The following is a 57,671-nucleotide window of genomic DNA, read 5'->3' as shown; positions in this document are numbered from 1 at the left end:
GGAGGCGGCGGCGATGACCCGCTAGGCGCCTCGCGGATTGTCGCCCGCGGCGGCTCCGATCGACGTGGATTCCGTTCTTCACCACCCCGGGCGCGCGGAGCAGTTCGCTCCTCGGATGCGTCGGCGACCGCGGAAATCGGATGATGCGGCGAGGGCCCTCGCCGGCGCAAAAAAGAAAGGGCGGCCCGACGGCCGCCCTTTCACTCCCTGCTTACCGCGCCGGACCGCACCGGAGTGCGGTCCGGCGGCTGGCGATCACGCCTGGCGGCGCACCGCCACGAAGCCCATCAGGCCCACCAGCAGGCCCAACAACATCAGGCCGAACTGGCCCAGCGTCGGGATCTCGTTGAACGGATAGCCAACGACCACGGAGACGCCCGCCGTATTGTTGTTGGGGACCGGGTCGGTGGTGGCTGACCCGGTGCTGGCGTTCACCGCGGTGTTGCCTTCGACGTTGCTGAAGGCCACGACCGTCAGGGTGCGCGTAGCGGCCGGAGCAGTGGCGCCGGCCCAGGTACAGACGATGGCGCCGGTGTTGCCGACCTGCGGCGTGGTGCAGGTGGCGCCGCTGGCGGTGTGGCTGCTGTAGCGGAAGTCCGGCGTCAGCGTGATCGTCACCGAGACGTTCTGGGCATCGGACGGGCCGCCATTGGTGCTGATCGCGGTGAACGTCACCGGCACGTTGATCAACACCTGGGGGACCGAGGACGTCAGCGCGACCGACAGATTGGCCTCGGCAACCACGGCGGTGCTGGCGGTAGCGCTGTTGTTGGCAGGGTTCGAGTCGGTGGTGGGGGAACTGGCCGAGGCGGTCGCGGAGATCGGGCTGCTGCTGGCGGCGGACGCGGCAACCAGGACCACGTAGGTCACGCTGCGGCTGGCACCCGGCGCGGTGGCGCCGGCGAAGGTGCAGTTGGTGCCGGCGCAGGTGCCGCCCGCAGCGGTCGCCGACACCAGCGTGGTGTTGGCCGGCAGCGGCAGGTTGATCGCGACGTCCTGCGCATCCGACGGACCGGCGTTGGTCGCGGTGGCCACGTAGGTCAGGTTGGTACCGGCAGTCACCGGATCCGGCGAGTCGGTCAGAGTGATCGACAGATCGGCCGAGGTGGCGACGGTGGTCGTCGTGGTCGCGGCGTTGTCCGGCGGATCCAGTTCGTTGGTGGCCGAGGTTGCGGTGGCGGTCACGCTCAGGACCGCGGCGTTGGCTGTGCTGGCCGGGACCGACGCGACCACGGTGACATCGCGCGAGGCGCCGTTGGCGGTGTTGCCAGCCCAGGTGCAGGTCACGGTGCCATTGGCGCCGACTGCCGGGGACACGCAGGTGCCGCCCGCGCTCGGCGTGGCCGAGACGAAGTTGCTGCCCGCCGCCAGCGGCAGCGCGACAGCGACGTCCGTCGCGTCGCCCGGGCCGGCGTTGTTGACGGTCGCGACGTAGGTCACATTGCTGCCGGCGGTCACCGGATCCGGCGTGTCGGTCAGGGTGGTGACCAGATCAGTGCCCGGCAGCGTGCCTTCCAGCGTGATCGGGAAGCCCTGGGCCGGCGTGCCAGTGCCGCCATCAAGCGCAGGAACCCACGTGCCCGCCTGACTCTGCAGGCCGTTGCCGGTGACCGCCTGACCAAGGATCGAGATCGCCGGTGCCCATGGACCCGAAGCAAGCGTGCCGCTGAGCGCGAAGTCCAGCCAGTAGGTGCCGGCCGGCAGGGTGATGTTGAGTCCGCTCGCGGTGACCGACATGATCGGTCGATTGGTGGCACCCACCGTCGTCTCGGTGGTGCGATAGATGTTCGCGAAGGCAGCGCTGCTGAACCGGTTGGTGGTGGTGTCGCCGAAGACCACCGCAGAGCCGGCGACGTTCGGCGGCCCGTTCCAGATCTGGAAGGTGATGCCGTTGTGGGTCGGGGTGGTCGTCGAACCGGTCTGGTAGGAATAAACCGTCACGGCGTTGATGGTGTAGCCGCCCGCGGGCACCACGAAATCATCGGCGATGCGATTCGGAACCGTCTGTTGGACGCCGAAGCCGATCGTGCCCATGCCCAGGGACGTGGATTGCAGGCGGCTGTCATCGGTACCGCCAGCGCCGGCGCCGGGATGGGTCACGAGCAGTGCGCGCTGATCCTGCAGGATCGTGCCGCGCGGGCCGCCGGTCGGACCGGGAGTGTAGGCCGGGCCCGGGGCTTCGTTGGCGCCGAGCACGTCGTAGGCCTGCGAGAACGCAGACGAACTGCCGAGCGCGAGTGCGCCCAACAACAATGGGGTGAGGAATCGCATGGGCGTCTCCGAGGTTTTTATGGGTATGAACCGCTTCGCTAGGCTAGAGGACAACGGGTTCCCGGTAAAGGATTGTGCGCGCGCCGTTGGTCGGCTCGGCGCCGGCGCTGGTTCCGCGCCCGGCTTTCGCCGTAGCCTTGGCGCAACTCCCGCGGGTTCTTGCACACACCAATGACCAACACTGCCCAGATGACGATCGCCCGCGGCACGCGCGACCTCTCCCTGCTGACGCGCTACGCCAATCGCCACGGCTTGATCGCCGGCGCGACCGGTACCGGCAAGAGCGTGTCGCTGATGCTGCTGGCCGAGGAATTCAGCAAGCGCGGCGTGCCGGTGTTCCTGGCGGACGTCAAGGGTGACCTCGCCGGGCTCTCACAAACCGCTGTGATGAGCGACAAGCTGCGCAACCGCCTGAAGCTGCTCGGGATCGAGCAGCAGTGGCAGCCCGGCGCCAATCCGGTGGTGTTCTGGGACATCTACGGCCAGAACGGGCATCCGCTGCGCACCACCATCAGCGAGATGGGTCCGATCCTGCTGGCGCGCCTGATGGAACTCAACGAGGTCCAGTCGGGTGTCCTCAACATCGTGTTCCGGGTGGCCGACGAGGAAGGCCTGCTGCTGCTGGACCTGCCGGACCTGCGCGCCATGCTGAATTACGTGGCGGAGAACGCGAAGGAGATTTCGGCCGAGTACGGCCTGGTGTCGGCCACTTCGATTGCTGCGGTGCAACGCGCGCTGCTCGGCCTGGAGGATGCCGGCGCGCGCGCCTTTTTCGGCGAGCCGGCCTTCGAACTACGCGATTTCTTCGCGATCGACCCGGCCGGCCGCGGCGTGATCAACGTGATGAGTGCCGAACAGCTGATCATGAAGCCCAAGCTGTATTCGAGCTTTCTGCTCTGGCTGCTGTCGGAACTCTTCGAGCAGTTGCCCGAGGTGGGCGACCTCGACAAGCCGCGCCTGGTGTTCTTCTTCGACGAGGCACACCTGCTGTTCGACGATGCGCCGCCCTCGCTGGTGCAACGAGTGGAGCAGGTGGTCCGCCTGATCCGCTCCAAGGGCGTCGGGGTCTATTTCTGCAGCCAGAACCCGGACGATGTGCCGGGCGACATCCTCGGCCAGCTCGGCCATCGCGTGCAGCACGCATTGCGGGCGTTCACGCCGCGCGACCAGAAGGCGGTCAAGACCGCGGCGGAGACTTTCGTCGCCAACCCGGGCCTGGATGTGGTCAAGGCGATCACTGAACTGGGCGTCGGCGAGGCGCTGGTGTCCTTCCTCGAAGAAGGCGGGCGCCCGGCGATGGTCGAGCGCGCCTGGATCCTGACGCCGGGTTGCCGCATCGGCGCGATCACACCCGAGGAGCGCGCCGCAGTGCGCGCGCGCAGCCCGGTCGGTGGCAAGTACGACCAACCGGTGGATCGCGAATCCGCCTATGAGGTGCTCAAGCGGCGCGCCGAGCCCCAGGCCGAGGCCGCGCCGGAGCCGCAGGCAACCGGCGGCGGCTGGAGCCTGAACTGGCCCTGGGGCAAGCAGACGCCCGCGCCGCCACCGCCGCCCGCGCCGCGCCAGCGCGCCCCCGCACCGCGCCCGGCGCCGGCGCCCAGGCCCGCCCCCGCGCCACGCGGCAGCAATCGCCAGGGCGTGGGCGAGGCCTTCGCCAAGTCCGTCGCGCGGACCGTCGGCAACCAGCTCGGGCGCTCCTTGCTGCGCGGCATTCTGGGCGCGATCAAGGGGCGCTGAGGGGCATCAAGGGCGGACTAAGACGTCGCTTCGGGCCGCCTTTCCCGTTGCGGCAGCCCGGCTGAGCCCCAGGCCCTGACTGCCAGCGCATCGGGCAGTGCCAGGCAAAGCGATGCTTGCTGCGCGTCGCTGCAATGCGCGCGCGCCAGCGCGCCGAGGCGCTGGAACCAGTCCACCGGGCCATCGTCCAGCAAGTCGGTGTTGCCGGACTGCAAGGCGTGGAGCAGCCAGTGTTCGCCCAGGTCTTGCGGCCAGCGCTGCAGCAGACGGCGCGCGTGACTGGCCGACCACGCTTGCGGCGCGGCCAGCAGCGTGAGGTCGCGCCATTGCGGGTGCTGCCACAGCCGCAGGCAGCGTTGGGCGTCGAAGCTGCCGCGCAGTTGCCGTTGCAGCCAGCCGCGGGCCCATGCGGGTGGCTCAGGATGATCGATCAGCGCATCGGTCAGCGAGCGCGCCTCCGGGTGTGCTTCCAGCAGCGTCAGCGACGCTTGTTCCGCGCGCTCGTCCAGGGACTGCCATGCGAATCGCATCGCCCCGAGGGCGCTGGCGCCGACGGCCGCGCGCAGCAGGGCATGCGCCTCGTGTGCGCGCTTGCGCTGGCTGCCCGCGCGATGGGACTGCCGGCGCAACAGGCCGCGCGTCTCGTCGATCAGCCCGGCGTCGCCGATGTCGCCGAGGATGCGCGCGGCGATGAGGCTGTTGTCGTCCAGCGCGGCCACGATGGCCGGCAGCGCCGCGCGCCAGGCGGTCGCCACCTGGCGTGCCCAATACGCCTCGATCGGGCTGCAGGGCGAGAGATCGCCCGGGCGCCGGGCGTAGCGGCGCAGCGCTGGCCACAGCGCCGGCCAGTCGCAGATCGCATCGCCGAGCGCATTCCATGGCGGTGCATCCGGCCATTCGATGGTGTCGATGCCCAGTTCGTCCGGATCCGAATGGCGCAAGCGCGCGGCGAGCTGCAAGGGATGCGTACGCAATGCGGGGTGGCGCGCGACCAGTGCTTCCAGTGCCCGTCGCACCGCGCGATCGGGCCTTGGTGGCGCGAACAGCGGCAGGGCAACGGGTGCCGCCAGATGCTCGCGTGCGGCCAGCGCAAGCAGCCAGCGCGGCAGGCGCTCGCCAGTGTGCCGCGCCTGCAGCAGACGCAGCATGCGCGGCGGATCCGGATCGCGCCGCCAGGCGCCGCGCAGGGCGCGCAGCAGCCAGTCTTCAGAGGCACGCACGCAGTCGGCGCAATCGGCAGGGAGGCCATCGGCGAGCCGTTCCCAGGCGGCGCGAGCAAGGGCAGCTGCGCAGCGAGCGCCGTGAAGGAAAGGGTCTCGACCCAGCGTGGCAGCAGCGTCAGCAGCGCGTGCTCGAAACTGTCGTCGTCAAAGCGTGCGTCCGCCGGTTCGGTGAGCAACTCGCGCAGGGCGTGGCGGATCGACTCGTCGTCGATCGGGTTGTCGCCGAGGTCGCGGCCGAAGCCGACCCGCGCCGGATCTTGCAGCTGGCGACGCAGCTTCAGCAACTCGCCGAGTGGCGCCTCGCGCAGCGCTTCGAAGCGGTAGCGGTCGCGCCGCTGCGGATCACCGAGCAGGCGCAGCAGCCCGCTGCGGCCGTAGCGCGCCTGCAGCAGCGCGAGGTTGCGCAGGCCCGAGGGTCGCGCGTCGTACCAGTCGGGCAGCGCCGCGACATGTCCGGCGCGCGCGAGCGCGTGGCGACGCGCTTCGTTGGCCAGGTCCAGCCCCGGGATATCAAGCGCGCCGATGCCGAGTTCGCCGAGGTAGGCCTCGACCTGCTGCGCGGCCTCGCCGGCCTCCGCGCGACGCCAGGGGTGAGTGCCGTCGTCGTACCATTCGCGGCCGTTGAGCGTGTCGGGCTGGCCGTGATCCGCCGGCTCGATGCCGCACTGCGCAGCCAGTGCGCGGGCGTAGTCGTTGAAGGCGTCGATCAAGCCCTCGCCGGTGCCGATGCTGGTGTACACGCGGTAGCCGATCAGCTGCCAGTCGCCCGAGATCGCGATCAGCTGGCGCGCGAGGATGCGTCCGCGCGGATCGCGCAGGTAGACCACCCATTTGTTGGCGTCGAGCGCATTGATGATGGCGCTGTGGCGATTGCAGCCGGCGTCGATCGCGAGGCAGGAGTCGAAGGGCAGGCCCATGCGCAGCGCCTGCAGCGGATCGCGCTCGGCGGCCATGGTGCACGTGCTGCCGCGCCAGGGAAAGCTGTGGGCCGGCGGATCGAGCCAGGCCGCGGCGTCCAGGTGCGTGGCCGCGCGCGCCAGCCAGCCGGCGTTGCCTGGCAGGCGCAGGCGCCAGGCTGCCGCATCGCCGGACGCGGCGGCGCGCAGCAGGCCCTTGAGTTCGGCGTGGTTCAAGTCGACCGCCAGGTACAGCCGCGCCGCATCGCGCCAGGCCTCGTCCCAGCGCGGCGCCGGGCTGCCCACGGCGCGCGCCAGCGCGTCGCGCAGTGCGCCGTCGACCTGTTGCATCCGCCAACGGAGTTCGAGTTGTGTGCATTCTGCGGCGATGCGCCGGCGCGTGCGCGCGGGATCGCTGGCAGCCGGCCGCGCCAGTCGCGCGCGCCGCGGATCGTCCGCGGGCAGCGCGTCGAGAAAGGCGCGCTCGACTTCCCCGCGCTGCGCGGCCGCATGGTCCTGCCGCAGCCGCCGCGAGATCTCCACCGGCTCGCCGAGAGCCTCGCGAAGCGACAGGTAGCGGTCCACCAGCGCCGCGTCACCCAGCCAGTCGACGAAGCCGAGGTCGACGCGGGCGCCGAGTCCGGGGCGCAGCGGCGCCGCTTTGCGGCAGCTGACCAGCGCGCATCCAGCCGCAGCGCGCTGTCGGCCAGCGCGAGCGTCTGTTCGATCGCCCCCGGATCGCTGCGCAGCACCTGGTCCAGCGCGCTCGCCAGCGCCAGCAGCGTGGTGCTGCGCCCGCCGGCCAGGCGCGCAAACTGGTCCGGTGCCAGGTTCAGGCGGCCACCACCCGGCGTGCGCAGCAGGGCGGCGGTCAGGCGCAGGTAGACGCCGACCGCGTCCAGCGGCCAGTCGGCCGGCGGGGCCGCACGCGCACGACTTGCCGGCGGCCAGCATGCGACCGCACGCGGATCGACGCCGCGCGCGAGCCACGACCACCACGCATCCAGCGCATCGGCCGGCCAGATGCTGGTGGCGGCGGTCAGCGCTGCGGCAACGTCGGCTTCGCGCGGGCCATGGGTGGTGATGCGCGACAGCGCCTGTGCAAACACGCCATCGTCGCAGCCGTCGAGCATTGCTGCGTGGGTCGGCGGCGTATCGCACAACCAGGCCAGCGCCTCGCCGCGCGCATCCAGCGGCGGCAGCGGGGCGCCATCGAACCAGGCTGCCAGTGCGTCGCCGTTCGTTGGCGCGCCCATCCATGCCGACAGCCGCTGCACCCGCTGCCGCTGCGCCGCCAACCAGGCGCGGTCGCGACGTTGACCCGCGAGCCAGCGCGCGGGCGTGTCTTCCAGTTCATCCACATGCATCTGCAGCACCGCGAGCGCATGCGTGGCCGCCGCCAGGTGCTGGCGCGACAGCGGTTCGCAATGCGTGCCCTCGGTGAAGCAGGCCTTCAGTTCATTGCGCGCGACGCCGGGCCGCTGCAGCAGGGCGCGCAACGTGTGCACATCGCGCAGGCGGCCATCGCGCACCAGCCACAGTCCATCGGCCAACCGCAGCGCACGGCCATCCAGAGCCAGCAGCAGGCGCACCTGCCGCTTGAGTTCGGCCGGGTTGCGATCGGTCTTGGGCATGGGGGTGGCGGTGCAAAGGCCGGATTCTGCCCGAAGCGGACCGGGATGAACGCCCGTTCTTCAGTCCGCGCGCTCCAGGCGATTGCGGCCGTTCACCTTGGCCCGGTAGAGCGCGTGGTCTGCACGTGCGATCAGCGAATCGCTGTCTTCGCCGGGCAGGGCGCAGGCACAACCTGCGCTGCTGGTGATCCGCAGCTCGCCTTGCGCCGAGCGTCAGGGGCAGGTTGGCCAGCGTCTGCAGGCAGTGCTCGGCCAGCACGGCGGCGTCGTCGCAAGGCGGCTGCGGCAGGACCAGCAGGAATTCCCTCGCCGCCATAGCGCCCCAGGCTGCCCCGGCTGCCGATCTCCTGCATCAGGACGGCGCTTGCATGGCGCAGGGCCGCATCGCCCGCCGGGTGCCCGTGCTCGTCGTTGATGCGTTTGAAGTGGTCGAGGTCGAACAGCACGATGCTGCAGGGTGCTTGCGCATGATCCAGTGCCGTCCGTAGCCCGCGCAGGATGGCGCGCCGACTGCGGGTGCCGGTCAGCGCGTCAGTGCTGGCTTCAATCGCCAGCGCCTCGCTTTCGCGTTCCAGTTGCTGGTGGGCAGTCGCCAGCGTGCGGTGGCTCGCGGCCAGCGCTTGCTGGCGCCGGCGCAACTCGCGCATGCGCAGCCACAATGCGGCCGCCAGGGCGATCGCAAGCGCGGCGATCAGGGCCGCACGCAAAGCGCGTTCGCGCTCGCCCTGGGCCGCGAGTTCGGCGATCTGGCGCGCCTGCGCTTCATCCCGCGCGCGCCGCTTCGCGCTCGCGCGCCTGGCCTTCCAGGAACACCGCAATCTGTTCGGTACTCGCGGCGCCGCGGGCGCTGGATTCAGCCGCCTCATAGTCCAGCCTGGCGGCGTAAGCGTCGCGCATCTCGCCCGAGCTGATGCAAGGCGTCCGCTCGCAGGCGCAGCAGGGGGATGCGTTCCTGCGTGCGGACCACGCGCTGCGCGGTGGCCAGCGCTTCGTCGAGCAGTTGCAGCGCTTCGGTTTGCGCGTTCCAGGCTGCAGGAGCGCCTCGGCTTCGATGGTGGCCGCCGGCAACCAGTCGCTGATGCCCCTGGCTGGTCGCCAGCGCCTCGCGCTCCGCGCGGGCCAGTGCCAATGCCCGCGCCGGCCGGCCTTCACGCAATGCGGCGGCGGCCTCGCTTCGGGCGCATGCGGATTCGGATTCGGGAATGCCGCGCGCCAGCTCGCGCGCCTGCGCCAGGGCCTCGCTGGCCGCCGCGATCTCACCCGCGGCGTGGAGTGCGTCGGCAGATTCGCAATGCGCGTTGGCGCGAACCCGCGGATCCGTCGTCGGGCCCAGTCCGGCAAGCCCGGCGCGCCAGTGATGCAGCGCCCGCGCCGGGTTGCCGCCACGCAGGTGCAGTCGCGCCAGGGCCAGTTCCGCCTGTGCCGCGGCCTCGCCGCCGATCTTCAGCCGCAGCTGGGTCGCCTCCTGCATCAGTTCCAGCGCACGCAGGTATTCGCCGCGGTCGCTGTGGACGCTCGCGAGCTGCTGGATCGATGCGGGCAGCAGTTCCGGCAGGTCGTCCGTCAGCGTGCGGCGCAGCGCCAGCGCGCGCTCGAATGCCTGCATGGCCGCCGCGCCGTTGCCCATGCGTCGCTCGACGATGCCGATATTGGTGAGCGCATTCGCCTCGCGTCGTGGATTGCCGCGGGCGAGGGCCAGCATCTCGCGGTTCAGCGCAAGCGTTTCGTCGAAGCGGTACTGGGAATACAGCACGACGCCAAGTGCCAGCATCGGATCGAAGGCCGCATCGGACTGGCCCAGCGTGCGGTAGAGCGCAATCGATTCGCGGAACGCGGCTTCAGCGCCCGGCGCATCCTTGAGGCGCCAGCGGGCGCGACCCAGCGCGATCAGCGCCTCGGCGACCATCGCCTGCTGCCCTGCACGCCGGGCTTCGTCGATGCCGGCGCGCAGGATCGGTTCCCAGTACGCGGCGTCCGCGTTGACCTTGTCCTCCCGCGCCCTGCCGCGCAGGGCCATCAGGGCATTGAACTCGGCCGGTGCGCCCGCCAGGGTGGCCCAGGTGAGTGGGTTCTGGCGCGCAGTCGGTGCTTGCGCCGACAAGGGTCCGGCCGAGATTGCGCCCAACAGCAGGGCAGTCAGTCCCAACAGCAGGCCGGTCTTGCTGGTCACTGGGCGCTCCGCCAAACGACCTGCCGATTGTAAAGGCTCGCCGACCGGGGCGGGCTTACCATCAAGCGCGGTCCCCGCGCAGCGCGCGCACGTCGGCCTCCAGCAGCGCCGCCGTGGCGCCTTCCGGCGGGCGCGGCGTGCCCACCACCAGCCCGACGCGCGACCAGAAGCGGCGCGGCAACTTGAGCGGCCCGATGCCCTTGTCGCGGCGCGAGAACACGCTGCCCCACAGCCCCTGCAGCGCCATCGGCACCACCGTGACCGGATCGCGCGCCAGGATCCGCTCCATGCCGGGGCGGAAGGGCGCGATCTCGCCGTCGCGGGTCAACCCGCCCTCGGGGAAGATGCACACCAGGTTGCCATCGCGCAATTCGCGCGAAACTTCCTCGAAGGCCTTTTCCATCAGCGCCGGGTCTTCCTTGCGCCCGGCGATCGGGATCGCCTTGGCCCAGCGGAACACCTGCTTGGCGATCGGCATGTCGAAGATCTTGTAGTACATGACGAAGCGGATCGGGCGCGGCACCGAGCCCATCACCACCAGCGCATCGACGTAGCTGATGTGGTTGCACACCAGCAGCGCCGGGCCCTCGTCCGGCACCGCGTCGAGGCCGCGGATGCGCAGCCGGTAGAACACGTTGACCAGGATCCAGGCGATGAAGCGCAGCAGGAATTCCGGCACCAGGGTGTAGATGTAGACCGCCACCACCGCATTGCACAGCGCGGTGACCAGCAGCACCTGCGGCAGGGTCAGGCCGATGCCATTCATCAGCCCCCAGCCAAGCAACGATGCGGCCACCATGAACAGCGCGTTCAGGATGTTGTTGGCGCCGATCACCCGCGAGCGGTGGCTGGCCTCGCTGCGCTGCTGGATCAGCGCGAACAGCGGCACGATGAAGAAGCCGGAGAAGATCGCCATCAGCACCAGGTCGATCACGATGCGCCAGCCGTAGGCGGTGGCGAGGAAAGCGGCGATCGACAGGCCGCTGTTGCCGCTGGCCGCGGGCAGCGCGAAGTAGAGGTCGAGTCCGAACAGGGTCATGCCGATCGAGCCGAAGGGCACCAGGCCGATCTCCACCTTGCGCCGGCTGAGCAGTTCGCACAGCAGCGCGCCGACGCCCGTGCCGACCGAGAACAGCGCCAGCATCAGGGTGTAGACCGGCGTGTCGCCGCCGATCACGTCGCGCACGTACACCGGCAGGATCAGGAAGTACATCGAGCCGAAGAACCAGAACCAGCTGATCCCCAGGCAGCTCAGGAACACCGTGCGGTTGCCGGTCAGGAACTTGAGGCTGCGCCAGGTCTCGCTGAAGGGGTTCCAGTTGATCTGCAGGTCTGGCGCCACCGCGGCTGTTGATGGCATCGCCAGCGCGGCGATCCAGCCGATCAATGCGGTGCCGACCGCGACCACCGAGATGAGCACCAGGCCATCGCCCGGGATGCCGACCAGCGCGGTGCCGACCAGCGTGCCGAGCAGGATGGCCACCATCGTCGCGCTCTCGACCAGGCCGTTGCCGCCGGTGAGTTCGGCCTCGCTCAGCACCTGCGGCAGGATGCCGTACTTCAGCGGGCCGAACAGGGTGGCCTGCAGCCCCAGCAGGAACAGCACCGCCAGCAGCAGCGGCGCGCTCTTGAGCAGGAAGCCGACTGCCGCGAGTGCCATCAGGAGCACTTCCAGGCCCTTGATCCAGCGCGCCAGCCGCGCCTTGTCGTACTTGTCCGCGAGCTGGCCGCCGAGCGCCGAGAACAGGAAGAAGGGCGCGATGAACAGCGCGCCGGCCAGCAGCGAGAAACTCGCGGCTGGCATGCCCACATCGATGGCCCCGACGAACACCACCAGCGCGACCAGGCCCTGCTTGAATACATTGTCGTTGAACGCGCCGAGCGACTGGCCCAGGAAGAACGGCAGGAAGCGGCGCTCGGTCAGCAGGCCGAACTGGGATTGGCTGGACATGCGGGAGGCCGGTGAGTGGATGCGCTGGCGAGGCTAGCACCGCGGCCGCGCCGCGCGGGCCGCTGCGGCTGCGGGATCACCGGGTGCGCCCGCGGGTATCGCGAGGGGCGCGTCGTCCGGCAGTTCGCCCATCGACCCGTGCCCCGGCCCCCAGGCCCCCCGGGCCACGCCCGCGGGCCCCCCGCCGCCCTCCCTTCCTTTCCCCCCGGGGCCCCGCCGGCGGGAACCGGAAAAACAAAGTGGGGGGCGCCCCCCCCCCCCCCCACTACGATGAGCGCGCCCCCCCGGGGCCCGGCCCGCCCGCCAACAACTACGCAACCCAGAAGGCACGCTCGACGCGTTGCCGCCTGGCGCCCCGCCTGGGCCCCGCCCCGCGCCCCCCCCCCCCCCCCCCCCCCCCCGCCGCCCAGCACCGCCAGCCCCGCCCAGCGGCCCCGGCGCCGCCCCGAAGCCGGCCCCCGAACGACCGACTGCGAGGCCTTGCGCGAAGTCGGGTAGCCGCTACAGCGCCTTCCCGCACTGCGCGCAGAAGCGTGCACCGGCACGCACCGTGGCGCCGCAGTGGCTGCAGTGCGGTACGGCAGCTGCGGCTGGCGGCCCAAGCAGGGCGAGCAGGTCGGCGGGGGAGGGTGCGGCGGCGCCCGGGATGGCCGTGCCCTCGGGCAATCCGCCGGTGCCGAGGAGTTCGCCCAGCAACTGCACACAGTAGGACGGCCCGGTGACCAGCAACTCGGCGCGGCCCTGCGCGAGCGCGCTGAGTTCGGCGACCACGATGCCACCGGGCGTGCGCCAGCCGGCGATGCAGGTGGTCTCGACGCGCTCCGCGGACACGCGCTCGCTGCGCGCCAGGCCGAAGGCGATGCCGCCGTTCGCCAGTCCGCGGCACAGGAGGTCGAGTCCCGCGGCCGGGAGCACCAAATCGCCCAGCGGATCGCCGGGCGTAGCTTCGAGCACAACCACGAGGCCAGCTTCCTGCAGGCTTTTCAGCGTGCCGCGCAGCAGCGCCGGGAAGTCGCCGGGCAGTGCCTCGGGCGCCAGCAGCGCCGCCAGCGATACCGCCCAGCCGGGGTTCGGCCGCGCAATGCCCGCATTCCAGGCGGCCTCGATGTCGCCCACGGTCACGCCGGTCGGCGGCCCGCTGGCGCGCGCGGCCTGACGCAGTGCAGCCGCGGTGCCGAGCGCGTCGACCAGCGCCAGCAGGGTCCACAGTTGTACCGCATCGAGCGCGAAACGCTCCGGCGGCACTTCGGCGCAACTGCCCAGCGCCAACTGGTTGAGCAGCGAGAGTTCGACGTCCTCCAGCGTCAGCGGGCCTTGCGCGTCCAGCGTATCACGCGCAACGCCGATGCGGAATCCGGGGCCGAGGCCCTGCGGCTGCGGCCACAGGTACTGGCCGAGCAACTGGTCCTCGCGGTCGGCGACGATCAGGCCGAGGCTGAGGCCGGGGTCGAGCAGCGCGGCCGGCAACGCCGACCAGTCGCCTGCCAGTCCCTTGAGGGCGCTGGCCAGGGCGTCGCGATCGGGCGCGCCCTCCGGCGCGGCGATCCGCGCCAGCGGCGACAACGCGCCGCAACACAGGCCCGGAAGCTGTGCCAGCGCCAGCAGCGCGGCCAGCGGCAGGCTGCGGTTTTCGAGGGCTTGCGGATCGTCTGGCATCTGGGTTCCCCTCTCAGTGCTGCAGGCCGAGGCGCTGCATCAGTTCCGCCGGATTGCGGATGCCCGCATCGCGCAGCATCTGCGCGGCGATGCGGGGATCCTTCTGCCCGGCCACCGCGCGCACCACGCGCGTGGTCGGTTCGTCCAGCGCCAGGCCGACGCTGCGGCCGCGGTTGGCGTACTTGACCATCTGGTTCATGTCGCCGCGCTCGAAGGCGTGGTGGATGCCTTCCAGCTGTGCCTGGCGAACCACTGGCCATTGGTCGCGCGGGATGCGCACCGGCGCACCCTGATGACCCTCCCAGACACCCTCGCGCAGCCATTGCTCGCGGCTGATGCCGGGCGGCGGGTCCAGCGTGCGCCGACCGGCTAGCACGCCCTCGCGGCCCTGCGGCGTGGACACATGGTCGCCAACGTGGATGTTGCCCTTGCGGTCCACATACACGGGGTGGTGCCCGGCCGTGCCGGTGGTCTGGCCGATGTTCTCGAGCATGACCTGCGCGTTCGGCGCCGCGCCGCCCGCGTCCATCAGTCCGCTGCCGGGGCGGTAGATGTTGATGTCGAGTTGCTGCTGGGTCATCCCGCCCGGGCCGCCGACCCGGGCGCATTCCTCGCGGATGATCGCTTCGGCTTCCTCGCGGCTGACGTGCTTCAGGCCGAGCAGGGTCTGGTAGAGATCTGCCTGGACATTGGAACCCGAGATCCGCGAGCGGCTGCCCTGGGTGGCGTTGAAGGTGTCGAAGCGGCGCGGGATCGGCTGTCCGGCAGCTTGCAGCGCACGCACCTCCTGCTCGATCAGGCGCTTGCTCGCGGCGTTCACCGCCTGGTCCTGCAATTGCAGCTTGCGCGCGGTGATCAGCGTATGCGCATCCTGGGAGATCAGGCCCTGCACCTGCAGGTCGCGAAGCGCGTTGCCGCCCTGGTTGGCGCGAATCGCGTCGTCGATCGCCTGCACCAGCGCCGGGTTGTCCTTGAGCGCATGCTGCGCCTGCTGGAGATTGCCGAAGGCTTCCCGCGCGCGCATCGCCTGGCGTGTCAGCAGTTCCACCTCGTGCGCCTTCTGCGCCGATTGCGCGGCGATGCGCGCCTGCTCCAGCGCCTTCTCAGTGCGACCGATCATCTGCTGCACGGTCGCGTTCGGTGCCTTGCCGCCGGCCTTCTGCAGCGCGCCGAGCTGTTGTTCCAGGCGACCAACCTGCTGCGCCGATTGCGCCGACACCTGCGCGAGGCCGGCGGCCGCGCGGCGGTCCAGCGCATTGTGCAGTGCGGTACCCCAGCGCGTGGACGGCAGCGTGGTCGGCTTGACCCGCATGGTCGCGATGGAAGCGATCTTCAGCACCGCCGCCGGAAAGGCCCACAGGCATTCCTCGGCGGAGGCATGCGGGTCGAAGAAGGACTTGAACTCGTCCCACGGCAGATCTCGCGGCGCACCCACTCCCAGGCGCCGCCAAGGGTATGGCCGGCGGTCTTGAGCATGCCCTGCGCCAGCGCCTTCAGTGCATCGCCATAACGGCCCTCGCGCAGGCCCTCGCCGAAGGCCTTGTTCTCGGCGGCAAGGTGTTCGCGGCCAAAATTCTTCAGGATCTCGCGCACCCCGCGCTCGAAATGACGCGGGTTCATCAGGCCGTGGGCGATGCCCTTGAGACCGCTCCAGGCATTCGCGCCGAGGTTGAGGATCCCGGCGCCAATGCCGTACACGGCCTTGCCGACGCCGAAGGTGAGTTCCATGAGCGCGGTGCCCGAGGCACGCGCGCTGTCGCCGAGCACGCTGGTCGGCTGCGGGATGCCCTGGTCGAGCTTGCCGAGCGCCTCGCGCAGCGCCTGCTGGGCGTCCTTCCAGGCGGCCGGGTCGAGCTTGCCGTCCTTGCCGATCGCCTGCGCGCGCGCATTCGCCACTGCCTGCGCGAGTTCCTTGTCCCCGGTGGCCTGCGCCACCCGCGCCAGATGGTCGAGCGTGCGCTCGGCGCGCGTCAATGCCGGGTCGCTGGGTTCCTTGGGGGCTCCCGGTCCCACTTTCGCCTTCGCCTTCGGCTTTGGTTTCGGCTTGGCCTTGGGCGGCGGCGGGCGCCGCGGCGCGCGCGCGCCGCGCAGGCCGCTCGCGAGGGCACCCAGCAGTCCGATCAGCGGCGGCGCCAGCACGCCCACCAGCGCTTCCTTCAGGCTGCGTGGCGGCGGCAGCGGGCCGACCGGGCCGATGCCGGATGCCGGCGGCGGCGCGGTGCCCCAGGCGGGCAGCACCGTCTGCTCGACCAAGCCCTGGCCGGCGACGCTGACCTGGGTCTCGATCAGGGTGCGCTTGCCGTCCCAGACGACCGAGTTGGCGAACCGCCCGTTGATCAGGACAACGATGCCGCGCACGTCCGCGGCCGGGCGGCCCTGGGCATCGAGCACCTCGACGCTGGGCGACAGCACCTCGCCTGGCCTCAACGGCGGGATCCGGATCAGGACCTGGTAGGTGCCAGCGGTGGCGGTGACGATGTTGCCGTCGAGACCCTGCGCGAGCACGCCGCGGTGGATCGCTTCGGCGACCGGGCGCAGCGCGGCGCGCGCCTGCTCCCGCGAGACATCGCCCTCGGCCATCGGAAAGCTCACGCGCGCCGCGACGACATGCTTCGGATAGCTCCAGTACCACCACATGTGGCCGGGGATCGGCTGGCCCTCGTGCTGCGCGTCGGGCCGCCACATCGGCGTCCAGGTTTCCTTGAGGGTGCCGCCCCAGGGCGCCGCGGCGGCCTCGCCGTGAATCTCGGCGAGGCGCGCGGCCGCGTTCTCCATCGGTCCCTGGAGCTCGATCTGGAACGAGCGTTCGCTTGGATGGAAGACCTCGCCCGATTCGACGGTCGCCCTCGGTGCTACGCCGGCGTAGCGCGACTCGCGGTAGTGCACCCCGCTGCCGACCATGCGCGCCGCCTCTGCCAGCGCGGCCGTCTCCGAGTTCTCCACCGCCGGCTGCGCCAGCGCGGACGAGCCTGCGGCGAGCACCAACCCGCAAAGTGCGCCGATGAGCCAGCGCGCGCTCACGGTGCCGCTCCCTGCGCGGCGAGCGCGACCACCCAGCTCCAGCCGGCGACCAGCGGCAGCAGCACCAGCATCGGGGCGAGCGCGCACCACAGCGGGTGGCCGCCATCGCGGCCGATTTGCGCGCCGGCGACGCTGCCGGCGGTCAGCAGGCCGGCGCCGACGAACGCCGGCGCGAGCGACCAGCCGGGGCCGGCGGCGACCAGCGCCGCGAGCACGGTGTAGGGCAGCAGCAACAGGAATCCGGCGTCGATTGCGGCGCCAACCTGCGCGGTGGCTTCGCCCGGGCTGGCCTCCGGCAACCCTGCGCGCAGCAGCCGGTCGAGCACCAGCACTCCGATGCCGCCTGCCGCCAGTGCACAGACGGCTGCGCCGCCGACCATCGCCGCGTCGACCGGCGGCACGCTCAGCGCACCCAGCGTGGCGAGGCAGGTCCAGCGCAGCAGCCGCGCGCCGAGGCTCACGGCCCGACTCCCCACCACACCCAGCCGGACAGCATGCCGGCGCCGCACAGGGTCGACAGCAGTGCAGCCACGCCAGCGCGCCCGCCGGCCAGTTCGCGCAGCGCCAGGAACAGCGGGCCGAGTGCCCACAGCAGCCCGGTGACGCCGCAGGAGATCGCGGTGTTCCAGCCGAGCACGAGGTTGAGGCCCAGCCCCACCAGTCCGTAGACCAGCGCGCTGGCATAGGCGCCGCCGACCGCGCGCAGCGCCGCACCCGGTCCGGGGCCGCCGAAGGGGCGCGTCAGCACCCACGCGGCAAGTCCCATCGCAGCCACGCCGGCACTGCCGAGCAGCGCGCCGCGCAGCACCAGGCCGGCCAGGTCCGCGGCCGCGTCGCCACGCGAGCGCGCGAGATCGAGCGCCGCCTGCAGCGAGATCGTGGTGAAAGCGAGGGTCGACAGCAGCAGCGCGGCGGGCGCACCCACCCCGTCCAGCGAGCGCGTCACCAGGCTGGCCGGGTCGACGATCAGCGACCACCAGCGGGCGCTGCTGGGCTGTTCGCCGGCGGTGTCGGCGATGGCTGCCTCAGGGCGCGACACTGGCGACGCCCTCGTCGATCACGGGCTCGGACAGGCCGAGACCGTCCTGCTCCAGGCCCTGCAGGAAGCTGCGCATCTCGGCGCGCGCAGCGGCGAGATCGCCGCTGCCGTTCGCGACATGGTGCCGGTAAAGACCGCGGCCGAGCGCGACGATGTTGTCGTTGAGGCGAATGCGCAGCTCTGGATGGTCCCCAGGGCCGGCAAGGATCGCTGCGACATGCGCGCGGTTCGCGCTGGCCACGGCTGCCTTGAGCCTCTCGATGTCCGCGCGGCTGACCGCCGGCGTTGCCGGTGCACGCTTGACCGGCGGCGCCTCGGCAACCACGGCTGGCGATGCGGGAACAGCCGGTTCGGGCCGTGGTTGCGCGGCGCCAGCGCCATGGCGCCGGCGCGGACCGCCAGCCAGCACCGCCAGCGCCAGCAGCAGCGCAGGGCCGCGCCCACGCGCCGGTGCGCCTGGCTGCGCTGCGGGCAAGCGCGCCGCGGGCGCGGGAGTTTGCGGCCGGGGATCGGCTGCTGCCGCGGCAGGTTCCTGCAGCGGTGCGCCGCAGGCCTCGCAGAAGCGCGCACCGCGCACCAGTTCGGCGCCGCAGGATTCGCAGAAGCGCGGGGTGGGCATCGGCGACTACTCCCCGGAGTCGCCGAAGTCGGCCACCAGCAGCGCCGGCAGTTTTCCGCGCGCGCCGCGCCAGCCGATCCACGCCAGGGCCGCCAGCGCCAGCACCAGCACTGCCAGCATGCTCCAGTCGTCGCCACCGTAGACGGTCCATGCGGCATAGGTCTCGCCGCGGTGGATCCACGACTCGCGCACACTGAAGGCTCCCAGCAGCAGCGCACCCACGATCATCAGGTCGACCCCGATCAGGACCCAGCCGAACAGCCCGATCAGCCAGATCGTGGCGAGCCCGAAACACAGTTGCAGCAGCGGCAGCAGCAACGACAGGTCGAAAGCATCGACCGCGGCGAACAGCGGCACGCAGGCCAGCACCAGCAGCGCGCTCCACCCCAGGTAGCGCGGCAGCGGCGAACGCAGCGGCAGGCGCCCGGCGGTGCCGTGGCGCTGGATCTCGTCGGCGATCCGCTGCGCCACCGCGGCGTAGTTCTCCGGCGTCGCGTACACCACCAGCAGCCGGCGCCAGCGGTTGCACAGGATGACCTGGTGGCGCTGCGGCCGGTATTCGGCGCGGAAGGCGCCACGCCAGCGCAGCGAGCGCTGCTCCTGGGTGGTGGCGATCAGCCCGGCGCCGGTGGCCTGCGCGCTGCCGCGCAACAGGCCGAGCGCCAGCAGCAGCCGGTTGCCGGCGCGCGCGCGGCGGTCGATGGTCGCGAACTCGATGCCGTCGCCATCGACACTGAAGCGGCAGTGCATGCGGTTGCCGAACACCAGCAGCATGACCAGCACTGCGAGCACTGCCAGGCCCGCGCCGACGCTGAGGAAGGCCAACCAGATCGGCCCGATCGCGTCGTATTCGCCCTGCACCGCGAAGATCAGGCTCATCATCGCGGCGCAGATGACGGATGCGAGCAGGAACACCCGCAGCAGGCCGCCGGTGATCAGCGGATCGCCGAGCAGCGGCACGGCGATCTCCCAGTGCAGGATCCCCCGTTTCCGGCATCGCCGGCGTCGTGACCCACTGCGTCGCTACTCGTCTGGGTACACCCGCATCAGAACGCTGCGGCGCATGCGCCGCCTTGATACGGGTCAACGGCAGGCGGGACCGGTTTTACGGATCAGCCCTGCGCGGAGATCCAGCGCTCGATCTTGGCTTCCAGCACATCCAGCGGCAGCGAGCCGTCTTCCAGCACCTGGCGGTGGAAGGCGCGCAGGTCGAAGCGGGTGCCGAGGCGCGCTTCGGCGCGGGTGCGCAACTCGCGGATCTTGAGCTCGCCGATCTTGTACGCCAGCGCCTGCCCCGGGATCGCGGCGAAACGCTCGGCCTCGGAGACGGCCTGGGTGTCGCCGGCGGCTGAGTTGGCGCGCATGTAGTCGAGCACCTGCTCGCGAGTCCAGCCCTTCGCGTGGATCCCGGTGTCGGTGACCAGGCGGATCGCGCGCCACAGCTCGGCGCCGAGCGCGCCGAAGCGCATCACAGGGTCGCTGTAGACGCCGAGTTCGGGACCCAGCGATTCGGCGTACAGGCCCCAGCCTTCGGCGAATGCGGTCTCGCCGTTGAAGCGGCGGAAGCGCGGCAGTCCGGTCAGCTCGCGCTGCAGCGCGATCTGGAAATGGTGGCCAGGGGTCGCCTCATGCAGGTACAGCGATTCCAGCGCCCAGCGCGGGCGTGCTTTCAGGTCGAAGGTGTTGGCGTAGAAGATGCCTGGCCGGCTGCCGTCTTCGCTGGGCGCATTGTAGGAGCCAGCGGCGGCGCTGGCGGCGCGGAAAGCCTCCACCGCGCGGATCTCGAAATCGGCTTTCGGCTGGATGTCGAACAGCGCCGGCAGGCGCGGGTCGACCGTGGCGCGGAAGTCGCGGTAGGCCTTCAGCAACTCTTCCTCGCTGGTGAAGTAGTTGCGCGGGTCGGCCTGCATCGCGGCGAAGAAATCCTGAAGCGAACCGGCGATGCCGAGCTGCTGCTGCACCTTGCGCATCTCGCCATGGATCCGCGCGACCTCATCCAGCCCTATCTGGTGGATCTCATCGGGCGACAGTGTGGTGGTAGTGCTCTGGCGTACCTGGAAGGCATACCAGGCCGCACCGTCCGGCAGTGCGCCCAGGCCAAAGCTGGTGCGCGCGGCCGGGATGTACTCGTTGGCCACGAACTCGCGCAGCCGGCGATAGGCCGGAACCAGTTGCCCGGCGATCAGCGCGCGATATTCGCGGGTCAGACGTTCGCGCTCCGCGGCGCTGAAGTCCGCCGGCAGGTTGCGGATCGGGCCCCAGTAGGTGCTTTTCTCGACCTCGTCGACGATCTGCGCTTCCAGCTGCGGCAACACTTTCTCCATCAGCACGCGCGGCTGGGTGATGCCGGCGGCGATGCCCTCGCGCATGTTCGCGATGCCCTGGTCGAACAGCGCCGGCACCGCCCGCGCGCGCTTGAGCCAGCGGTCGTAGTCGGCCACGGTCTTGAACGGCTGCGCGGTGGTGCCCGAGCCGAGCACCGCGAACTGGCTGGCGAAGCTGTAGAACTGGTTCAGCGGGGCGAGGTGGCGCGGGTATTCCATCGCCTCCAGGTCCTGGCGCAGCCGGCGCACGAACAACTGGTAGGAGAGCAGGTCCTGGCCGCTCAGGCCGGCCTCGCCGATGGCCGTCGCGCGCGCCAGGAAATCGCTGTTGTAGCGCCGCATCGACTCGCGCCATTGCGGCGACAGCGTGTTCGGAAGCAGATCGTTGTAGCGCGCGTCGCCGATCTGGGTGGCCTGCAGCGGGTTGAGCTTGAGACCGGCCTCGAACCACCCCTCGTACAGCGCGTGCAGTTGCGCCGCGCGGCTGGGGGCGGCCGCCACGCTGCCTTCGGCGGGCGGGGCGGCGCGTTCGGTGCTGGCGCAGGCGCCGAGGACAGCGCACAAAGCGATGGCGAGCAAATGGCGGGTCATCGTTCGGCTCCTCGGCAGGGGCCGCGAGCGTGCTCGGGCGTGCGCCGGCGCACCCGTGCCGGAAGTCCCGGTCCGGTGTGGCCGTCTCGATCTGCTACCGTCGTGCAGCTCAGTCGGGCCGCGAGGCCTTGCGCCTGCGGCAGGCATCCGAACAGTACTTCACCAGCTCCCAGCAGCGCTCCCACCGCTTGCGCCAGGTCATCGGACGGCCGCAGGCCTCGCAGGTCTTGGTCGGGCGCGGCGGGCGCTTGCTGTCGCGGGCGGGCATGGAACTGCAAGTAGTCGGGGTCGCCAAGGATCACCGGCGGCGTGTGAACGATGCGCCAGGGCGGAGTCGCACAGCCCGGTGTGCGCGCGCCGCGCGTTCACCGGGTACTTGCCGCGAGCACCGGTGAACGGCTGGCGCCGCACACCGGGCCACGCAAGTCGGCGTTCTCTCAGAATGAGGCTTTGAACTCCACGCCCCAGATGCGCGGCTCGTTGATGAAGCCGGTCAGGTTGTTGAAGTCGATGCCGCCGACGATGACTTCCTCGTCGGTGATGTTGCGGCCGAACGCAGCCAGTTCGTACTTCCCGTACTCCCACAAGTAGCCAATCCGCAGGCCGCCTTCGAGCAGCGATTCGCCGCGGAACTCCTCGGCCTCGTAGAGGAAGAAGTTGACTTCGCCGCGGTAGGCCCAGTCGGTATAGACGAAGAACTCGCCGTCGCCCATCGGCATCGACCAGCGCGCGGTGACGTTGGTGATCCATTTGGGCGCGTTCGGCAGCGGGTTGCCGTCGATCAGCACGGTGCCTTCCACCGGGCCGTCCGGATCGGTGACGGTGCAGCCGCCGCCACAGGGTGCGATGGCCAGGTTGTCGTCTTCGATCTCGGTGTCGTTGTAGTGCTGGCCGCCCACGGCGGTGAGCTGCTGGTCGTCGACGCGGTAATGGAACACCGAGAACCCGGCGCGCGCACGTTTGTCCCAGAAATCGGTCTTGATGCCGGCCTCAACCGACAGCACGGTCTCCGAGTCGGCCACGGAGACGATGTCGCCGAACAATACGCGGCCCTGAATCGACGGCGCGCGGAAGCCCTCGGCCACGCGCGCATAAAGATTGGTGCTGTCGCTCAGAGCAAACACGCCGGAGAGATCCCAGCTGAGATCGTCCGCATCGGTCTGGACGCGCACCGGCGCCAGCGGGCCGACGCCGAGGAAGGACAGCGGCGACTCGAAGCGCTCGGCGACGAAGTCCTTGTCGTCCTGGGTGTAGCGCAGGCCGCCGCGCAGGGTGAAGCGCTCGCTGACGGCGTACTCGCCGGAGACGAACAGCGCCCAGGCCTCGTTCTGCTGCCGCTGCCGGGCCGAGCCGTTCTCCACATTGCCGGCCAGCGGGTCGTAGCTGAAGCTGTCGATGGTGATGTCTTCGTCGAGCCAGTACAGGCCCGCCTGCCAGTCGAAGGCACCCCATTCGTTCGACGCCAGGCGGAATTCCTGGGTGAACTGCGAGTGGTCCGGCAGGCCGTCGGCGGATTCGGCGGTGAACGGGATCAGGCCGGGGCCGCTCGGCGGCGCGAACACCGCACCGAAGCCGCCATCGATGTCTCCGCGGCTGTAGCTGTCTGCGCTCTCCCAACCGGTGATCGAGTACAGCGTCACCGAGCCGAGGTCGAAGCTGAGCCGCGCGCTGGCGCCGAGGTTGTCCACCTGCTGCTCGTTGATGCCGTCCTGGGAGACCTCATAGCGGTCGAAGCCCGCGACCAGGTCGTTGCTGCCGGGGCGGATGATGTTGGCGCGGAACACCCGCGCCGAGCCGTCGAGGTTGCGGCCGTGCACATTGAACAGCGCGCTGGACGATTCGCCCTCCCACAGCAACTGGGCGCGCGCGGCGAAGTCGTCGTAGCCCTCGAGTTCGTCTTCCGGGCCGTCGAAGGTGTTCTCGACGTAGTCGTCGCGCGACTGGTACAGCGCCGACACGCGCATCGACACGCTCTCGCTCAGGCCGCCGCCGACGGCGCCTTCGAAGTTCAGGCTGCCGAAGCGGCCATAGCTGACCTGGGCGTAGCCCTCGGCCACCTGGCTCGGCCGGCGCGAATCGAACTTGACCACGCCCGCCGGCGTGTTGCGCCCGAACAGCGTGCCCTGCGGGCCGCGCAGCAGTTCCACCCGGTCCAGGTCGAACACCGGGAAGCCCTTGATGATCGGGTTCTCCTGCACGATCTCGTCGTACACCACCGACACCGGCTGCGAGGCGTTGAGGTCGAAATCGGTGTTGCCGAAGCCGCGGATGTAGAAGCGCGGGAAGGTGCGGCCGAAGGAGGACTCGATCACCAGGCTGGGCAGGCGCCCGGACAGGAAGCGCACGTCCTCGCCGCCGGAGCCGATGATGTCGAGTTTTTCGTCGGCGACCGTGGTGATCGCGATCGGCACTTCCTTGACGTCTTCTTCGCGGCGCTGGGCGGTCACCGTGACCGTTTCCAGGGTGGCGGGTTCGTCGGACGCTGGCGATTGCGCCCAGGCGCTGGGTGCGCACAGGGCAAGGACGATGGCGGCTTGCAGCGGAGCGAGGCGATGCAGCTTCATGGCGCGGGTCCTCCGGGTAGGGCGGGCAAGGCCGCCGACTGGGCAGGTCGTTAGAATTTCGTTGGCCGATCACAGCAGAATGTCGCGGACCGCGCTACCTCCGATCGGCGAACCGGAGGAACCTGTTGGACGCAACCGGCGCACAGGCATGCACATCCTGCTGACAGGTTCCAGCGGAAGGATCGGCCGCGCCATCCAGGCCGAGCTTGGGACCGCACACCAGGTGACCGGCATCGACCGCCTGCCGGCGCCAGGCACCCATGAGGTGGTCGACCTGCGCCACACGCGGTCCATCGTACCCCTGCTGCGCGGTGTCGATGCGGTGATCCACTGCGCCGCGCTGCATGCACCGCAGGTGGGCGTGGTCGCCGATGCCGAGTTCACGGCCACCAATGTGGATGCGACGCGCCGTCTCGCTGAAGCCGCGCGTGACGCCGGCGTCCGTCGCTTCGTCTACACCAGCACGACGGCGCTCTACGGCGATGCATCCACGCCGGCTGGCGCCGCAGGCTGGGTGGATGAGGATCTGCCGCCGCAACCGCGGACCATCTACCACCGCAGCAAGCTGGCGGCCGAGCTGGCGCTGGCCGAGGTGTGCGCGCCGGCCGGCATTGCGCTGACCTGCCTGCGGATGTCGCGCTGTTTCCCCGAGCCGGCGCCCCTGATGGCGGCGTTTCGCCTGCACCGCGGGATCGACGCGCGCGACGTGGCCAGCGCGCATGTCGCCGCGCTCGCGCTGAGCCACGCTGGCACCGGACCTTCGTGATCTCCGCGCCCACGCCCTTCGAGCGCGGCGACCTGGGGGCGCTGAAATCCGACGCCCCCGCCGTGCTGGCGCAGCGTGCCCCCGCGCTGGTCGCGGCCTTCCGAGCACGCGGCTGGGAGCCGCCGGCATCGATCGACCGCGTCTATTCCCCGGCGCGCGCGCTGGCCGTGCTCGACTGGCAGCCACGGCATGGATGGGAGTCAGTGCTGCTGGCGCTGGATGTTGGATCACCCGAGGTGCTGGCGCCGGCTGGCTGAGTCCCTATCCTTGCCGCTCCCTTCGACTGTCCCAGGTGGATCCGGTGAACTTGCGCAACCTGCTGGTGATCTTGGCTGTCGGCGTTGTGGTGGTGCTCGGTGCGCGCCACAGCCGCGATCCGCGCAATACCGAGCTGCCCTTCGGTAGCACCGACCTTTCCAGCGTGCAGGCGCAGCTGGCCAAGCTCCCCGACGAGGAGCGCGCGCTGGTGGAGGACTACGTCAAGCGCACCAATGGCGACTACCTGCCGGCCGGCATGGGCGATCCGGACGACCCGATGACCGCGCGCACCTTCGCCGAAGCCATCGCGCTGGAGCGGGCCTGGAAGGAAAAGATGCAGGGCGAACAGGCGCAGGCCGACGCGCGCCAGGCCGAGCGCGACGCGCGCCTGGCGCCGCTGCGCGCGCTGGTCGACGCCCGCGTGGTCAAGGCCGAGGTGCTGAGCAGCAGCGAGTTCGCCGCGCGTCGCGGACAACCGCAACCAGGCCAGGCGACCATGCGCGGCGAGGGCGAGACCTTCGTCGTGCGCATCCGCGTTCAAAACACCGGCAATGAGACGATCAACGCGATGACCGGCTCGCTGAAGGCACGCGACCGCGACGAGTACCTGCCGCTGGACCTGTGCTGGATCGACTTCAGCCACCACGCGCCGATGGCGCCCGGCGCCAGCGAGGAGATCGAATGCGGCGGCCGCGCCGGTGTCAGCGACCAGCAGCGTGCTTTCGCCGCTGGCACGCCGGGGCGGTTCACCGTGGTCTGGGAGCCGCGCCAGGTGGTCCTGGCGAGCGGGCGCAGGCTGGAAGCGGATTAACGGGGCACGGGGGACGGGGCACGGGGCACGGGAAGACCTCGGGCCAGGTTCTGATTTGAGCGCTGACTGCGGATTTCGTTGAAGAATCGGGTTGACAGGCCGTTTCGGCATGCGAGCCTCGCCCTTGCCGGCCTGCGAGCCCTCCCGTGCCCCGTGCCCCGTGCCCCGTGCCCCGTGCCCCGTGCCCCGTGCCCCGTGCCCCGTGCCCCGTGCTCAGAACACAAACCCGATCCCAATGATCCAGCCGTCGCTGTCGCCGTTGACCAGCGTGCGGTCGCTGGCGTCCGACCATTCGCGGTTGAGCTTGAGGATCCAGCTGTGGTCGGGCTCGTAGCGCAGGCCGAGGACATGCTTGCGCTCGCGCGCCACCAGGCTCGCCAGGCTGGTCAGGTCCTCGACGCTGACGTGGTCGTATTCGTAGATCAGGCTGAGGCGCGCATCGGGGAAGGCCTCGTTGCGCCAGGCCAGCGGCAGCCATTGCTGCACATCGTAGGCGGCGCGCGCATAGCCGCCGCGCAGGTCGGCGGATTCGCCTTCGGCGCGTTCGGCGCGCATCCACAGGTATTCACCACTGAGGCGCCAGCGCTCATGACGCCAGTTGAAGTCCAGGCCTAGTCCGCGCAGGCCCAGCTGCCCGGCTTCATCGTAGTCGCCGTCGTAGAGGCCGAGGCCGAGCGCCAGCTGGTCATTGCGCCGCAGCGTCAGGTGCGCGGCGAGCGCCTTGTCGTTGTTGTTGTCCTCGCCGAAGCCCTGGCGCGCATTGCGCAGGCCGCCGGCGTCGATGCCGTCGTCCAGGCCGGCAACCAGGTAGGCCTCCCAGTCCAGCTGCCAGTCGGCCGAGAGCTCGTGGTGGCCGACCAGGCCGAAGGCGTTGTCGGTCCAGTCCGAGGGCGCGATCAGGCGGGAGGACAGGGGACGGACAATGACTTCTCGCAGCGGCGCGTAGTGATCCGCCTCGTTGTTGCCGAAGGGAACCAGGATCACGCCGCCGCGCAGCGCCAGGTGGTCGCTGATGGCGTAATCGACGTAGGCCTGTTCCAGCAGCACCTCGCCGCCGCGCGCGCTGCCCACGGCGGCGGCGCGTTCGAACTCGATCTCGCTGAAGAAGCTGACTTTGGGGTGCGGTTGGCCGCTCAGCACCAGTTCGAAGGACTCGGCGTCGATCACCGAATCCTGGCCCGAGCGCTTGCCGATGTTGACCGCGCCATAGCTGCTGATCGCGATCTCACGCTGGCGCGAGGCGCTGGCGGCGGCCAGCGCATGTCCCTGGTTCTCCACTTCCCCGCGGACGGCGGCGAGATCGGCGCCGAGCGCCTGCACCGTCTGGCCGATGGCCGCGACCGCCTCGGGCGCCGCCGCGGGCGCGGCTGGCTGGTTGCGTTCGAGCAGCGCACGCAGCGCGGCGATTTCGCCTTCCATCCGGTCCCAGCGCGATTCAAGCGCGCTCAGGCGCGCCTCGACGCTCGCAGGGTCCGTGGCGCCCGCCGGTGCGGCGAGCGCGAGCGCCAGCAACACGGCAAGCCGGCGCGGAAGGGTGGTGCATTTCACAGGCTGATCTCCAGCAGGATGGGTGGATGGCGCAGGCCCTCGCCCTGCAGCAGGACGGCATAGCTGCCGAGCGGCACGCCGCGCGCCACGTTGAGAGTGAACTCGAGCGCGCCATCGCCCTCATGGCGCAACTCGCCGACACGAAAGCGGGCATCCGCCGCGCCACCGCTGGCGATCACCATGCCGGTGACTGCGGCGAGGCCGCTGCCTTCGATGCGCACGCTGGCGCTGCGGCCGGCGCGCAGCACGCGCGGGGTGACGCGATCGATGCGCAGCTCGATCAGGGTCGGAACGGTGACCGGCGCCGGTGCCGGCTCGGCCGCCGTAGCGGCGGTTCGTGGTGCCAGCGGTTCCGTTGACGTGACGTGCGCCGGTTGCGCGAGCTGCGACTCGGCCACGAGCGGTGTGTGGTCGGTGGGCGTCGTCGCGGGTCCCGTGGCCGACGCCACGGCGACGGGTGCGGGTGGTTCGGGTCTGGGTTTCGGCTCGGTCTCGGGCTTCACGGCGGACGTCGCCGCTTGACTCGGCTTCACGGCCGGCCCGCGCTCTTCTGAGGGGGGCGTCGCAGGCTCTTCGGCCAGGGGTTCGACCTGGGTTCCGGCGTCCGGCAGCGGCAAGGGCTGCGCGGGGACGTCCGGGGCGGTCGCAATCGAATCGGGCGCAGTCGCGGGCTCACCGCGGGTGCCGTGGGTTGGCGTCGGCGCCGGCGGCGGCTGCAGCAACCACCAGCCAGCGACGCCCGCCAGCACCAGCGCCAGCCATGGCCAGCGCTGGGCCGCCTGCGGCCGTGCCGGCGATGCCTTTACCGCAATCGACGCACGCGTGCGCGCCGGTGCCGGCAGCGGCTGCGGTGCGGTGTCGCCCGCCTGCGGCAGTTCGCGCAGGGTGGCATCGGCCGCGACTCCTGCGCGGATCTGGCGCAGGCTCGCGATCAGCTGCGCGGCGTCGGCCGGCCGCAGTTCTGGCTGCTTCGCGAGGCAGGCGTGGACCAGGTCCGCCAGGCCGGCCGGCAGCCCGCCCAGACGCTTGTCCAGCCGCGGCACCTCGCGCTGGATCACGCGCGCAACGGTGGCCTGGACGGTGTCGCCGCGAAAAGGGTTGTCGCCACACAGCAGCACATAGCAGAGCAGGCCGAATGCGTAGATGTCGGCCGCTGCGGTGTGCGCCGCGCCGGACATCACTTCGGGGGCGACGAACTCGGGAGTGCCGACGAAGTATCCGGAGGCCGTGAGCTGCCCGCCGCCGGACTGGGCGATGCCGAAGTCGAGCAGCTTGCAGCGACCGTCTTCCAGGACGCGCACGTTCTCGGGCTTCAGGTCGCGGTGCAGCACGCCCATGCGATGCGCCGCGGCGAGCGCCTCGGCGACACCCAGCATGACCCCGAACTGATCACGCAATCGCTGCGGACGCAGCATCCACTGGCTCAGGTCCTCGCCCGACAGGAACTCCAGCACCAGGAAAGGGGTGTCCGCATCGACGCCGTATTCGAGCAAGGTGACGATGTTCGGATGGTTCAGCCGGCCCATCGTCTGCGCTTCGCGGATGAAGCGCTCGCGCGCCTGCGGATCCGCGCCGAGCGTCACCCGCTTGATCGCCACCTGGCGGCCGATGTCTGGGTCTTGGGCGAGGTAAACCCGCCCCATGCCGCCACTGCCGAGCAGTCGCAGCACCCGGTACTTGCCGATCTGCGTGGGCAATCCCGCCGCCGTCACCCGCACTTCCTCGCGCATCGTTTTGCGCGGCAATGTACGTGGCTCTCCTTTGCCCGGCATTAACTTCGCGCAAGTCCCGCGAAGACCCAGGCTCCGGGCGTCTCAGCGCTGTTCCAGATCCTTCAAGTGCAGGTTCAGCGCAACCGCCGACAGCTGGATCTCGCGCACCGACAAGCCCAGCGACGCCAGCAGGAGCAGCAGCGCGACAGCGAACACCAGCTTGCCGACCAGCACCAGGCCGGCGAACAGCAGGAACATGCAGAGCACGCAGAAGAACAGGCTGAGCACGCCCACCGCCTGCATCTGGCGGATCAGTTCCACCCGGTGGCGCAGGCTGGCGAGTTCCTCGTGGTACTGCGCCTGTCCGCCCTTGATCTGCGCGTGCAACTGGCGGATCACCGCCGCCACCGCGAGGAAGCGGTTGGTGTAGGCGAGCAGCAGCAGCGAGATCGCCGGAAACAGCAGGGCCGGGGTGGTCAAGGTGAGTTCCATGGGCGCTCCGATTGCCTGGCGTGATTGTAGGAGTTCGTGCTCCCTGGCCGGCGCGATTGTTCGCTGATCGAACCGTGTCGCCAGGATGTGACCTGTATTTCCAGACGCAAAGGACGCAATGGAGATCAAACGCGATCAGGCGCGATGGCGTGCTCGGATGTCTCCGGCATTTGCTGGCTTTGCGTCCTTTGCGTCCCTTGCGTACTCAATCACAGGGTCGTTTTTCCGCCCAGAAAGAACGTGCCTTGAGTTCTCGCTCGTTGCACGCCGGACTGGTCGTGCCCGGCCCGCGCCCCGTCGCATCCATCCGTCGCCCGTCGCACGCCGCTGGCTGCCCGCGCGGGTCGTTGCGCATCCTGCTGGCAACCAAAGCAATCCAGGAGCACAAGATGGCGATTCGTTGGCGCAGGTGGCTGGCAGGCAGCGCGGGGCTGGCGGCAGTCGGGGTGGTGGCGGGCATGCTGGTGCTGAGCCACGACTCGCCCTGCGGCGAGGCGCCTGGGGTGGGCGGGGGCGAGACCATGCAGGCGGTTTCCTACCGCTGCTACGGTTCGCCGGACGTGCTGCGGCTGGAAACCCTGCCCAAGCCGGTGCCGGGCGCGGGCGAGGTGCTGGTGCGGGTGCATGCGGCCAGCGTCAATCCGGTCGACAAGCACTATCTCTACGGCACGCCCTACGTGGTACGGCTGTCCGCCGGAATCGGCGCGCCGACGGTGGCCGGCTTCGGCACCGATTTCGCCGGCACGGTGGAGGCCCTCGGTCCGGACGTCACCCGGTTCCAGGTGGGCGATGCGGTGTTCGGTGTCGCCGATGGTGCCGTCGGGGAATACCTGGTGCGTCGCGCCGAGGGCGCCATCGCGCGCAAGCCCGAGGCGCTGAGCTTCGACGAGGCCGCGGCGATGCCGGTGGCGGCCATCACCGCGTTGCAGGCGCTGCGCGACAAGGCGAAGGTGGCGCCGGGCCATAAGGTGCTGATCAACGGCGCCTCGGGCGGTGTCGGCACCTTCGCGGTGCAGATCGCCAAGGCGCTCGGCGCCGAGGTCACGGGCGTGTGCTCCACGCGCAATGTCGAACTGGTGCGCTCGCTCGGTGCGGACCACGTGATCGACTACACCCAGGAGGATTTCACTGAGGGCCAGGCGCGCTTCGACGCGATCATCGACATGGTCGGCAATCACGGGATTGGCGCGCTGACCGACGTGATCGTGCCCGATGGGGTGCTGGTCCGGGTCGGGTCGACCTCCTACAACCGATGGCTGCAGCCCTTCGCATCGATGGCGGTGGTGGCGGTGCAGTCGGTGCTGCGCAGCCAGCGCATCGTGGGCATCCTCGCCTCGATCCAGCCGGCGGACCTGGAGCAACTGGCGGAACTAGCCGCCGCCGGCAAACTGCGCCCGGTGATCGACCGGCGCTACCCGATGGCGCAAACCGCGGACGCGGTGCGCTACCTCGAGACCGGCCGCGCGCGTGGCAAGATCATCATCGACATCGGCGGCTGAGCAGGACGCCCCAGCCGGCAGAATGCGGACTGATCCTGGAGACCATGCACCCGTGACGCAGCCCATCGCCCGCAATCTTGCGCCCTTGTGGAGCACCCTGTTCGGCTGGCAGCGCCTGCTGGTCGCCGCAGGGGCCGCGGCGGCGGTGTTCCTGGTGCTGGCGCAGGGCTGGAAGTCCGAGCTTTCGATCCTGGGCCTGCGGATCGCGACTGCCGCCGTCGCCGCACTGCTCGCTTTTGGCCTGGTCGAGCGCTGGCCGGCGCGGCTACCGCAGTGGTTGGCGCGCTGGCCGCTGCAACTGCTGGCGGTGGGGCTGGTATTGCCGCTGGTGAACCTCGCGTACTACATCGGCTCCACCCCGGCGGGCGCGCCGCCGTTCTGGGAAGAGCAGGACCGGTTGATCGGCTTCTGGTCGCTGACCGTGCTGGAAGTGATCGTTGCGCCGTGGGTGGCGCTGGGTGCGCTGGTGCGCCAGAAGGAAGCGCTGGTGCAGCACCAGGCACTGCAGTTCGCGCTGGAGCGCAGCCAGCTCGAACGCAGCGCGCTGGATGCGCGCCTGCGCCTGCTGCAGGCGCAGGTGGAGCCACACTTCCTGTTCAACACGCTGGCCAATGTGCGCACGCTGGTGGACGTGGGCTCGCCCAAGGCGGCGCAGGTGCTCGACCGGCTCATCGCCTACCTGCACGCCGCGGTGCCGCGACTGCAGCGCGCCAGCAGCACCCTCGGCGAGGAACTGGAACTGGTGCGCGCCTACCTCGATGTGATGCAGCTGCGCATGCCGGACCGCCTGGCGTTCTCGGTCCAGGCCGATCCCGGTTGCCTGGGCCTGGAATGCCCGCCGACCGCGCTGCTGACGCTGGCCGAGAACGCGGTGCGCCATGGCATCGATCCGGGCGAGGAGGGCGGACGTATCGACATCGACGTGCGCATGGACGGCGCGCGCTGCGTCGCGCGGGTCGCCGACACCGGCGTGGGCCTCGGTGGCGGCAGCGGCATCGGCCACGGCAGCGGGCTGATGGCGCTGCGCGAGCGCCTGCAACTCGCGTTCAAGGGCGAGGCCGAGCTGCGCATCGCTTCGCGCGAGCCGCACGGGGTGGTCGCCGAACTGCACCTGCCGCTCACAGGAATGCGTGCATGAGCGTGTCCGTGCTGGTCGTCGACGACGAACCCCTGCTGCGCGAGGCGCTGGCGTTGCAGCTGGCCGAGGCCTGGCCGGAGGCGCAGGTGGTGGCCAGCGCGCGCAACGGGCGCGAGGCGCTGGAGCTGTTCGAACGCCACCAGCCCATCGTGTGCTTCCTCGATGTGCAGATGCCGGGGATGTCGGGTGTCGAGGTGGCGCGGCGCATCGGCGCGCGTGCGCACATCGTCTTCGTTACCGCCTACGATCGCTATGCGGTGGAGGCCTTTGCTGCGGGCGTGCTCGATTACCTGGTCAAGCCGGTCGCGCGCGAGCGGCTGGCAATGACCGTCGCGCGCCTGCGTGAGCGCCTCGCCGGAAGCGTGGCCTCCTCCGCCACCGAAGCGCTGCTGGCGCAGCTTGCGGCGCGCCTGGAACGTCCCGCGACGGCCACCCTGCGCTGGATCCGCTCCACCGTCGGCAGCACCACGCGGCTGATCGCGGTCGACGACATCGATTACCTGCGCTCGGACGAGAAATACACCCTGGTCGGCTGGCGCGGCGACGATGGCCGTCCCGCGGAGGCAATCGTGCGCACGCCGCTGAAGGAGTTGCTCGCACAACTCGACCCCGTCGAGTTCGTCCAGGTGCACCGCGCCGCCGCGGTGCGCCTCGGCGCCATCGACCACCTGGTGCGCCACGACAACGAGACCGCCACCATCCACCTCAAGCGCGGCAGCCAGACCCTGCCGGTCAGCCGCAGTTACCTCGGGCAGTTCCGGCAGATGTGAGGGCGGTTGCGAGAGAAGCGGGGAAAGGGGTAGGGGGCAGGGGCCGAGCAGTACGCCGCTGCCTGACCCTGCGTTGTGGTGCGTCCCTTGCCCCCTTCCCCTCGCCCCGCGTTCCGGGGCTGGGAAGGGCCAGAGGCTGAACCCCGCGGCGCTGCCTGGCCGTGCGCTGTGGCGGGTCCCTTGCCCCCTTCCCCTCGCCCCGCTCTCAGGGACTGAGAAGGGCCGGAGGCTGAACCCCACGTCGCTGCCTGGCCGTGCGCTGTGGCGGGTCCCTTGCCCCTTTCCCCTTGCCCCGCTCCTGCTTGCCTGCCCTCAGCGCGACCCATCGTGCCCCGGCACCCCGCGCGGCGGAATTGGCTGAGTCGCAGGCTGGGTCACCGGCGCCTCGGCAAATCGCTTCTTCAGGTAGTCGATGGCCGCCTGCAACTGGGCGTCGCCGCCGGTGGCGGTGGCGTAGGGCGGGTTGTCGACCTCGATATCGGGCGCCACACCCTGAACTTCGATGAGCCAGCGGCCCTTTGCGTCGAACTGGCCGAACTCGGCGACGCGCGCGATGCCGCCATCGACCAGGCTGTTGCGATCCGATAGCCAGATGCCGGCGCCGCTGGTGCGCTTGCCGATCACCGGCGCGAGCCCCAGTGCCTTGATCCCGGCGGCAAAGGTCTCGCCGTCGGAGTAGGTAAACTGGTCCGAAAGCACCGCGAGGTGGCCGCGATAGCTCTGCTGCTGGTTCCATTGCGGAACCGTGCCCGGCGGATGCCAGTAGGCCCAGGCGCGGCGCATCAATCGGTCGATCACCCAGGAATCGATGTTGCCGCCGCGGTTGCGGCGCACGTCGACGATCAACCCGTCGCGGTCCAGCTGGGCGTAGAAGTCGCGCACGAAGGCGGCCATGTCGCCCGCCGTCATCGCGCGCAGGTGGAGGTAACCGATGCGCCCGCCGGAGGCCTTGGCCACCGCCTCGGCGCGGCCTTGGACCCAGTCGAGGTAACGCAGCGCGGCGTCGCGGTCGGCCGGCACCGGCACCACCACCGTGCGATGGGCCGCGGCGCTGCCGCGCTGCAGTGTCAGCAGCACCTGCTGGCCAGCCTGCTGGCGCAGCGCGCGGGCCACGTCGCCGGCGCTGCGCACCGCGCGGCCGTTGATCGCCAGCAGGCGGTCGCCTTCCTGCGCCTCCACGCCCGGCTGCTGCAGCGGCGCGCATTCGGCCGGCAATTCCGGATCGGTGCGATAGATGTGCTCGATCCGCACGCCGGCGTCGTCCACCGCCAGGCGTGCGCCGAGGAAGGCGGTGACCGGCGCCTCGGCGTCTTTGCGCAACTCGGCGCCGCGCACCTGCGAGTGGAGGATGCCGTGCTCGGCCGAGAGCTGCGCCAGCAAATCGTCGAGGTCGGCGCGGTCGGCGACGCGCGGCAGCAGCGTCGCAAAGCGCAGGCGCAGGGCATCCCAATCGGCGCCGCGCATCGCCGGGTCGAAGGAGAACTGGCGGTGCATGCGCCAGGCGTCGACGAACATCTGGCGCCATTCGGCCTGCGGATCGATCTCGAAGCTCCAGTCGGCGATCCGCACCTGCGCCGCGTCCGGCTTGTCCGGGAGCTTGGCAGCGCTGTCGCCGAGCAGGATCTCGCCGATGCCCGATCCATCCGCACCGGAGCGGACGATCAACATGCGCTTGCCATCCGCCGACAGCGCGAAGTCGCGCACGTTCTCGGCCAGCGGCTCGACTTTCGGCGCTTCCGCAGCGTAGGCCAGGCTGGCCAGCCGCGGTTGCGCGCGCGCGCCGGCGTCGCGCTCCAGCAGGTACAGGCGCTCGGCGTGCGCGAGCAGGGCGTAGTAGTTGCCGCCCGGCACCGGCACGTCGTACAGGCGCTCGCGCAGGCCGGCGAGATCGATCGCCGGAAGCGCCGGCTTGGCGTCCTTCGCCGGCTCCTGTGCCGCCGGCATCAGTTCGTCGCGCGGCGCGAACGGGAAGCGTAGGCCGGGTTGCAGCGCCAGCGCGTAGATCCGCGCGCGCTTGTCGAACATCGGCCCGGTGTTGCGGTCGCCCCAGGGCGCGCCCGGCGTCGGCTCGAAATTGCGGTTGGACAGGAAGTACAGCCAGCGCCCATCCGGGGTGAAGGCCGGCGCGAAGGACTCGTAGCGGTCGCTGGTCAGGGTCTGCGCTTTGCCGCCGGCCACCGGCAGCAGCACGATCTGGCTGCGCTGCTGCGCGGTGTCCGGGCGCGCCAGCGCGAGGTACTTGCCGTCGGGCGACCAGACCACCGCCGCGTAGGGATCGTCGCGACCGAACTCGGCCTGTTCCAGCACCCGGTTGCTGCCTTTCTCGAGGTCCAGCAAGGAGAGCCGGCCCTGCTTGTCGTCGTGCGCCAGCCAGCGCCCGTCCGGAGACGGGTACAGGCGCCAGCGATGCACCGACTCGTCCGCCACCAGGCGCTTGCCCGGGCCGCTGCCATCGGCCGGGAAGGACCAGATCTCGCTCTTGCCGTCATGGTCGAGGATCGCGATCACGCGGCTGCCGTCGAAGCCCGGCACCGCCTCGCGGATGCGCGCCTCGCCGGGCACGGCGAGGTCGATCCGCCGCCGCTTGCCGGTGCTCGCGAGCGTGGCGCGGCCGCGCGCCACCACTGCCACGGTATCGCCGGCCGGCGCGATGCGCACGGTTTCGGCGAAGGCCAGCGGCGTCTTGATCCAGCGCGGCAGGCGCTGCTCGAAGTCGGAAACGAGCTGGATCGGGATCGGCGCGTCGCGGCCGCTCGCGATGTCATACAGGCGCAAGTCGGCGGCGAGCTGGTAGACGATCCGCCCGGCGTCCAGGCTGGGCGAGCGCACATCGAAGTCGCTGTGCGCGGTGAGCGCCTTGCGCTCGCTGCCGTCCTCGGACAGCGACCACAAGTTGGGCCGGCCTGAGGCGTCGGCAAGCGCGTAAACGCGGCCCTGCCACCACATCGGGCGCGAGACATTGGCATTCCAGTCGGCCGCCAGCGCGCGTGCCTCGGCCGACTTGCCAGTGTCAAAGGCGTACAGCCGCGCCATCGCGCCGCCGCGGTAATCGAGCGCGTTGTCGGTGCTGATGTGCAGGCCGAAGCGGGTGAACCACAGGCGCTCGCCGCTCGCGTCGAAACTGCCCTGGTTGGCGTCCGCCAGCGGCAGATCGCGGCTGCGTCCGCTGGCCGGATCCACCAGGCGCAGCACGCGGTAGTGGGTGGGGCCGACCGCCGCGTCGCTGGCGTACATCAGCTCGCCCGCGGGCGTATAGCCCTGCAGCGCGATGCGCCCGCCGTCGAAGCTGAGCTGGCGCGGGGTGCCGCCGGCCAACGGCATCACGTAGACCTCCGGTGCGCCGTCGTAACTCGCCACGAAGGCCACCTCGCGGCCGTCCGGCGACAGCGCGGGCTGGCCCTCCTGCGCCGGGTGCGTCGTCAGCCGGCGCGCGCTGCCGCCGCTGACCGGCGCCGTCCACAGATCGCCCTCGGCGACGAATACGACGGTCTCGCCGCGCAGCGCGGGCTCGCGGTACCAGGCATCGCCGGCGCTGGCTGAGCTGCTGGCGGCGAGCAGGCACACGAGTGCGGAACGGATCATCGGCGCGGCTCCGGATCAGGGCGAGTCGCGGAGTCTCGCCGGTCGCGCGGCAAAGGCAAGTGCCGGAGGTCGCGGGTGCGCCCGGGAAGTGAATGAGAAGCAGATTGGTCCGCAAAGGACGCAAAGGACGCAAAGAGAGCAAAAAGAGAGGGGGCAGGGCGACCTGAGCGCAACGGACTTCCGGGTCCCCGGCCAACCGCCTGATCTGTTGGCTTTCCTTTGCGTCCTTCGCGTCCTTTGCGGACAAAAATCTCTTCCCTGCCTCTCCAGCCCGTCCGCCGGATCTGCGCCCGCGAGGCCGCGCACCCGAACGAGCATGTTTTCGATTGGCGCAGGGGTTGAAAGCCCATATCGTCGCCGGATCGGACGCAATCGGGAACCCGGCATGAGCTCGCGCATCGTTGTCATCGTGTCGCTGCTGCTGGCGATCGCGCAGCCCGTCGCGGGTGCGGACCTCGACGAGCTCGACGTTGCCGGGGCGCAGCAGCGGATGGCGGCGGGCGAGCTGAGCAGCCGCGAACTGGTGCGGCATTACCTCGCGCGGATCGAGCGCTACGACGATGCCGGCCCGCGGATCAACGCGCTGATCGCGCTCGATCCCACCGCGCTGGCCCAGGCGCGTGCGCTGGACGCCGAGCGCGCGGCTGGAAAGGTGCGCGGGCCGCTGCACGGCGTGCCGGTGCTGCTCAAGGACAACATCGATACCGCCGACCTGCCGACCACGGCGGGCTCGCTGGCGCTGGCGGGCCACCGGCCGCCGCGCGATGCCACCATCGTCACCCGGCTGCGTGGGGCCGGCGCGGTGATCCTCGGCAAGACCAACCTCAGCGAGTGGGCCAACTTCCGCTCGACCCGGTCCAGCAGCGGCTGGAGCAGCGCCGGCGGACAGACGCGCAATCCGCATGACCCTGCGCGCAATCCCTGCGGTTCCAGTTCCGGCACTGGGGCGGCCATCGCGGCGGATTTCGCGCTGGTGGGCGTGGGCACCGAGACCGACGGCTCGATCGTCTGCCCGTCGGGCGCCAACGGCCTGGTCGGGATCAAACCGACCGTCGGCCTGGTCAGCCGCGCCGGCATCATCCCGATCTCGGCCAGCCAGGACACCGCCGGCCCGATGGCGCGCAGCGTCGCCGACGCCGCGGCCCTGCTGACGGTGCTGGCCGGCTCCGACGCCGCCGATCCCGCCACCGCGCAGGCAGACCGCCACCGCGCCGATTACACCGCCGGGCTGGCAACGGCCAGCCTGCGCGGCGTGCGCATCGGCGTGCTGCGCCAGGAGTTCGGCTTCCACCCGGAGGTCGATGCGCTGATGGAACGCCAGTTGGCGCTGCTGCGCGAGGCCGGCGCCGTGCTGGTCGATCCGGTCGCGATCGACACCCAGGGGATTGGCGCCGCCGAGTTCGAGGTGCTGCTGTACGAGTTCAAGGACGGCCTCAACCGTTACCTCCAGGACAGCCGCGCGCCGGTCGCGTCGCTGGCGGCACTGATCGAGTTCAACACCGCACACGCCGAGACGGTGATGCCGTGGTTCGGCCAGGAACTGCTGCTGCAGTCGCAGGCCAAGGGCCCGCTGGGCGAACGCGCCTACTGCCAGGCGCAGCAGCGCGCCCGCCGACTGGCCGGCCCGCAGGGTATCGACGCCGCACTGAAAAAACACCGGCTGGACGCGCTGCTGGCCCCGACCAACGGCCCGGCCTGGGTCACCGACCATGTCAACGGCGACCATTTCGGCGGCGGCAGCTCCACCCTGGCGGCGGTCGCCGGCTATCCCAACGTGACGGTGCCGGCGGGCCTGGTGCATGGCCTGCCCGTGGGTGTTTCCTTCTTCGGCGCCGCCTGGAGCGAGGCCAGGCTGATCTCCATCGCGCACGCCTTCGAGCAGGCCAGCCGCGCGCGCCGGGCGCCGGTGCTGAGCGACGCGCCATGAGCGCTCTCGCGCCCGACATCCTGGTCATGGGCCTGGGCGCGATGGGCAGCGCCACGCTGATGCACGCTGCAGGGCAGGGTGCGACGGTGCTCGGCATCGACCGCCACGCGCCGCCGCACACCCACGGATCCACCCACGGTGAGAGCCGGATCACCCGGCTGGCAGTGGGCGAGGGTGCCGAATACGTGCCGCTGGTGCGGCGTTCCCACATGCTCTGGCGCGAACTGGAATCGCAAAGCGGCGAATCGTTGTACCGCGCCTGCGGCGGCCTGGTGATGGGCAGCGGCGAGGCCAGCCCGATGCACGGCCAGCGCAATTTCTTCGACAGTACGGTCGCGGTGGCCCGGGCCCACGGCATCGCCCACGAGCTGCTGGATGCGGCCGGCATCGCCGCGCGCTGGCCGCAGTTCGGCCTTTGCGGCAACGAGCGCGGCTATTTCGAGCCCGAAGCCGGCTACCTGCGCCCGGAGGCCTGCGTCGCCGCGCAACTCGCGCAGGCACAGGCCCGCGGGGCACAGATCCACACCGGCGAACGCCTCCTGGGCTGGCGCCAGGAGGCGGGCGGCATGGTGATCGAGACCGACCGTGCGACTTACCACCCCGGCACTGCGGTCTTCTGTCTCGGCGCCTGGCTGCCGGGCATCGTCCCGGCGCCGGCGCTGCGGGTCACGCGCCAGGTGCTGCACTGGTTCGATGCCGACGCGCGCGAGGACTATCGCGAGGATCGCTTCCCGATCTTCATCTGGAACTGGGGGCCGGGCGAGGGCGAGGTCTATTACGGCTTCCCGGATCTGGGCGGCGGGGTCAAGGTGGCGACCGAAGCGCACGCGGACTGCGATCCGGATGCTGTGGACCGTGTGGTCAGCGACGCGCAGACCGATGCGATGTACCAGCGGCATGTGCGGGACCGCCTGCGTGGCGTCCAGCCGCGCAGCCTGCGCGCCGCCACCTGCCTCTACACCGAGGCGCCCGGCGCGCGCTTCTGGATCGATCGCCTGCCGGGCAGCGGTCCGATCGTGGTCTCGGCCTGCTCCGGCCACGGCTTCAAACACTCGGCGGCGGTGGGGGAGGCGGTGGCGGATTGGGCACTGAGGGGCGCCAGGCCCGCTGTGCTGGCGCCATTTTCGGCCTGATGCAGGTCAATCGTTGCCGCTCACGTGATTGCGTCCGGCGCCCTTGGCGGCATACAGCGCGGCGTCGCAGCGGGTGATCAGCGATTGCGCATCCTCGCCCGGGCGCAAGCGCGCGGCGCCGATGCTGATGGTCACGCGGCCCAGCGGTGCGCGGGCATGTGGCAGGGCGCGTGCCTCGATCATCGCGCGTAACTGCTCCGCCCGATCCATCGCCGCGACTGCATCGGCGCCGGTCAGGATCACGGTGAACTCCTCGCCGCCGTAGCGCGCTGCACGCTGCTCACCCACATCGAACAGTCCGGCAGTCAACGCGCCCAACACGCGCAGGCAGGCGTCGCCAGCGGGATGGCCGTAGTGGTCGTTGTAGGCTTTGAAATGATCGACATCGAACAGCAACAGGGCCAGTGGCTGGTCGTCCGTCCGCGTGCGTGCCATGCGTTCGCGCAAGCGCTCGTCGAACCAACGGCGGTTGCCGAGGCCGGTCAGGCTGTCGCGCCGGGCAATGCCGTCGAGGGTGCGATAGGCCGACTGCAGCTGCGCATGCGCGCGCTGCAATTCCGCATGCAGTCGGGCAGCTCGCAACACGCCCGCGATCTGGTCGGCGACCGTTTCCAGCAGCGCGCGCTGGCCGCGAAATGCGCCGACTGCGCGGCTCTCCGCATTCAGCACCGCAAGCACTTCACCACGATGGACCACCGGTACGCACAACTCTGATCCGGTGCCGTTCAGGGTGTCGATGACCTCCGGGTGATTGCGCGCATCCTCGATGTCGAAGGTCTGGCCAGTGGCGGCGCAGCGGCCGACCACCCCGCTGCCGAGCGCACGCCGGTAGCCGACCTTGACCTCGCTCTCCAGTTCACCCGCGACAGCTTCGCAGACAAAACTCCCGTCCGCTTGATCGATGGTGGCGCAGGCAACGAACTCCCAGCCGTACTCCACCTTCAGGGTGTCGACGATCCGCTGCAGCATCGGCCGCAGCTCCAGATCCTCGATGGCAATGCGCGCAATCCGGTTGACCGTGGCAAGTTGCTGGGCGGATCGCTGCTCGACCTGGGGCATGGGGTCTTTGTCCGGAGCCGGATTCCAGCGCTATGCCGGCGAACGGGCGTCTGGATGCGGCAAACCGACGAGCGGTCGTGAGTCCATCGTCGCCCGCATGCTCGTATGATCCGCCGCCTTGTGCAGGAGTATTCCATGAGCGAACTGCTGGCGCCGGTGTCCTACGGCGAACTGATCGACAAGATCAGCATTCTTCAGATCAAGGCCGAGCGCATCGCCGATGCGGCCAAGGTGGCGAACGTGCGTCGGGAGCTGGATGCATTGCTGGCCACCTGGAGCGCGCATCCGGCCAGCCGCCTCCAGCCCATCGACGACCTATGGGAAGGGCTGCGCAAGATCAACGGTGAGCTGTGGGACATCGAAGACCGGATCCGCGACAAGGAGCGCGCGGGCCTGTTCGACGCCGAGTTCATCGAACTGGCGCGCGCGGTCTATTTCACCAACGATGTGCGCGCGAAACTCAAGCGCGATCTCAACACCCGCCTGGGGTCGGCCCTGGTGGAAGAGAAGTCGTACGCAAACTACGAGCGCACCGACGGCGCGGCGCCGCAGGTCTGATCCGGCCCGGGCGATTCAACCGATACGCGCCAGGTCCGCGTCATCCAGTGCGCGCACCGCGCCCTTTGCCAGGTCGCCCAATGCCAGCCCGCCGATGGCCACCCGCACCAGCCGCAGCGTGCGCAGGCCGTGCGCCTCGAGCAGGCGCCGGATCTGGCGGTTGCGGCCCTCGTCCAGGGTGATTGCGAGCCAGGCGTTGCGCTGGCCGTGGCGCAGCAGCTGCACATCGACCGCACCCAGGCGCTCACCGCGGTCAACGGCGCCGGCACGCAAGGCGGCCAGCAGTGCCTCGTCCGGCACGCGGTCGACCTGCACGTGGTAGGTCTTGTGCAGCGCATGCGTCGGATCGGTGATGCGCGCCGCCCATTCGGGATCGTTGGCGAGCAGCAGCAGGCCTTCGCTGGCCTGATCCAGGCGACCCACGGGCGCCACCCACGGCAGGTCGAGTCCTTCGAGGCAGCGGTAGACGGTGTCGCGCCCGCGCTCGTCGGCGGCGGTGGTCACCAGGCCGCGCGGCTTGTTGAGCATCAGGTAGACCCGGCGCGGCGGCGCGAGCGGCTGGCCGTCGATCTCGATCCGGGCACTGGCGGGAAACGAGCGCTCCGGATCGCCGACCACGCGTCCGTCCACCCGTACGCGGCCCTCGCGCACGCGGCGCTCCGCCTCGCTGCGCGAGCAGATGCCGAGTTTTGAAAGCGTACGTGCCAGGCCCGGCATTGCGTCAGAACGGCCAGATGCGCGGGATCAGCGCCACCGAGACGACGAAGAACAGCAGGTTCAGCGGGATGCCCACGCGCAGGAAATCGCGGAAGCGGTAACCGCCGGCGTTGTAAACCATCAAATTGGTCTGGTAGCCGACCGGGGTGGAGAAACTGGTCGATGCGGCGAACATCACGGCCATCAGGAAGGGCATCGGATCCACGTCCAGCGCGCGCGCCAGCGAGATCGCGATCGGCGCCAGCAGCACCGCGGTGCCGTTGTTGCTCATGAACTCGGTCAGCAGTGCGGTAGTCAGGTAAACCATCGCCAGCGCCATCCATGGTGTGTCGGTCGAGGTCAGCGACACCAGTTGCCCGACCAGCAGGCTGGCGAGGCCGCTCTTGTCCATCGCCAGGCCCAGCGGAATCATCGCCGCCAGCACCGCCACCACGCGCCAGTGGATCGCCGCATAGGCCTCCTCCAGCGTCAGCACGCGGGTCATCACCATCAGCAGGATGCCGGCCAGCGAACCGATTGCGATCGGCACCAGGTCGAGCGCTGCGCTACCGATGACAGCAATCGCGATTGCCATCGCTGCGCGCCCCTGGCGGGTGGCGGCAGGACGCGCCGAACGTTCGACCAGGATCAGATCGCCCTCGCGGCGCAGGTCCGGCAACTCGTCCCGCCGCACCAGCAGCAACAGCGCATCGCCCACCGCCACGGTCACGCTGCCGAGCTTCTCGCGGATCGAGGTGCCGCGCCGGTGCAGCGCCAGCACCAGCGCGTTCTGGTGCAGGTGCATGCGCAGCCGCGCGATGGTGTCGCCAGCGAAGCGCGAATCGGGCGGGATCAGCGCTTCGACCACTTCGATGTCGCCGCTCTCCAGCAACTCCAGCTTGGGCTGGTAGTGCGGGGTCATGGTCAGACCGAGCGACTCGCGCAGGGCGAACAGATTCTGCGCCGGGCCCTGCACCAGCAACAGATCATCCGGCTTCAGCTTGAGGTCGGCGGGCGCCAGCACCTTCGCCTCGCCGCGCAGCACTTCGATGATGCGCACGCCGTGGCGCAGTTCCACCTCGCTGGTGCGCAGCGACTGGCCGGCGCATTTGCTGCCGAGGTCTACGCGCAACTCCGCCAGGTAGTCGGTCAGTCCGTATTGCGTCATCACTTCCGCGCTGCGCCGGGACGGCAGCAGAAAGGGTGCGACGACCAGCAGGTAGGCCACGCCGACCACAAACAGGATCACGCCCAGTGGCGTCGGCGTGAACATGCCGAGCGCCGTCATGCCCGAAGATACCGCGAGCGAGGACACCAGCAGGTTGGTCGAGGTGCCGATCAGGGTACACACGCCGCCGAACTGGGTGGCGTAGGACAGCGGGATCAGCAGCTTCGATGGCGAGATCTTGTTGCGCTCGGCCGCCTCCAGGATCAGCGGCAGGAACACCGCCACCGCCGCCGTGTTGTTGATGAAGGCCGACACTGGGCCGGCGGTCATCGTGGTCAGCACCGACAGTCGGAAGCGGGTGGTGCCGAAGCGCAGCAGGAAGCGACCGATGCGCCCCAGCGCGCCGCTGCGCATCAATCCGGCGCTGAGTACGAACATGCAGGCCACCGTGACCGTGGCCTCGTTGGCGAAGCCGCTCAAGGCCTCGCGCACATTGAGAATGCCGCTCAGGGTGAGCGCCAGCAGAGCGGCCAGCGCGATGCCCTCGGTCGGATAGCGGTCCTGGATGAAGCCGACCATCGCGGCCACCAGCACCAGCAACACGATGAAGGCGTCCAGGGTCATTGCATCATCCGCTGCGCAGCGCGCTCTTGAGCGCCTTGCGGATGATCGCCTCGGCGTTGTCGCCGGGCGCCGCGGCCGCGGCCACCAGCTTGCTGACCTCGGCGGGCTTGTAGCCCAGCGCCTGCAGCGCCACGCTGGCCTCGGCCACCGGATCGGCCGGCACCGCGCCGCGCGCACCGGGCAAGGCCGTTGCACCGCCGGCGCCGACCTTGTCCTTCATCTCCACCACCAGGCGTTCGGCGGTCTTCTTGCCGATGCCGGGGATGCGTTGCAGCGCGGCCAGGTCCGCGCGCTGGATCAGCCGTGCGAACTCGTCCGCGCTGGCGCCGGAGAGGATCGACAGCGCGGTCTTGGCGCCGATGCCGGAAACCTTGATCAGGTTGCGGAACAGCCCGCGCTCGGCCTCGGAGGCGAAGCCGTAGAGCGTGTGCGCATCTTCCTTGATCGCCAGGTGGGTGAGCAGGGTCACTTCGCGGCCGAGTTCCGGCAGCTCGTAGAAGGTGCTCATCGGCGCCTCCACCTCGTAGCCGACGCCGGCGACGTCGAGCAGCAGGGCAGGGGGCTGTTTGGCGGCGAGGATGCCGCGCAGGCGTCCGATCATGTTCCGGGCCAGGATTCACGCGATGCGTGGACCCTGCCCGGTGGCGCTGGATCAGTCAAGTTCGCGCCGCGGCCCGCGGGCCGCGCGGGGCAGTCAACCGAGGTCGTACTCGGACTTGACCTGCTCGATATGCGCGCGGGTGGAAGGGTCCAGCGGTGACTTCTCCGCCTGGGCGATGATGTTCTTCAGCACGCGGCGCTCGTCCTCGTTGATCCCGCCATCGCGCAGCGCGATGCCGAGCAGGAAATTCAGCTCCGCGATGTCGAGCTGACCGTCGTTGAGGAACACCTTCATCGACTCGATGGTAATTTCGATGTGGCTCTTGGGCTTGATCGACATGGGGGAATCTCCTTGGGGTTTGTCTGTCTGCATAGAACGACGACCCTGTGATTGAGTACGCAAAGGACGCAAAGAGACGGAAAGGACGCTAACTTGCAACTGCCCTGGATACCAGGCGCTGTTTTGCGTTCGCTCTACTTTGCGTCCTTTGCGTCCAGAAATACAGACTGCGATCTTGCGAGAGGTCCGGTTCGTGCGCACTCCCTCCCCGATGTCGGGGAGGGATGGGGAGGGGTTAGGCAGATACCGTCCTGACGCTCATCTGCACAACCAACTTCAATCCTCTGCGGAACTGGTCAGATGAGCGTTGTGAAAGACCTCCTGCACATCGTCGAGTTCTTCCAGCCAGTCGATCAGATCGAGCAGGGTCTCTTCAACTTCGCCGCTGACGGCCACCCGGTTCTCCGGACGCCAGACGATTTCTGCGCTGGCAGGCGTGGTGCCGGCGTCAATCAGGCCCTTCTTGACCGCCTCGAAGCTGGCTGGGGCGCACAGCACGGTGCTCTGGCCCTCGCCGTTCTGCACATCGTCGGCACCGGCTTCCAGCGCCGCCTCGAGCAGCTTCTCCTCGGCCGCCGCGTCGGGCGTGGGGACCACGAATTCGCCGAGGCGATGGAACTGGAAGGCCACCGAGCCGCTGGTGCCGAGGTTGCCGCCGTGCTTGCTGAGCGCGTGGCGCACATCGGCCACGGTGCGCTGGCTGTTGTCGGTCATGCAGTCGATGATCAGCGCCACACCGCCCGGGCCGTAGCCCTCGTAGCGGATTTCCTGCATGTTGTCGTTGCCGTCGGCACCGGAACCGCGCTTGACCGCGCGCTCTACGGTGTCCTTGGTCATGTTCGCGGTCAGTGCCTTGTCCACCGCGATGCGCAGGCGCGCGTTGGTGGCAGGGTCGGCGCCGCCGCGCGCGGCGACGGTGATCTCGCGGATCAGTTTGGTGAACAGCTTGCCGCGGCGCGCGTCCTCGGCGTTCTTGCGTCCTTCGATACTCGGGCCACGTCCCATGGGCGACTCCTTGTCGATGTCGTTTGCAGTGGAGCGGCGCCGCGCGCTTCCGGCACGCGGCGCCGGTGTTTCAGCCAGCGGCGCGCTGGCGGATCTGTGCCTCGACCACGGCAAGCGCGGTCATGTTGACCACTCGGCGCACAGTCGCCGAGTTGGTCAGGATGTAACAGGGTTTCTTCAGCCCCATGACGATCGGCCCCAGCGACACGCCGCCGGAGAGCACGCGCACCATGTTGAAGCAGATGTTGGCCGCATCCAGGTTGGGGAACACGAACATGTTCGCCTGGCCGGTCAGCCGCGAGTTCGGGAACAGGCGGTCGCGGATCGCGGCGTCGAGCGCCGCGTCGGCGTGCATTTCGCCTTCCACCTCCAGCTCCGGCGCGCGCTCGCGCAACAGCTCCAGCACCTGGCGCATCTTGCGGCTGGTCGCGCTGTCCTCGCTGCCGAAATTGGAGTGCGACAGCAGCGCCACCTTGGCGGTGATGCCGAACAGCTTGAGGCGTTCGACCGCCATGCAGGTGGCCAGCGCGAGCTCGTTGGCGCTCGGGTCCGGGTTGACGTAGGTGTCGAGGAAGAAGAAGGTGCCGCGGTCGCAGGCCACCGCGCTCATCGCCGCCGGGGCTTCGATATCGCCCTCCAGGCCGACGATGTCCTGGCAGTACTGCAGCTTGCGCTGGAAGCGGCCGATGGTGCCGCCGATCATCGCGTCGGCCTCGCCGCGTTCGACCATCAGCGCGCCGATCACGGTGCTGCGCGAGCGCACCACCGCCTTCGCCGTCGCCGGATTGACTCCGCGCCGTTCCATGATCCGGTGGTAGTGCTGCCAGTAGTCGTTGAAGCGCGGATCCGAGTCGATGTTGGTGATCTCGAAGTGCTCGCCGGGCCGGATCCACAGTCCCATGCGCGCGATACGCTGCTCGATCACCGCCGGCCGCCCGATCAGGATCGGCTTGGCGAAGCCCTCGTCGACGATCGCCTGCACCGCGCGCAGCATGGTTTCTTCCTCGCCCTCGGCGAAGACCACCCGCTTGGGCTCGCGCCGCGCCGCGTCGAACACCGGCTTCATCAGGATTCCGGTGCGGAAGATGAACTGGGTCAGCTGCTCGCGATAGGCCTCCATGTCCTTGATCGGCCGCGTCGCCACGCCCGAGTCCATCGCCGCCTGCGCTACCGCCGGCGCCAGGCGCACCAGCAGGCGCGGGTCGAAGGGCTGAGGGATCAGGCAGTCGCGGCCGAAGCTCTTGACCTCGCCACCGTAGGCCGCCGCGCCCACGTCCGACGCGCCCTCGCGCGCCAGCTTGGCGATCGCGTGCACGCAGGCCAGTTTCATCGGCTCGGTGATGGTGGTAGCGCCCACGTCCAGCGCGCCGCGGAAGATGTACGGGAAGCACAGCGCGTTGTTGACCTGGTTCGGGTAGTCCGAACGGCCGGTGCCGATGATCGCGTCCGGGCGCACCGCAAGGGCATGCTCCGGCAGGATCTCCGGGTTGGGATTGGCCAGCGCCATGATGATCGGGTTGGCCGCCATCGTGCGCACCATTTCCGGCTTGAGCACGCCGCCGGCGGACAGCCCGAGGAACACGTCCGCGCCGTCGACCACCTCGGCCAGCGTGCGCTTGGCGGTCTCGCGGGCATAGCGCGCCTTGTCGGCGTCCATTTCTTCGGCGCGGCCGACGTAGACCACGCCCTTGCGGTCGACGACGAGGATGTTCTCCTTGCGCATGCCGAGTTGCACCAGCATGTCGAGGCAGGCGATGCCCGCCGCGCCGGCGCCGGACACCGCCAGTTTGACCTCGCCGATGTCCTTGCCGACCACATGCAGCGCATTGACGATCGCCGCGCCGACGATGATCGCGGTGCCGTGCTGGTCGTCGTGGAACACCGGGATCTTCATCCGCTCGCGCAACTTGCGCTCGACCAGGAAGCACTCCGGTGCCTTGATGTCCTCGAGGTTGATGCCGCCGAAGGTGGGCTCCAGGCTGGCGATGATCTCGACCAGCTTGTCCGGGTCGCGCTCGTCGATCTCGATGTCGAACACGTCGATGCCGGCGAACTTCTGGAACAGCACGCCCTTGCCTTCCATCACCGGCTTGGCCGCCAGCGGCCCAATCGCGCCCAGGCCCAGCACCGCGGTGCCATTGCTGATCACCGCCACCAGGTTGCCGCGCGCAGTCAGCGCCGAGGCTTCATTCGGATCGGCGACGATCGCATCGCAGGCCGCAGCGACGCCCGGCGAGTACGCCAGCGAGAGGTCGCGCTGGGTCGCCAGCGCCTTGGTTGGCGTGACCTTGATCTTGCCCGGTGGATATTGCCGGTGATACTCGAGGGCGCTTTGCTTGAGCTGGTCGGAGATGGACATGGCGCGGGGCGCAGGCCGGAATTCGGGACGCGGAGAATAGCACCGGGGGTGCGGGGGGCCTTTTGTCCGGTTGTCGGTTGTTGGTTGTTGGTTGTTGGCGGCAAGAGCCGGGTAGCCGGGAGCCTGTGGGAGCGGCTTCAGCCGCGAGCTTTCCCTGCGGCCGCCAGGAAAAGGTCGCCGACAGAATCGGTTCCCTCAGGCTCGCGGCATGCCAGCTTCGCTGCCAACAACCAACAACCAACAACCAACAACCGGCCCACAACCCCCCCTCAGGAAGCCCAGCCAGCCAGCACGATCACGCTCAGCATCACCAGCCATGCGACCAACAGGCGCCACAGCAGGCGGCGGGCTTCTTCGACGGCTTCGTCCCTGATCGGCTTGCCGTCGGCGCTGACGAACTCCTCGTCGTCGAGGTCCACGCAGGCGCGCGCAGTGGCGGAGAGGAAGCCCAGATCGAGGTGCAGCAGGCCCTGGCCGTGCGCCTCGTGGTGCTCGCGCCAGGCCTTGCCGACCGCGTCGAAATCCGATGCCAGCGCCAGCGCCAGGGTCATCAGCTGGGCCGGCAGCCAGGCCAGCGCGGCGTGCAGGCGCTCGGCGGCCTCGCCCTGGGCGGACGGGAGCAGGGCGCGCAGTTCCGGCGATTGCGCCAGCAGTTGCGTCAGGCGATAGATCGCCGCACCGGCGGGGCCGAAGGCGACGAACCAGAACATCGGCCCGAACCAGCGCGTCAACCCAGCCGCGAAAACGCCATCGACCAGGTCGCCGCTGCGCACAGGGTTGTCGCCGGGCTTGCCGCCGAGGCTGGCCAGCGCGCCGGCGCGGTCGTCGGCCGTCTCGGCGCGCGCCGCCCGGCGCGCATCCTCGTCGAGGTCGCGCGGCCCCCAGCACAGGTACAGCACGACCAGCGCGAACACGAAGCGCAGCAGTCCGTGCAGCGTGCCGCCGAGGGTCCAGTCGACTAGCGCAACCAGCGCCACCAGCGGCAACAGCACCAGTGCCAGACCGAACTCGCTGGCCCACAGACTGTGGTCGCCCACCCGCTGCGCCAGCCAGCCGAGCCAGCCACGCAGCCACAGGAACTGCCGCAGCCGCGCCAGCTCCGGCGCCAGTGTGCCCAGCACCAGGACGATCAGGATGGCCAGCAGCGCCAGCGCCATGGAGCTTCCTCAGGGTGAGTTTCCGCGGAGTTGACGCGGAATGGGTGCGCGCGTCAATAGTGTGGCGTGGCGTGGCGTGGATTGCTGGCACGGTCCACGGGGCTGGTTGTGGGTTCTGGGTTGTGAGTTGTGGGCAGCAAGTGCCGGTTGTGGGTTCTGGGTTGTAGGTTGTGGGCAAGCCCGGCCACCGAGTGCCTTTCGCTTTGGCTGTTGCCTGGCTTTGGCTTCGGCTTTGGCTTCTGCCTCTTCCGCCCACAACCCACAACCCACAACCCACAACCCACACCCATAGCCTAGAACCCACAACTGGCCAGTGCCGCCCACAACCCGCAACGCCGGCACTAAACGCCCGGCAAGATCTCCCCCGCCGACCTTCCGGTCCTCGCCACGTACCAGTCCTCCAGCAGCCGCGCCGACAGGGACAGCGGCGGAGGCAGGCGGATTTCGCCTGTGGCCACGGCATCGCGCAACTCGTCGGCACTGAACCAGGCGGCGTGCTCGAGTTCGTCGCCGTAGCGCAGATCGGTGTCGTCGGTGCGTGCGGTGAAGCCGAGCATCAGGCTGGCCGGAAAGGGCCAGGGCTGCGAGGAGTGGTATTCGCATTCGACCACGTGCACGCCGGCTTCCTCCTCGACCTCGCGCACCAGTGCGTCTTCCAGGCTCTCGCCGGGCTCGACGAAGCCGGCGAGCACCGAGTAGCGCCTTGGCGGCCAGCTGGACTGCCGCCCGAGCAGCACGCGGCCGGCGTTCTCCACCAGCACGATGATCGCCGGATCGATGCGCGGGAACTGTTCCAGCCCGCAGGCGCCGCAACGACGACGGTGGCCGCCCAGTTCGATCCGGGTGGAAGCGCCGCAGCGGCCGCAGTAGCGGTGCTTCTGGTGCCAATGGACCAGGGCGCGGGCGTAGGCGGCATGGCCGGCGTCGCTGGGCGGCAGCGACAGCGCGGCCGCGCGCAGGTCGTTCCAGCGCTGGTCTTCGACAGCCAGGCGCGACCGCTGTTCATCGTCGACCACCAGCGCCACCACCGGTTGCCCGGCGTCGGCACCCAGCGCGAAGCGGTGTTCCTCATCGACCGCCAGCTCGGCCTGCGTGCGCACGCGCACCAGGGAACCGCTGGCATCGACCAGCACCTCGCCGTGAATGCTGATGTAGAAGGCTCTCGCGTGCTCAGGATCGAGCGGGATCTCGCCACGTGCGGCCCGCTCGCGCCATTCGCCGGAGCGGTCCAGCCGCAGCCCGGAGAACCAGTTACGCGCTGCGCCGCTCCGAACCCATCGATTCCCGCCCCGGGCGCAGGCCCGCCGATTACATCGTGAACGAGGATCCGCAGCCGCAGGTGGTCTTGGCGTTGGGATTGCGGATCACGAACTGCGCGCCCTGCAGGCTCTCGGAGTAGTCCACCTCGGCGCCGCCGAGGTACTGCAGGCTGACCGGATCCACCAGCAGGGTCACCCCGTCGGTCTCGATCGCGAGGTCGTCTTCCTGGGTGTCGGCCTCGAAGCTGAAGCCGTACTGGAAGCCCGAGCAGCCCCCGCCCTGGATGTACACACGCAGCTTGAGGTCCGGATTACCCTCTTCCTGCATCAACTCGCGCACCTTGCGCGCGGCGGCCTGGGTGAACTGAAGGCTTTCGCCGATGGTCGCTGCAGTCATTGTTCTGGTCTCCCGACTCGGTGATGCAGCCGGGCAAGCCCGGCCATGCGCGTGAGCACTAGTTGGCGGCGCCCAGCCGCGCTTTCAAGGCTTGGCGTCGGGCTTGGGCAGCTGCTTGCGCGGCTCGTCCTGGTGCACCAGCTGGCCATTCACCTGCGCGCCCGCAGCCATCTCCAGCACGCGGTAATAGACGTTCCCGCGCACCCTTGCGCTGGCGCCCAGCAGCACCTTCTCCGCGGTCACGTCGCCCAGCATCTCGCCGTGGATCTCGGCGTGCGGCACCTGGACCTGGCCATCGACCTGACCGCGCTCGTGCAGGCGCAGGACCGCATCTGCACCGGATTCGGCCACTACCGTGCCCTTGATCTTGCCTTCGACGATGAAGGTGCCGGAGAACTTGACGTCGCCGACCACGCTCATGCCTTCACCCACCAGTCCGTCGATGGCTCCGCCGCTGGCCGGCGCCGATCGTGCAGCCTTCTTGTCTCCGAACATCACGCGTCCCCTTCGATGACCACATCCTTCCACATGAATTCGCGCTCGACCGTGCCGCCGCCTTCGGGCAGCACGCGCAAGCGCACCGATGCCGGCTTGAAGCCCTCCGGTAGCATGATCAAACCGGAGAGTTGCTGAAAGTACTTGAATGAGAATTCGAGCGACGGACCCGCTCCGAGTTCCGCGAGCCCCAGCCGCGCGCTCTGCTGGCCGTTGGCGCCGCTGACGCTGATCTCGACCTTGCCGCTCGCCTGGCGATTGCGCTTGAGATTCTGGCTCAGGGTCAGCGCGAACTGGAAGGCGCGTGGGTCGTCGGTAGCGCGCAGCGCGAGGCTGTGCACCGAGACCCCGGGCTGCTGCGCGCCGCCTTCCATCAGGCGCTGGTAGAAGCTGAGGTCGTTGCGCAGCGAGGCGATTTCCTCCTGGCGCGCCGCCAGGGCCTGCTGCAGCTCCTGATTGGCGCCGCGGGCCACCTGCTCGCCGCGTTCGTGCTGCGAGACCAGCCTCTGCAACTGGCCTTTCTCCACTTCCGCCGCCGCGAGCGCGCGTCGCGCCTGCGCCAGTTCGCGCGAGACCTCGCTGAACTGCGGCGCGATGGTGGCTCGCAGCCAGAGCCATACCAGCGCCAGGCTGGCCAGCCAGAGCCCGGCCACCAACAGGCGCGAACGCCAGCGCCCGGCCGGGTCTACCTCGACTACCCGGAGACGACGCGAGGGGTTGGCGTTGGCCATTCTTCACATCCCCAAGGAACGGGAGTGCCGCTGCCAGGCGCTGGGTAAAGGCATCAGACGATTCACGCGAATGGACGATGCATGGCGGGAGAGGGCTTATAGACGCCGCCTTTGCCACCAGACAAGCAGCTACGGGGTGTCGTTCATGCAGCCCTCGCAATCGTCGGTCAGGATGCATCCACAGCGGGCGCGAGCCTGCGCGTGGCTTCCACGTTTGGCGGGCTTTCGTGCCCGGAGCCCGCTGGTATAGTCGGTCGATCCCGCGTGTCCAGAGCTTGCCGTGCTGCCCAAGGATGACACCCAGCAAAACGCCGAGCTGCGTCAGGCATTTCTGAAGCATCTGCCGCGACGAATCGAGGCGGTGCGCAAGCGCGGGCACCGTGTTTGCCGGGGCGTCTGGGACGTCAATACGGTCACCTTGCTTTACCAGGATGTCCAAGGCCTGGCGGGCGCCGCCGGACGCTATGGAATGCTCGACGCGAGCGAGCGGCTGTTCCAGGTCGAGCGCCTGCTGGAACCGTTGATCCGCCAGTTGCGCATGCCCACGGCCGAGGACCGCACCGCGATCGAAGGGCACCTCGAAACCCTGATGGCAGTGGCGGAGCCGCCGGCACCGGTGACCCGCAGCGCGCGCGATTTCCTGGTTCCGCAGCCGGAACGGTTTGGGTACCTGCTCGGCGCAGGTTCGCTGCGGCCGCCGGAGGAGTACTGGCGCAGGTTCAGTCACCGTGAGGTTGCGGTGATCACCAGCGAGACGCATGGCCAGGCACCGGCCGCGCATGCGGCAGGCGTCAGCGGCTGGGCGCCCGGCAGCCGCGATGTCGCCAGTTTTGCCAGCGCCGAGTCTGGCGAACCCAGGCTGGTCAATGCCGGCTCGGTCTTCGCCCTCGACGCCGCGCATTCGGCCGAACGTACCCAGGTGCGCCCGGAGCCCATCGCGCCGGCGACTCCCGCACCCGTATCGACGCCTGCCGAGCCGGTCGTCGACAAGCCGGTGGTCAGGCCGCGGACCGGCCGTATCTTCTATCTCTCGGACATTGCGCCTTTCGGTCGCGAGCTGACGCAGGCACTTGGCCAGCTGGGTTATGCCGTCGACCGCCTCGAAAGCTCGGAAGAGATCAAGGAGATGCTCGGGTCCCTCGCGCCCGACCTGATCGTGATCGACGCGGGCTTCTTTGAAGAGATCGAGCACCTGGGCGAGTTCGTGAAGCGGGTTCGCCAGCGCGTCAACGGCAAGCTGCCGCTGCTGGCCTTCTCCGAACATAACGACCTCAACGCGCGGCTGAAGGCGATGCGCGCAGGTGTCGACGCCTTCATTCCGATGCCGATGCCTGCGCACGAGGCCTCGCTGCGCGTCCGCGAAATGGTCGAGACGGACAGCGAGAATCCTTTCCGCGTGATGATCGTTGAGGACGACCGCTCGCAGGCGATGTTCGCCGAATCGGTGTTGCGCAAGGCGGGCATGGATACCCTTGCCGTCACCGAGCCGCTGGAGACCCTCGACCGGTTGGAACGCTTCAAGCCCGATCTGGTGTTGATGGACCTCTACATGCCGAACATCACCGGCATGGAACTCACGGCGATCATTCGCTAGCGCGATCAGTTCATCAACACGCCGATCGTGTTCCTGTCGGGCGAGCAGGATTCGGAAAAGCATTATGAGGCGCTGTCTGCCGGCGGCGACGATTTCCTGGCCAAGCCGATTCGTCCCAAGTACCTGATCTCGGCGGTCACCAATCGCGCGAGGCGGGCGCGGCTGCTGGCGCGCAAGCGAGTGCTCGACCCCAAGGACTCGACCACTGGCCTGTACCATCGGACTTATGTCATCGACCGTCTGAACGAGTTGCTGGCGCACGAGGATCGTGGCCAGCAGTCCGGCGGCGTGCTGTTCGTCGAGGTCGAGGGTGCGCACGCGGTGCGCGAACAGCGCGGGCTGGCGGCCTATGAGCCGGTGATGCGCCAGGTCAGCGCCACCATTGCCAGTTTCGCGCGTCCGGATGAACTGGCTGCCCGCTATGGCGATTCCTCCTTCCTGCTGTTGAGTCCGGTGCGCGACCTTGCCGAACTCGAGACGCTCGCGCGTCAGATGGCCGAGCGCCTGAGTCATGAGCAGATCGAGGTCGAGCGCCTGCGGGTGCCGATTTCGGCGCGCATCGGTGTTGCCGCATTCACGCCGCAGATGGCCGATGCCGCCGACATGCTGAACGCCGCCGAGCGGGCCTGCGCACGCGCCAGTTCACTGCCTGGCGGCAATGTCGCGGTCTATCGCCCCGAGGTGTTGGCCGCGGCGGGCAGCGAACTCGTCGCGGCCATACGCCGCGCGCTCGACGGCGATGGTTTCCAGTTGCTGTTCCAGCCGATCGTCTCCTTGCATTCGACTGGCGAGGAGCAGTACGAAGTGTTGCTGCGCCTGCGTGGCGATTCCGGGGAGATCATCGGCGCGCAAACCATCATCGATGCTGCGCGCGGCGCCGATCTGGTCGCGGCCATTGACCGCTGGTGCCTGGGCAAGTGCCTGCGCGTGATCGAGGAGCGCAAGCGCGCGGGGCGGCCGGTGCGGCTGTTCGTCAACCAGTCGGTGGAGAGCACCCTGGATGGCGAACGCATCGCCTGGCTGCGCCAGTTGCTGGAGACGCGCCGGGTGCCGCCGGATGCATTGGCCATGGAATTGAAGCTGAGCGAGGTGCTCGCCCGGATGCGCGAGTCGATGGCTTATTTCGAGGCCGTGCGCAAGCTCGGCATGCGCGTGGTGATCGACGAGTTCGATGGCGGGCTGACGGCGCTGCAACTCCTGGGCGTGCTTCCGGCCGACTATCTCAAGCTGTCCGACAAGTACACTCGCGACAACGGCATCGTCGTGCACTCTGCGGAGCTGCGCACGGTGGTGCGTGCCGCCCATGATGGCGGACGTGCGGTGATCGCGCCCAAGGTCGAGACCGCGCAAGCTGCGGCCTCGCTGTGGACGATGGGCGTGGACCTGATCCAGGGTAATTTCGTGCAACAGCCGGGTGCCGAACTCGGTTTCGACTTCAGCGCATCGGCATTGTAGACGGCTGATCCGGCGCAACCGCGAGACGAGGGGGCAGCATGCAACAGACAGGGCAGCTCGGGGCACTGGAATGGCGTCGCCAGAAGGGCGTCGATGCCGTCCTTTACTGGTGCAGCGGCAGCCTGGTGTTCGCGCTCCTGACGGTTTTCTCGGTGCGCTCCTGGGCGCCGATGGGGACGCTGGCCGTCTGGCTGGGCGTGCATTTTGCGCTGTGCGTGGTCGCGGCCTGGGCGTGGATCCGTCGCGAGCATGACAGCGAGCGTTCCTTCCAGATCGCCGAGGGTGTGCTGATCACCAGTTCGCTGAGCTGGGGAATCGGCGCGGTGATGCTTGGCATGCTGCCGAGCGGCGCCTACAACATGCCGATGATCCTCACCATCGCCGGGCTGGCGACCGCGAGCGTCTGGCTGTTCGCGACCGAACTGTTGTTGCTCATCGGTGTCCTCGTGGTCCTGCTGGCGCCGATGATCTTCCTGCTGCTGGGTGGGCGCGAGGCCGAGTGGTCCGCCGCATTGCTGGCCGTGCTGCTGGTCATCCTCAATCTGCTTCTCGGGCGGCGCGTGGCGGCGATCGCCGACGCCGAGGCACGTGTGGCGCAACCGCCGTTCCTGGCGGAGTACGCCGCGTCGCGCGCCGAGCGTGAACGCGACCGCGACCGCCAGCCGGGGCTGACCGCCGCCGAGCAGACCGAGATCGTCCAGTTGCGCACCGAACTCGAGCGCCACCGCAACCTCGAGAAGGAAATGGAGGCTGCCAAGCAGGTTGCCGAAGCCGCGAACATGGCCAAGGGCGAGTTCCTCGCGACCATGAGCCATGAGATGCGCACGCCGCTGAACGGCATCATCCCGCTGCTCGAGATCCTGCGGGATACCAAGCTCGGCCCGGATCAGCGCGAATACCTCAACACCGCGTACACCTCGGCCAAGCACCTGCTGCGCATCATTGACGACATCCTCGATTACTCGAAGATCGAGGCCAACAAGCTGGAGCTGGAGAACGTCGGCATCAACCTCAAGGAGGTGGTCGACTCGGTGGTGCGCCTGATGGAGAAGGCCGCCGACGCCAAAGGCCTCAAGTTGGCGGTCGCTTTCGATCCCAATGTGCGGTTGGCCTGCCGTGGTGATTCGGTCCGCCTGCGTCAGGTGTTGTTCAACCTGGTCAGCAACGCAATCAAGTTCACCGACAAGGGCTCGGTGCAGATCCAGGTGAGCAAGCGCGGTGAGACCCGCACCACCAGCGAGATCCTGTTCGCCGTGCGCGACACCGGCGTCGGGATTTCGCCGGAGAAGTCCGAGCGCCTGTTCCAGCCCTTCTCCCAGGCCGACACTTCCACCACTCGCAACTACGGTGGCACGGGCCTCGGCCTGGTGATCTGCAAGCGCATCGTGGAACTGATGGGCGGCAAGATCGGGCTCAAGAGCGAGGTCGGCAAAGGCTCGGTATTCTGGTTCAGCGCGCCGTTCCAGAAGGCCATCGGTGATGTCAGCGCCAATCGCCGCGATCTGTCCGGTTCGCGCGCGCTGATTGTCAGCGCGGATGCCCGGCTGACCCAGCGGCTGACTGGCTACTGCCAGAACTGGAACATCAGCCAGATTGCGACCAACACGGCGGCGGATGCGCTCAGCAAGCTCAAGTCCTCGGCCACACTGGGCGAGAACTGGGCTTTCGACGTGGTCCTGGTGGATGTGGGCAGCATGCGCCCGACCGCTGCCGCCTTGGCCAGGAATGTAAGCCGCGAACCGGCGCTGGAACGCATCCGCATGGTGTTCGTCGAGGGGGACGAGCCCAATCCGGCCGAGTTGCAGGTGGAGCCGCACCGTGGCGCGGTGCTCAAGCGGCAGTTCAGCGAGTCAGAGCTGCAGGCCGTCCTCAACAAGCTGCTGCAAGTCGAGTCGGGCAGCGAACGCCGTTTCAGCTTGCTGGATGAGGCCGCCCGGCTGGGTGTCGATGACTCAGCTGCCGCTGCCACGCGATCGGCCGCGGAAGAAGCTGAACCGGCGGCGCAGGCGAAACTCGCCGGGCATGCGCTGCTGGTCGAGGACAATCCGGTCAACCGCCAGGTGGCGCAGCGGCTGCTCAGCTTGATCGGGATCACCTACGACATCGCCGAGAATGGCAAGGAAGGTTTCGAGATGATGGGGCGCGGCGTCTATGACGTCGTGCTGATGGATTGCCAGATGCCGGTGATGGATGGCTACACCGCCACCCGCTCGCGGCGCACCCTGGAGCAGGAGCGCAGTATGCCGCGCATCCCGATCATCGCGATGACGGCCAATGCGATGGCGGGCGACCGCGAGAAGTGCCTCGCCTCCGGCATGGATGACTACATGTCCAAGCCGCTCAACCGCGGCCTGCTGGAACAAACCATCCGCAAATGGATGCCGAAGCACCGCAAGGTCGAGGCGCCGCCGGCCCAGCCCCGGGCGCCCGAGGCCGAAAAACTGCACTCCGCGGTGCGCCAGACCGAACCGGTCAAATTGTCGCCGTCGACGCCCGCAATCAACGAAGCCATCGTCAACGAATTGATCGATGTCATGGGCAGCGAATTCACCTCGCTGGTCAAGGTCTACCTGGAGGACACGCCAAAGAACCTCGGCATCCTGGTGGCTGCCGCCGAGCGCGGCGACGTGCAGGCGATGATCGCTCCAGCTCATTCGCTGAAGTCGACCAGCGCCAATCTCGGCGCCATGGCTCTGTCGGATCTGGCCAAGTTGATCGAGCACGGCGCCCGCGCGGGCACCCTGCGCGATTCCATCGGAATGGCGCGTCAGGCCGGCACCGAGTTCCGGCGTGCCGCCGAGGAACTGCAGCGGCTGCTGCAGAATGCGGGCGTCTGAGAAGC

The 57,671-nt window shown here is 69.5% G+C and carries 45 protein-coding genes and 1 pseudogene; 12 read left to right on the top strand and 34 right to left on the bottom strand.

The annotated features are described in order from the left end of the window. Positions 1-255: 255 nt before the first annotated feature. The gene (locus IPK27_02725) at positions 256-2,271 is read right to left on the bottom strand and encodes a DUF11 domain-containing protein (GenBank protein MBK8066568.1); all 2,016 of its coding nucleotides are present in this window, start codon (positions 2,269-2,271) and stop codon (positions 256-258) included. Between the two features lie 171 nt (positions 2,272-2,442). Between IPK27_02725 and IPK27_02720 the strand changes: the two genes are divergently transcribed. Further along, entirely contained in the window at positions 2,443-4,008 is a 1,566-nt protein-coding gene (locus tag IPK27_02720) for a DUF853 family protein (GenBank protein MBK8066567.1), read from the top strand. 17 nt (positions 4,009-4,025) lie between these two features. On the opposite strand, the gene IPK27_02715 is transcribed toward IPK27_02720, so the two are convergent. The 17 genes from IPK27_02715 to IPK27_02635 form a co-directional block, all read right to left on the bottom strand. Beyond that, positions 4,026-4,763 (bottom strand): hypothetical protein, encoded by a 738-nt coding sequence (locus IPK27_02715; GenBank protein ID MBK8066566.1) that lies wholly within the window; start codon positions 4,761-4,763, stop codon positions 4,026-4,028. Continuing rightward, the gene (locus IPK27_02710; protein ID MBK8066565.1) at positions 4,658-6,478 is read right to left on the bottom strand and encodes a hypothetical protein; all 1,821 of its coding nucleotides are present in this window, start codon (positions 6,476-6,478) and stop codon (positions 4,658-4,660) included. Before IPK27_02710 ends, IPK27_02715 begins: the two co-directional genes overlap by 106 nt. After that, positions 6,361-7,761: a hypothetical protein gene (locus IPK27_02705; GenBank protein ID MBK8066564.1), complete on the bottom strand. Its 1,401-nt coding sequence runs from the start codon at positions 7,759-7,761 to the stop codon at positions 6,361-6,363. The genes IPK27_02710 and IPK27_02705 overlap by 118 nt, the downstream gene beginning before the upstream one ends. 60 nt (positions 7,762-7,821) lie before the next feature. Beyond that, complete coding sequence (locus tag IPK27_02700; protein MBK8066563.1) at positions 7,822-7,956, bottom strand: diguanylate cyclase; 135 nt, start codon at positions 7,954-7,956, stop codon at positions 7,822-7,824. Beyond that, on the bottom strand, positions 7,893-8,579 hold the full coding sequence (locus tag IPK27_02695) for a GGDEF domain-containing protein (GenBank protein ID MBK8066562.1): 687 nt from the start codon (positions 8,577-8,579) through the stop codon (positions 7,893-7,895). Before IPK27_02695 ends, IPK27_02700 begins: the two co-directional genes overlap by 64 nt. 44 nt (positions 8,580-8,623) lie before the next feature. Then, positions 8,624-9,931 carry a tetratricopeptide repeat protein gene (locus IPK27_02690; protein ID MBK8066561.1) on the bottom strand — a complete coding sequence of 436 codons (1,308 nt, stop codon included), beginning with the start codon at positions 9,929-9,931 and terminating at the stop codon, positions 8,624-8,626. 61 nt (positions 9,932-9,992) lie between these two features. Beyond that, a complete protein-coding gene (locus IPK27_02685; protein ID MBK8066560.1) occupies positions 9,993-11,882 on the bottom strand; it encodes an MFS transporter in 1,890 nt (629 codons plus the stop codon). Positions 11,883-12,383: 501 nt separating this feature from the next. After that, positions 12,384-13,538 carry a zinc ribbon domain-containing protein gene (locus IPK27_02680; protein ID MBK8066559.1) on the bottom strand — a complete coding sequence of 385 codons (1,155 nt, stop codon included), beginning with the start codon at positions 13,536-13,538 and terminating at the stop codon, positions 12,384-12,386. A 13-nt stretch (positions 13,539-13,551) separates the two neighbouring features. Beyond that, a complete protein-coding gene (locus IPK27_02675; GenBank protein MBK8066558.1) occupies positions 13,552-14,973 on the bottom strand; it encodes a hypothetical protein in 1,422 nt (473 codons plus the stop codon). Further along, positions 14,871-16,559 carry a hypothetical protein gene (locus IPK27_02670; GenBank protein MBK8066557.1) on the bottom strand — a complete coding sequence of 563 codons (1,689 nt, stop codon included), beginning with the start codon at positions 16,557-16,559 and terminating at the stop codon, positions 14,871-14,873. Before IPK27_02670 ends, IPK27_02675 begins: the two co-directional genes overlap by 103 nt. After that, positions 16,556-17,020 (bottom strand): hypothetical protein, encoded by a 465-nt coding sequence (locus IPK27_02665; protein ID MBK8066556.1) that lies wholly within the window; start codon positions 17,018-17,020, stop codon positions 16,556-16,558. The genes IPK27_02670 and IPK27_02665 overlap by 4 nt, the downstream gene beginning before the upstream one ends. Beyond that, positions 17,017-17,598, bottom strand: a complete 582-nt coding sequence (locus IPK27_02660) for a hypothetical protein (GenBank protein ID MBK8066555.1) — start codon at positions 17,596-17,598, stop codon at positions 17,017-17,019. The genes IPK27_02665 and IPK27_02660 overlap by 4 nt, the downstream gene beginning before the upstream one ends. After that, positions 17,585-18,217, bottom strand: coding sequence for a zinc ribbon domain-containing protein (locus tag IPK27_02655; protein MBK8066554.1), 633 nt, complete (start codon positions 18,215-18,217; stop codon positions 17,585-17,587). Before IPK27_02655 ends, IPK27_02660 begins: the two co-directional genes overlap by 14 nt. A 6-nt stretch (positions 18,218-18,223) precedes the next feature. Beyond that, positions 18,224-19,177 carry a hypothetical protein gene (locus IPK27_02650; protein MBK8066553.1) on the bottom strand — a complete coding sequence of 318 codons (954 nt, stop codon included), beginning with the start codon at positions 19,175-19,177 and terminating at the stop codon, positions 18,224-18,226. A gap of 152 nt (positions 19,178-19,329) precedes the next feature. Next, positions 19,330-21,132 carry a DUF885 domain-containing protein gene (locus IPK27_02645; protein ID MBK8066552.1) on the bottom strand — a complete coding sequence of 601 codons (1,803 nt, stop codon included), beginning with the start codon at positions 21,130-21,132 and terminating at the stop codon, positions 19,330-19,332. A 109-nt stretch (positions 21,133-21,241) separates the two neighbouring features. Further along, complete coding sequence (locus IPK27_02640) at positions 21,242-21,400, bottom strand: DUF2256 domain-containing protein (GenBank protein MBK8066551.1); 159 nt, start codon at positions 21,398-21,400, stop codon at positions 21,242-21,244. Positions 21,401-21,569: 169 nt separating this feature from the next. After that, on the bottom strand, positions 21,570-23,696 hold the full coding sequence (locus tag IPK27_02635; GenBank protein MBK8066550.1) for a TonB-dependent receptor: 2,127 nt from the start codon (positions 23,694-23,696) through the stop codon (positions 21,570-21,572). A 148-nt stretch (positions 23,697-23,844) separates the two neighbouring features. Here IPK27_02635 and IPK27_02630 point away from each other — a divergent pair. Further along, positions 23,845-24,719, top strand: a pseudogene (locus IPK27_02630) (NAD(P)-dependent oxidoreductase). Positions 24,720-24,763: 44 nt separating this feature from the next. Continuing rightward, the gene (locus IPK27_02625; GenBank protein MBK8066549.1) at positions 24,764-25,531 is read left to right on the top strand and encodes a hypothetical protein; all 768 of its coding nucleotides are present in this window, start codon (positions 24,764-24,766) and stop codon (positions 25,529-25,531) included. A gap of 213 nt (positions 25,532-25,744) precedes the next feature. On the opposite strand, the gene IPK27_02620 is transcribed toward IPK27_02625, so the two are convergent. From IPK27_02620 to IPK27_02610, 3 genes are all read right to left on the bottom strand, one after another. Next, positions 25,745-27,079: a hypothetical protein gene (locus IPK27_02620; protein ID MBK8066548.1), complete on the bottom strand. Its 1,335-nt coding sequence runs from the start codon at positions 27,077-27,079 to the stop codon at positions 25,745-25,747. Beyond that, entirely contained in the window at positions 27,076-28,824 is a 1,749-nt protein-coding gene (locus IPK27_02615; protein ID MBK8066547.1) for a protein kinase, read from the bottom strand. Before IPK27_02615 ends, IPK27_02620 begins: the two co-directional genes overlap by 4 nt. Positions 28,825-28,893: 69 nt before the next feature. After that, positions 28,894-29,283, bottom strand: coding sequence for a DUF2721 domain-containing protein (locus tag IPK27_02610; protein ID MBK8066546.1), 390 nt, complete (start codon positions 29,281-29,283; stop codon positions 28,894-28,896). Positions 29,284-29,804: 521 nt separating this feature from the next. Here IPK27_02610 and IPK27_02605 point away from each other — a divergent pair. From IPK27_02605 to IPK27_02595, 3 genes are read left to right on the top strand one after another with little or no spacing between them, the layout of a single operon-like run. Then, positions 29,805-30,782, top strand: a complete 978-nt coding sequence (locus tag IPK27_02605) for an NAD(P)-dependent alcohol dehydrogenase (protein ID MBK8066545.1) — start codon at positions 29,805-29,807, stop codon at positions 30,780-30,782. A gap of 22 nt (positions 30,783-30,804) precedes the next feature. After that, positions 30,805-31,920: a histidine kinase gene (locus IPK27_02600; GenBank protein ID MBK8066544.1), complete on the top strand. Its 1,116-nt coding sequence runs from the start codon at positions 30,805-30,807 to the stop codon at positions 31,918-31,920. Beyond that, a complete protein-coding gene (locus IPK27_02595; protein MBK8066543.1) occupies positions 31,917-32,690 on the top strand; it encodes a response regulator transcription factor in 774 nt (257 codons plus the stop codon). The genes IPK27_02600 and IPK27_02595 overlap by 4 nt, the downstream gene beginning before the upstream one ends. Before the next feature lie 312 nt (positions 32,691-33,002). Here the strand turns inward: IPK27_02595 and IPK27_02590 are convergent, their stop codons facing one another. Next, positions 33,003-36,272: a PD40 domain-containing protein gene (locus IPK27_02590; protein MBK8066542.1), complete on the bottom strand. Its 3,270-nt coding sequence runs from the start codon at positions 36,270-36,272 to the stop codon at positions 33,003-33,005. A gap of 385 nt (positions 36,273-36,657) precedes the next feature. On the opposite strand from IPK27_02590, the gene IPK27_02585 reads away from it, so the two are divergent. Next, on the top strand, positions 36,658-38,199 hold the full coding sequence (locus IPK27_02585; GenBank protein ID MBK8066541.1) for an amidase: 1,542 nt from the start codon (positions 36,658-36,660) through the stop codon (positions 38,197-38,199). Next, a complete protein-coding gene (gene solA, locus IPK27_02580; GenBank protein MBK8066540.1) occupies positions 38,196-39,332 on the top strand; it encodes an N-methyl-L-tryptophan oxidase in 1,137 nt (378 codons plus the stop codon). Before IPK27_02585 ends, solA begins: the two co-directional genes overlap by 4 nt. 6 nt (positions 39,333-39,338) lie before the next feature. Here solA and IPK27_02575 read toward each other — a convergent pair whose 3' ends face one another. Continuing rightward, positions 39,339-40,391, bottom strand: coding sequence for a sensor domain-containing diguanylate cyclase (locus tag IPK27_02575; GenBank protein MBK8066539.1), 1,053 nt, complete (start codon positions 40,389-40,391; stop codon positions 39,339-39,341). A 135-nt stretch (positions 40,392-40,526) separates the two neighbouring features. Here IPK27_02575 and IPK27_02570 point away from each other — a divergent pair, with 135 nt between their 5' ends. Then, complete coding sequence (locus tag IPK27_02570) at positions 40,527-40,949, top strand: hypothetical protein (protein MBK8066538.1); 423 nt, start codon at positions 40,527-40,529, stop codon at positions 40,947-40,949. A gap of 15 nt (positions 40,950-40,964) precedes the next feature. Here the strand turns inward: IPK27_02570 and IPK27_02565 are convergent, their stop codons facing one another. From IPK27_02565 to IPK27_02515, 11 genes are all read right to left on the bottom strand, one after another. Next, complete coding sequence (locus IPK27_02565) at positions 40,965-41,666, bottom strand: rRNA pseudouridine synthase (GenBank protein MBK8066537.1); 702 nt, start codon at positions 41,664-41,666, stop codon at positions 40,965-40,967. Between the two features lie 4 nt (positions 41,667-41,670). After that, positions 41,671-43,437 (bottom strand): anion permease, encoded by a 1,767-nt coding sequence (locus tag IPK27_02560; GenBank protein MBK8066536.1) that lies wholly within the window; start codon positions 43,435-43,437, stop codon positions 41,671-41,673. 4 nt (positions 43,438-43,441) lie between these two features. Beyond that, a complete protein-coding gene (gene ruvA, locus IPK27_02555) occupies positions 43,442-44,038 on the bottom strand; it encodes a Holliday junction branch migration protein RuvA (protein MBK8066535.1) in 597 nt (198 codons plus the stop codon). 93 nt (positions 44,039-44,131) lie between these two features. Beyond that, complete coding sequence (locus IPK27_02550) at positions 44,132-44,377, bottom strand: hypothetical protein (GenBank protein ID MBK8066534.1); 246 nt, start codon at positions 44,375-44,377, stop codon at positions 44,132-44,134. A 276-nt stretch (positions 44,378-44,653) separates the two neighbouring features. Further along, positions 44,654-45,382 (bottom strand): YebC/PmpR family DNA-binding transcriptional regulator, encoded by a 729-nt coding sequence (locus IPK27_02545; GenBank protein ID MBK8066533.1) that lies wholly within the window; start codon positions 45,380-45,382, stop codon positions 44,654-44,656. Positions 45,383-45,452: 70 nt separating this feature from the next. Beyond that, positions 45,453-47,735, bottom strand: a complete 2,283-nt coding sequence (locus tag IPK27_02540; protein MBK8066532.1) for an NADP-dependent malic enzyme — start codon at positions 47,733-47,735, stop codon at positions 45,453-45,455. Positions 47,736-48,010: 275 nt separating this feature from the next. After that, positions 48,011-48,898 carry a hypothetical protein gene (locus IPK27_02535; GenBank protein MBK8066531.1) on the bottom strand — a complete coding sequence of 296 codons (888 nt, stop codon included), beginning with the start codon at positions 48,896-48,898 and terminating at the stop codon, positions 48,011-48,013. A gap of 341 nt (positions 48,899-49,239) precedes the next feature. Next, the gene (gene nudC, locus IPK27_02530) at positions 49,240-50,031 is read right to left on the bottom strand and encodes an NAD(+) diphosphatase (protein ID MBK8066530.1); all 792 of its coding nucleotides are present in this window, start codon (positions 50,029-50,031) and stop codon (positions 49,240-49,242) included. 175 nt (positions 50,032-50,206) lie between these two features. Next, positions 50,207-50,554, bottom strand: coding sequence for an iron-sulfur cluster insertion protein ErpA (erpA, locus tag IPK27_02525; protein MBK8066529.1), 348 nt, complete (start codon positions 50,552-50,554; stop codon positions 50,207-50,209). 84 nt (positions 50,555-50,638) lie between these two features. Then, positions 50,639-51,049, bottom strand: coding sequence for a polymer-forming cytoskeletal protein (locus tag IPK27_02520; protein ID MBK8066528.1), 411 nt, complete (start codon positions 51,047-51,049; stop codon positions 50,639-50,641). After that, positions 51,049-51,780, bottom strand: coding sequence for a hypothetical protein (locus IPK27_02515; protein ID MBK8066527.1), 732 nt, complete (start codon positions 51,778-51,780; stop codon positions 51,049-51,051). Before IPK27_02515 ends, IPK27_02520 begins: the two co-directional genes overlap by 1 nt. Before the next feature lie 280 nt (positions 51,781-52,060). On the opposite strand from IPK27_02515, the gene IPK27_02510 reads away from it, so the two are divergent. Genes IPK27_02510 through IPK27_02500 form a run of 3 tightly spaced genes read left to right on the top strand, consistent with a single transcriptional unit; the run spans position 52,061 to position 57,666 of the window. Further along, complete coding sequence (locus IPK27_02510; GenBank protein MBK8066526.1) at positions 52,061-53,374, top strand: response regulator; 1,314 nt, start codon at positions 52,061-52,063, stop codon at positions 53,372-53,374. Between the two features lie 27 nt (positions 53,375-53,401). Then, positions 53,402-54,829: a phosphodiesterase gene (locus IPK27_02505; GenBank protein ID MBK8066525.1), complete on the top strand. Its 1,428-nt coding sequence runs from the start codon at positions 53,402-53,404 to the stop codon at positions 54,827-54,829. Between the two features lie 38 nt (positions 54,830-54,867). After that, positions 54,868-57,666: a response regulator gene (locus IPK27_02500; GenBank protein ID MBK8066524.1), complete on the top strand. Its 2,799-nt coding sequence runs from the start codon at positions 54,868-54,870 to the stop codon at positions 57,664-57,666. Positions 57,667-57,671 lie beyond the last annotated feature (5 nt).

The organism is Rhodanobacteraceae bacterium (assembly GCA_016713135.1).
Taxonomy (GTDB): domain Bacteria; phylum Pseudomonadota; class Gammaproteobacteria; order Xanthomonadales; family SZUA-5; genus JADKFD01.
The sequence above is the reverse complement of the archived record's forward strand: the minus strand, read 5'-3'. Positions and strand labels throughout refer to the sequence as shown.

Excerpts from the sequence above, each read along its gene's own strand:
- IPK27_02725 (MBK8066568.1), bottom strand. The coding sequence starts at position 2,271 with ATGCGATTCCTCACCCCATTGTTGTTGGGCGCACTCGCGCTCGGCAGT.
- IPK27_02720 (MBK8066567.1), top strand. The coding sequence starts at position 2,443 with ATGACCAACACTGCCCAGATGACGATCGCCCGCGGCACGCGCGACCTC.
- IPK27_02710 (MBK8066565.1), bottom strand. The coding sequence starts at position 6,478 with ATGCAACAGGTCGACGGCGCACTGCGCGACGCGCTGGCGCGCGCCGTG.
- IPK27_02705 (MBK8066564.1), bottom strand. The coding sequence starts at position 7,761 with ATGCCCAAGACCGATCGCAACCCGGCCGAACTCAAGCGGCAGGTGCGC.
- IPK27_02685 (MBK8066560.1), bottom strand. The coding sequence starts at position 11,882 with ATGTCCAGCCAATCCCAGTTCGGCCTGCTGACCGAGCGCCGCTTCCTG.
- IPK27_02680 (MBK8066559.1), bottom strand. The coding sequence starts at position 13,538 with ATGCCAGACGATCCGCAAGCCCTCGAAAACCGCAGCCTGCCGCTGGCC.
- IPK27_02655 (MBK8066554.1), bottom strand. The coding sequence starts at position 18,217 with ATGCCCACCCCGCGCTTCTGCGAATCCTGCGGCGCCGAACTGGTGCGC.
- IPK27_02645 (MBK8066552.1), bottom strand. The coding sequence starts at position 21,132 with ATGACCCGCCATTTGCTCGCCATCGCTTTGTGCGCTGTCCTCGGCGCC.
- IPK27_02640 (MBK8066551.1), bottom strand. The coding sequence starts at position 21,400 with ATGCCCGCCCGCGACAGCAAGCGCCCGCCGCGCCCGACCAAGACCTGC.
- IPK27_02635 (MBK8066550.1), bottom strand. The coding sequence starts at position 23,696 with ATGAAGCTGCATCGCCTCGCTCCGCTGCAAGCCGCCATCGTCCTTGCC.
- IPK27_02610 (MBK8066546.1), bottom strand. The coding sequence starts at position 29,283 with ATGGAACTCACCTTGACCACCCCGGCCCTGCTGTTTCCGGCGATCTCG.
- IPK27_02605 (MBK8066545.1), top strand. The coding sequence starts at position 29,805 with ATGCAGGCGGTTTCCTACCGCTGCTACGGTTCGCCGGACGTGCTGCGG.
- IPK27_02600 (MBK8066544.1), top strand. The coding sequence starts at position 30,805 with ATGCGGACTGATCCTGGAGACCATGCACCCGTGACGCAGCCCATCGCC.
- IPK27_02595 (MBK8066543.1), top strand. The coding sequence starts at position 31,917 with ATGAGCGTGTCCGTGCTGGTCGTCGACGACGAACCCCTGCTGCGCGAG.
- IPK27_02590 (MBK8066542.1), bottom strand. The coding sequence starts at position 36,272 with ATGATCCGTTCCGCACTCGTGTGCCTGCTCGCCGCCAGCAGCTCAGCC.
- IPK27_02585 (MBK8066541.1), top strand. The coding sequence starts at position 36,658 with ATGAGCTCGCGCATCGTTGTCATCGTGTCGCTGCTGCTGGCGATCGCG.
- solA (MBK8066540.1), top strand. The coding sequence starts at position 38,196 with ATGAGCGCTCTCGCGCCCGACATCCTGGTCATGGGCCTGGGCGCGATG.
- IPK27_02575 (MBK8066539.1), bottom strand. The coding sequence starts at position 40,391 with ATGCCCCAGGTCGAGCAGCGATCCGCCCAGCAACTTGCCACGGTCAAC.
- IPK27_02570 (MBK8066538.1), top strand. The coding sequence starts at position 40,527 with ATGAGCGAACTGCTGGCGCCGGTGTCCTACGGCGAACTGATCGACAAG.
- IPK27_02565 (MBK8066537.1), bottom strand. The coding sequence starts at position 41,666 with ATGCCGGGCCTGGCACGTACGCTTTCAAAACTCGGCATCTGCTCGCGC.
- IPK27_02560 (MBK8066536.1), bottom strand. The coding sequence starts at position 43,437 with ATGACCCTGGACGCCTTCATCGTGTTGCTGGTGCTGGTGGCCGCGATG.
- ruvA (MBK8066535.1), bottom strand. The coding sequence starts at position 44,038 with ATGATCGGACGCCTGCGCGGCATCCTCGCCGCCAAACAGCCCCCTGCC.
- IPK27_02550 (MBK8066534.1), bottom strand. The coding sequence starts at position 44,377 with ATGTCGATCAAGCCCAAGAGCCACATCGAAATTACCATCGAGTCGATG.
- IPK27_02545 (MBK8066533.1), bottom strand. The coding sequence starts at position 45,382 with ATGGGACGTGGCCCGAGTATCGAAGGACGCAAGAACGCCGAGGACGCG.
- IPK27_02535 (MBK8066531.1), bottom strand. The coding sequence starts at position 48,898 with ATGGCGCTGGCGCTGCTGGCCATCCTGATCGTCCTGGTGCTGGGCACA.
- erpA (MBK8066529.1), bottom strand. The coding sequence starts at position 50,554 with ATGACTGCAGCGACCATCGGCGAAAGCCTTCAGTTCACCCAGGCCGCC.
- IPK27_02520 (MBK8066528.1), bottom strand. The coding sequence starts at position 51,049 with ATGTTCGGAGACAAGAAGGCTGCACGATCGGCGCCGGCCAGCGGCGGA.
- IPK27_02515 (MBK8066527.1), bottom strand. The coding sequence starts at position 51,780 with ATGGCCAACGCCAACCCCTCGCGTCGTCTCCGGGTAGTCGAGGTAGAC.
- IPK27_02500 (MBK8066524.1), top strand. The coding sequence starts at position 54,868 with ATGCAACAGACAGGGCAGCTCGGGGCACTGGAATGGCGTCGCCAGAAG.